This window comes from Egibacteraceae bacterium (genome assembly GCA_035540635.1).
In the GTDB taxonomy this organism is placed as follows: domain Bacteria; phylum Actinomycetota; class Nitriliruptoria; order Euzebyales; family Egibacteraceae; genus DATLGH01.
In genome coordinates, this window is record DATLGH010000033.1 from 1 (window position 1) to 56422 (window position 56422).

Annotated in this window: 54 protein-coding genes and 1 pseudogene (1 of these 55 cut by a window edge); 20 read left to right on the forward strand and 35 right to left on the reverse strand. The window is 74.2% G+C overall.

The features are described 5' to 3' along the window. Nucleotides 1–41 precede the first annotated feature (41 nt). Together thiS and VM324_05635 are read left to right on the forward strand one after the other, a co-directional pair. Complete coding sequence (thiS, locus tag VM324_05630; protein ID HVL98752.1) at nt 42–1040, forward strand: sulfur carrier protein ThiS; 999 nt, start codon at nt 42–44, stop codon at nt 1038–1040. A 355-nt stretch (nt 1041–1395) separates the two neighbouring features. Continuing rightward, the gene (locus tag VM324_05635) at nt 1396–1689 is read left to right on the forward strand and encodes a GYD domain-containing protein (GenBank protein ID HVL98753.1); all 294 of its coding nucleotides are present in this window, start codon (nt 1396–1398) and stop codon (nt 1687–1689) included. A gap of 343 nt (nt 1690–2032) precedes the next feature. Here VM324_05635 and VM324_05640 read toward each other — a convergent pair whose 3' ends face one another. From VM324_05640 to VM324_05660, 5 genes and pseudogenes are all read right to left on the reverse strand, one after another. Beyond that, nucleotides 2033–3502 carry a hypothetical protein gene (locus tag VM324_05640; protein HVL98754.1) on the reverse strand — a complete coding sequence of 490 codons (1470 nt, stop codon included), beginning with the start codon at nt 3500–3502 and terminating at the stop codon, nt 2033–2035. 289 nt (nt 3503–3791) lie between these two features. Then, nucleotides 3792–4000, reverse strand: a pseudogene (locus VM324_05645) (hypothetical protein). Between the two features lie 25 nt (nt 4001–4025). Further along, complete coding sequence (locus VM324_05650) at nt 4026–4904, reverse strand: DUF1353 domain-containing protein (protein HVL98755.1); 879 nt, start codon at nt 4902–4904, stop codon at nt 4026–4028. A gap of 152 nt (nt 4905–5056) precedes the next feature. After that, complete coding sequence (locus VM324_05655) at nt 5057–5563, reverse strand: hypothetical protein (GenBank protein ID HVL98756.1); 507 nt, start codon at nt 5561–5563, stop codon at nt 5057–5059. A 25-nt stretch (nt 5564–5588) separates the two neighbouring features. After that, nucleotides 5589–5894 carry a hypothetical protein gene (locus tag VM324_05660; protein ID HVL98757.1) on the reverse strand — a complete coding sequence of 102 codons (306 nt, stop codon included), beginning with the start codon at nt 5892–5894 and terminating at the stop codon, nt 5589–5591. A 30-nt stretch (nt 5895–5924) separates the two neighbouring features. Here VM324_05660 and VM324_05665 point away from each other — a divergent pair, with 30 nt between their 5' ends. Both VM324_05665 and VM324_05670 read left to right on the forward strand, forming a co-directional pair. Continuing rightward, a complete protein-coding gene (locus VM324_05665) occupies nt 5925–6113 on the forward strand; it encodes a hypothetical protein (protein ID HVL98758.1) in 189 nt (62 codons plus the stop codon). A gap of 373 nt (nt 6114–6486) precedes the next feature. Then, nucleotides 6487–6756 (forward strand): PGPGW domain-containing protein, encoded by a 270-nt coding sequence (locus tag VM324_05670; GenBank protein ID HVL98759.1) that lies wholly within the window; start codon nt 6487–6489, stop codon nt 6754–6756. Nucleotides 6757–6864: 108 nt separating this feature from the next. On the opposite strand, the gene nrfD is transcribed toward VM324_05670, so the two are convergent. From nrfD to fdh, 3 genes are read right to left on the reverse strand one after another with little or no spacing between them, the layout of a single operon-like run. Continuing rightward, complete coding sequence (nrfD, locus tag VM324_05675) at nt 6865–7863, reverse strand: NrfD/PsrC family molybdoenzyme membrane anchor subunit (GenBank protein HVL98760.1); 999 nt, start codon at nt 7861–7863, stop codon at nt 6865–6867. A gap of 11 nt (nt 7864–7874) precedes the next feature. Beyond that, nucleotides 7875–8819, reverse strand: a complete 945-nt coding sequence (locus VM324_05680) for a 4Fe-4S dicluster domain-containing protein (GenBank protein ID HVL98761.1) — start codon at nt 8817–8819, stop codon at nt 7875–7877. An 11-nt stretch (nt 8820–8830) separates the two neighbouring features. Next, on the reverse strand, nt 8831–12085 hold the full coding sequence (fdh, locus tag VM324_05685; GenBank protein HVL98762.1) for a formate dehydrogenase: 3255 nt from the start codon (nt 12083–12085) through the stop codon (nt 8831–8833). A 154-nt stretch (nt 12086–12239) separates the two neighbouring features. On the opposite strand from fdh, the gene VM324_05690 reads away from it, so the two are divergent. Beyond that, nucleotides 12240–13301, forward strand: a complete 1062-nt coding sequence (locus tag VM324_05690; protein ID HVL98763.1) for an NAD-binding protein — start codon at nt 12240–12242, stop codon at nt 13299–13301. Nucleotides 13302–13348: 47 nt separating this feature from the next. Then, nucleotides 13349–15301: a S9 family peptidase gene (locus tag VM324_05695; protein ID HVL98764.1), complete on the forward strand. Its 1953-nt coding sequence runs from the start codon at nt 13349–13351 to the stop codon at nt 15299–15301. Between the two features lie 11 nt (nt 15302–15312). Here the strand turns inward: VM324_05695 and VM324_05700 are convergent, their stop codons facing one another. The 3 genes from VM324_05700 to VM324_05710 all read right to left on the reverse strand — a co-directional run bounded on the left by VM324_05700 (nt 15313) and on the right by VM324_05710 (nt 18210). Next, a complete protein-coding gene (locus tag VM324_05700) occupies nt 15313–16056 on the reverse strand; it encodes a cation transporter (GenBank protein HVL98765.1) in 744 nt (247 codons plus the stop codon). A gap of 82 nt (nt 16057–16138) precedes the next feature. Next, the gene (locus VM324_05705; GenBank protein HVL98766.1) at nt 16139–17173 is read right to left on the reverse strand and encodes a glycosyltransferase; all 1035 of its coding nucleotides are present in this window, start codon (nt 17171–17173) and stop codon (nt 16139–16141) included. Further along, nucleotides 17170–18210, reverse strand: a complete 1041-nt coding sequence (locus tag VM324_05710) for an iron-containing redox enzyme family protein (GenBank protein ID HVL98767.1) — start codon at nt 18208–18210, stop codon at nt 17170–17172. The genes VM324_05705 and VM324_05710 overlap by 4 nt, the downstream gene beginning before the upstream one ends. Before the next feature lie 100 nt (nt 18211–18310). Between VM324_05710 and VM324_05715 the strand changes: the two genes are divergently transcribed. The 3 genes from VM324_05715 (at nt 18311) to VM324_05725 (ending at nt 21535) form a co-directional block, all read left to right on the forward strand. Then, nucleotides 18311–19087, forward strand: coding sequence for a class I SAM-dependent methyltransferase (locus tag VM324_05715; protein HVL98768.1), 777 nt, complete (start codon nt 18311–18313; stop codon nt 19085–19087). A 129-nt stretch (nt 19088–19216) separates the two neighbouring features. Then, on the forward strand, nt 19217–20257 hold the full coding sequence (locus VM324_05720; protein ID HVL98769.1) for an iron-containing redox enzyme family protein: 1041 nt from the start codon (nt 19217–19219) through the stop codon (nt 20255–20257). Between the two features lie 816 nt (nt 20258–21073). After that, the gene (locus VM324_05725; protein ID HVL98770.1) at nt 21074–21535 is read left to right on the forward strand and encodes a hypothetical protein; all 462 of its coding nucleotides are present in this window, start codon (nt 21074–21076) and stop codon (nt 21533–21535) included. Nucleotides 21536–21574: 39 nt separating this feature from the next. Here VM324_05725 and VM324_05730 read toward each other — a convergent pair whose 3' ends face one another. Together VM324_05730 and VM324_05735 are read right to left on the reverse strand one after the other, a co-directional pair. Then, a complete protein-coding gene (locus VM324_05730; protein HVL98771.1) occupies nt 21575–21754 on the reverse strand; it encodes a hypothetical protein in 180 nt (59 codons plus the stop codon). Nucleotides 21755–22015: 261 nt separating this feature from the next. Beyond that, complete coding sequence (locus VM324_05735; protein ID HVL98772.1) at nt 22016–23182, reverse strand: GuaB3 family IMP dehydrogenase-related protein; 1167 nt, start codon at nt 23180–23182, stop codon at nt 22016–22018. A gap of 170 nt (nt 23183–23352) precedes the next feature. Between VM324_05735 and VM324_05740 the strand changes: the two genes are divergently transcribed. Then, the gene (locus VM324_05740) at nt 23353–23940 is read left to right on the forward strand and encodes a DUF5319 family protein (GenBank protein ID HVL98773.1); all 588 of its coding nucleotides are present in this window, start codon (nt 23353–23355) and stop codon (nt 23938–23940) included. After that, complete coding sequence (locus VM324_05745; GenBank protein ID HVL98774.1) at nt 23933–24475, forward strand: macro domain-containing protein; 543 nt, start codon at nt 23933–23935, stop codon at nt 24473–24475. The genes VM324_05740 and VM324_05745 overlap by 8 nt, the downstream gene beginning before the upstream one ends. A 1-nt stretch (nt 24476) precedes the next feature. On the opposite strand, the gene VM324_05750 is transcribed toward VM324_05745, so the two are convergent. Together VM324_05750 and VM324_05755 are read right to left on the reverse strand one after the other, a co-directional pair. Beyond that, complete coding sequence (locus VM324_05750; GenBank protein HVL98775.1) at nt 24477–25811, reverse strand: UDP-glucose/GDP-mannose dehydrogenase family protein; 1335 nt, start codon at nt 25809–25811, stop codon at nt 24477–24479. Nucleotides 25812–25845: 34 nt separating this feature from the next. After that, a complete protein-coding gene (locus VM324_05755) occupies nt 25846–26259 on the reverse strand; it encodes an SCP2 sterol-binding domain-containing protein (GenBank protein HVL98776.1) in 414 nt (137 codons plus the stop codon). Nucleotides 26260–26339: 80 nt separating this feature from the next. Between VM324_05755 and VM324_05760 the strand changes: the two genes are divergently transcribed. The 3 genes from VM324_05760 to VM324_05770 all read left to right on the forward strand — a co-directional run bounded on the left by VM324_05760 (nt 26340) and on the right by VM324_05770 (nt 29864). After that, nucleotides 26340–27326 (forward strand): UDP-glucuronic acid decarboxylase family protein, encoded by a 987-nt coding sequence (locus tag VM324_05760; GenBank protein ID HVL98777.1) that lies wholly within the window; start codon nt 26340–26342, stop codon nt 27324–27326. Then, nucleotides 27310–28599, forward strand: coding sequence for an amidase (locus VM324_05765; protein ID HVL98778.1), 1290 nt, complete (start codon nt 27310–27312; stop codon nt 28597–28599). The genes VM324_05760 and VM324_05765 overlap by 17 nt, the downstream gene beginning before the upstream one ends. A gap of 173 nt (nt 28600–28772) precedes the next feature. Then, on the forward strand, nt 28773–29864 hold the full coding sequence (locus tag VM324_05770) for an S-layer homology domain-containing protein (GenBank protein ID HVL98779.1): 1092 nt from the start codon (nt 28773–28775) through the stop codon (nt 29862–29864). A 4-nt stretch (nt 29865–29868) separates the two neighbouring features. On the opposite strand, the gene VM324_05775 is transcribed toward VM324_05770, so the two are convergent. The 3 genes from VM324_05775 to groES all read right to left on the reverse strand — a co-directional run bounded on the left by VM324_05775 (nt 29869) and on the right by groES (nt 32768). Beyond that, on the reverse strand, nt 29869–30687 hold the full coding sequence (locus VM324_05775; GenBank protein ID HVL98780.1) for a hypothetical protein: 819 nt from the start codon (nt 30685–30687) through the stop codon (nt 29869–29871). Between the two features lie 101 nt (nt 30688–30788). Continuing rightward, nucleotides 30789–32435 (reverse strand): chaperonin GroEL, encoded by a 1647-nt coding sequence (groL, locus tag VM324_05780; GenBank protein ID HVL98781.1) that lies wholly within the window; start codon nt 32433–32435, stop codon nt 30789–30791. A 24-nt stretch (nt 32436–32459) separates the two neighbouring features. After that, nucleotides 32460–32768 carry a co-chaperone GroES gene (groES, locus tag VM324_05785; protein HVL98782.1) on the reverse strand — a complete coding sequence of 103 codons (309 nt, stop codon included), beginning with the start codon at nt 32766–32768 and terminating at the stop codon, nt 32460–32462. A gap of 266 nt (nt 32769–33034) precedes the next feature. On the opposite strand from groES, the gene VM324_05790 reads away from it, so the two are divergent. After that, nucleotides 33035–33517: a transcriptional regulator gene (locus VM324_05790; GenBank protein ID HVL98783.1), complete on the forward strand. Its 483-nt coding sequence runs from the start codon at nt 33035–33037 to the stop codon at nt 33515–33517. 12 nt (nt 33518–33529) lie between these two features. Here VM324_05790 and VM324_05795 read toward each other — a convergent pair whose 3' ends face one another. Genes VM324_05795 through tsaE form a run of 5 tightly spaced genes read right to left on the reverse strand, consistent with a single transcriptional unit; the run spans nt 33530 to nt 37387 of the window. Then, nucleotides 33530–34375, reverse strand: a complete 846-nt coding sequence (locus VM324_05795) for a GNAT family N-acetyltransferase (GenBank protein ID HVL98784.1) — start codon at nt 34373–34375, stop codon at nt 33530–33532. Continuing rightward, the gene (gene tsaD, locus VM324_05800) at nt 34372–35388 is read right to left on the reverse strand and encodes a tRNA (adenosine(37)-N6)-threonylcarbamoyltransferase complex transferase subunit TsaD (GenBank protein ID HVL98785.1); all 1017 of its coding nucleotides are present in this window, start codon (nt 35386–35388) and stop codon (nt 34372–34374) included. The genes VM324_05795 and tsaD overlap by 4 nt, the downstream gene beginning before the upstream one ends. An 8-nt stretch (nt 35389–35396) precedes the next feature. Beyond that, on the reverse strand, nt 35397–36107 hold the full coding sequence (locus VM324_05805) for a GNAT family N-acetyltransferase (GenBank protein HVL98786.1): 711 nt from the start codon (nt 36105–36107) through the stop codon (nt 35397–35399). After that, the gene (gene tsaB, locus VM324_05810) at nt 36104–36841 is read right to left on the reverse strand and encodes a tRNA (adenosine(37)-N6)-threonylcarbamoyltransferase complex dimerization subunit type 1 TsaB (GenBank protein ID HVL98787.1); all 738 of its coding nucleotides are present in this window, start codon (nt 36839–36841) and stop codon (nt 36104–36106) included. The genes VM324_05805 and tsaB overlap by 4 nt, the downstream gene beginning before the upstream one ends. A gap of 9 nt (nt 36842–36850) precedes the next feature. Beyond that, nucleotides 36851–37387 (reverse strand): tRNA (adenosine(37)-N6)-threonylcarbamoyltransferase complex ATPase subunit type 1 TsaE, encoded by a 537-nt coding sequence (gene tsaE / locus VM324_05815; GenBank protein ID HVL98788.1) that lies wholly within the window; start codon nt 37385–37387, stop codon nt 36851–36853. Nucleotides 37388–37460: 73 nt separating this feature from the next. On the opposite strand from tsaE, the gene VM324_05820 reads away from it, so the two are divergent. Further along, nucleotides 37461–38219, forward strand: coding sequence for an enoyl-CoA hydratase (locus tag VM324_05820; GenBank protein ID HVL98789.1), 759 nt, complete (start codon nt 37461–37463; stop codon nt 38217–38219). Between the two features lie 70 nt (nt 38220–38289). Here VM324_05820 and VM324_05825 read toward each other — a convergent pair whose 3' ends face one another. The 9 genes from VM324_05825 to cofD all read right to left on the reverse strand — a co-directional run bounded on the left by VM324_05825 (nt 38290) and on the right by cofD (nt 48627). Beyond that, entirely contained in the window at nt 38290–39252 is a 963-nt protein-coding gene (locus tag VM324_05825; protein HVL98790.1) for a P1 family peptidase, read from the reverse strand. Between the two features lie 34 nt (nt 39253–39286). After that, complete coding sequence (locus VM324_05830; GenBank protein ID HVL98791.1) at nt 39287–40333, reverse strand: alpha/beta hydrolase; 1047 nt, start codon at nt 40331–40333, stop codon at nt 39287–39289. Continuing rightward, nucleotides 40330–41487 (reverse strand): alanine racemase, encoded by a 1158-nt coding sequence (gene alr, locus VM324_05835; GenBank protein HVL98792.1) that lies wholly within the window; start codon nt 41485–41487, stop codon nt 40330–40332. Before alr ends, VM324_05830 begins: the two co-directional genes overlap by 4 nt. A gap of 300 nt (nt 41488–41787) precedes the next feature. After that, complete coding sequence (locus VM324_05840) at nt 41788–43326, reverse strand: NAD(P)H-hydrate dehydratase (GenBank protein ID HVL98793.1); 1539 nt, start codon at nt 43324–43326, stop codon at nt 41788–41790. Beyond that, nucleotides 43323–43724 carry a holo-ACP synthase gene (locus tag VM324_05845; GenBank protein ID HVL98794.1) on the reverse strand — a complete coding sequence of 134 codons (402 nt, stop codon included), beginning with the start codon at nt 43722–43724 and terminating at the stop codon, nt 43323–43325. The genes VM324_05840 and VM324_05845 overlap by 4 nt, the downstream gene beginning before the upstream one ends. A gap of 4 nt (nt 43725–43728) precedes the next feature. Next, complete coding sequence (glmS, locus tag VM324_05850) at nt 43729–45606, reverse strand: glutamine--fructose-6-phosphate transaminase (isomerizing) (GenBank protein ID HVL98795.1); 1878 nt, start codon at nt 45604–45606, stop codon at nt 43729–43731. 89 nt (nt 45607–45695) lie between these two features. Continuing rightward, nucleotides 45696–46592 carry a DUF3105 domain-containing protein gene (locus tag VM324_05855; protein HVL98796.1) on the reverse strand — a complete coding sequence of 299 codons (897 nt, stop codon included), beginning with the start codon at nt 46590–46592 and terminating at the stop codon, nt 45696–45698. Nucleotides 46593–46699: 107 nt separating this feature from the next. Further along, nucleotides 46700–47710 carry a coenzyme F420-0:L-glutamate ligase gene (cofE, locus tag VM324_05860; GenBank protein ID HVL98797.1) on the reverse strand — a complete coding sequence of 337 codons (1011 nt, stop codon included), beginning with the start codon at nt 47708–47710 and terminating at the stop codon, nt 46700–46702. Then, on the reverse strand, nt 47704–48627 hold the full coding sequence (gene cofD, locus VM324_05865; GenBank protein ID HVL98798.1) for a 2-phospho-L-lactate transferase: 924 nt from the start codon (nt 48625–48627) through the stop codon (nt 47704–47706). Before cofD ends, cofE begins: the two co-directional genes overlap by 7 nt. Before the next feature lie 125 nt (nt 48628–48752). Here cofD and VM324_05870 point away from each other — a divergent pair, with 125 nt between their 5' ends. The 3 genes from VM324_05870 (at nt 48753) to VM324_05880 (ending at nt 52272) form a co-directional block, all read left to right on the forward strand. After that, nucleotides 48753–50315, forward strand: coding sequence for an AAA family ATPase (locus tag VM324_05870; GenBank protein ID HVL98799.1), 1563 nt, complete (start codon nt 48753–48755; stop codon nt 50313–50315). A gap of 112 nt (nt 50316–50427) precedes the next feature. Further along, entirely contained in the window at nt 50428–51843 is a 1416-nt protein-coding gene (locus tag VM324_05875; GenBank protein ID HVL98800.1) for an NCS2 family permease, read from the forward strand. Between the two features lie 48 nt (nt 51844–51891). Then, nucleotides 51892–52272 carry a DUF4870 domain-containing protein gene (locus VM324_05880; protein HVL98801.1) on the forward strand — a complete coding sequence of 127 codons (381 nt, stop codon included), beginning with the start codon at nt 51892–51894 and terminating at the stop codon, nt 52270–52272. A 5-nt stretch (nt 52273–52277) separates the two neighbouring features. Here VM324_05880 and VM324_05885 read toward each other — a convergent pair whose 3' ends face one another. Beyond that, nucleotides 52278–53126: a class II fructose-bisphosphate aldolase gene (locus tag VM324_05885; protein HVL98802.1), complete on the reverse strand. Its 849-nt coding sequence runs from the start codon at nt 53124–53126 to the stop codon at nt 52278–52280. A gap of 39 nt (nt 53127–53165) precedes the next feature. On the opposite strand from VM324_05885, the gene xylB reads away from it, so the two are divergent. Continuing rightward, on the forward strand, nt 53166–54659 hold the full coding sequence (gene xylB / locus VM324_05890) for a xylulokinase (protein ID HVL98803.1): 1494 nt from the start codon (nt 53166–53168) through the stop codon (nt 54657–54659). On the opposite strand, the gene VM324_05895 is transcribed toward xylB, so the two are convergent. Beyond that, on the reverse strand, nt 54632–55585 hold the full coding sequence (locus VM324_05895) for a 1-phosphofructokinase family hexose kinase (GenBank protein ID HVL98804.1): 954 nt from the start codon (nt 55583–55585) through the stop codon (nt 54632–54634). The two genes, xylB and VM324_05895, sit on opposite strands and share 28 nt — an antisense overlap. Before the next feature lie 5 nt (nt 55586–55590). Next, nucleotides 55591–56422, reverse strand: the 3' portion of a protein-coding gene (locus tag VM324_05900; GenBank protein ID HVL98805.1) for a sugar kinase. It continues 71 nt past the right edge of the window; only the last 832 of its 903 coding nucleotides appear in the window; the start codon falls outside the window, past its right edge; it ends in the stop codon at nt 55591–55593.

Sequence of the window (56422 nt, forward strand, 5' to 3'; positions counted from 1 at the left end):
GCCCCCTTCTCCCCCGCCCGCTTCGCCATCGAGGCGATCCGATGAACGTTGTCGTGAACGGCCAGGACCGCGCCGTACCCGACGGCGCGACCGTCGCGGACCTCGTCGCCGAGCACGGCCCGGCGGCCGCTGGCGACCGCATCGCCGTCGCGGTCAACGGCGAGGTCGTGCCCCGCCGCGCGTGGGCCACCACCCCCGTCGCCGACGGTGACCGCGTCGAGCTGCTCGCCGCCATCCAGGGCGGCGCCGGCGACCCCCCGACCGACGAGGACCCGCTCGTCATCGCCGGCGAGAAGCTGTCCTCGCGGCTCGTCCTCGGCACCGGCGGGGCGTCGAGCCTGGAGGCGCTCGAGCAGGCGGTCGTCGCCTCCGGCACCGCGATGGCGACGGTGGCGCTGCGCCGCGTCGACCCCGCGGCGAAGGGCTCGGTCCTCGACGTCCTCGACCGCTGCGGCGTGCGGGTCCTGCCCAACACCGCCGGGTGCTTCACCGCCCGCGACGCGGTGACGACCGCCCGGCTGGCCCGCGAGGCCCTGTCGACCGACTGGGTGAAGCTCGAGGTGATCGGTGACGACCGCACGCTGCTGCCCGACCCCGTCGAGCTGCTCGACGCCGCCGAGCAGCTCGTCGACGACGGCTTCGTCGTCCTGCCCTACTGCGGCGACGACCCGGTCGTCGCCCGCCGCCTCGAGCAGGTCGGCTGCGCGGCGGTCATGCCGCTCGGCTCGCCGATCGGATCGGGCGGGGGGATCCGCAACCGCGCCAACCTCGCCATGATCGTCGAGCGCGCCGGCGTCCCGGTGATCCTCGACGCCGGCATCGGCACCGCCAGCGACGCCGCCCTGGCCATGGAGCTCGGCTGCGACGGGGTGCTGCTCGCCAGCGCGGTCACCCGCGCCCAGGAGCCGGCGATGATGGCCGAGGCGATGCGCGCCGCGGTGCGCGCCGGGCGTCTCGCCCGCCGCGCGGGGCGCATCCCCGTCAAGCTCTACGCCGAGGCGTCGACGCCTTTCCAAGGACTGCCGGAGTTGTCGAGCTGACCCCGTGCCGCCGGCACATCGGCGTGAGCCTGCACGGGCGGGGCGACGCAGCAGACTTAAGAGCGGGGTGCGCTTGCGCAGCAGGTGATCGGTCTCGGCGAGGACCGGCGAGGACCGGCGAGGGGATGAGCGCCTGGCGTCCCAGCCCGACGGGCAGGGCGGGTCGCCGAGTAGGACTCGTACCCCGGCGGACGATCGGGAGCACTCGGTTGCGGCGGGGCCGGGACCACGTCGGGTTGTCCGGCTTGCCCCACTGGAACCGGGCTCGCGCAGGTCCGAAGATGGAGCGACGAACCGCCGTGAGCTGCGCAGAAAGCACCGGCGTGCCGATGCGGCGGAGGCAAGGGGGCAGGGCATGGTCACGTACGTATCGCTCATCAACTGGACCGATCAGGGCATTCGCAGCTTCACCGACACGGTGAAGCGGGCGAGGGAGTTCCGCAGCCTCGCCGAGAGCAACGGCGGGCAGGTGCGCGAGCTCCTGTGGACCGTCGGCGAGTGCGACATCGTCGCGGTCGTCGACTTCCCGGACGAGGAGACCGCCACTGCGCTGCTGCTGAAGGTCGGAGCCCTCGGCAACGTCCGCACCCGCTCCATGCGCGGCTTTGACGAGGAGGCGATGGAGCGCATCATCGCCAAGGCGGGCTAGACGACCCCTGGGCGCGGCTCAAGGGGACTCGGCGGGGCGGCGGACCGGGTAGAGAGTCCCCGGGTTCCCGGGTCGTACAAGCCCAGCACCTCGCTGCTGGTTCAGCGTCCGGGACCGGCGGTGATACAGGTCCTCGTCCGGTCCCTCGGCAAGACCGTAGACCTGGGTGCCGTACGGGATGCCGCTGCGCATCCCGAGCAGCTGGCGAATCGTCGCCTGCGGTCGAGCGGAAAGCCGGACACGTCGTCGCTGAGGGGTCGTCGGCGCCCGGCGTGCACGAGGATCAGGCCCGCAACCGCGACTGATCTCAGGCCAGTCGGCCCCGGGCAGCGGCGGGCAGCGCTCAGGCTGATTCGGCGGGGCGGCGGACGGGATACATGTTCCCGGGACTCCAGGGGTCGTACAGCCCGAGCACCTCCCGGGCACGGATGCGCCGCAGCTCGACGTCGACGGGGCCGGCGAAGCCGTCGCCCTGCACGCGCCAGCGTCCGCCCACCTCATGGACGTTGGGGAAGCGGTCGGCCAGCTCCTGGCGCGCGGAGGCGCGCTGCGCCGCGGTGCCGCGTCGGGTCCGCTCGACCAGCCGCAACGCCATGTTCGCGACCCGGTTGTACTCGGCGGCGAGCTTGGTCTTCATCTGGCCGGCGGTCTTCTGACCCGAGCCGTGCCCGAGGAAGATGTCCTCGCCCTCCTGCCTCCTGATCAGCACGGCGTTCTCCAGGCGCCAGGCGTTGCCGACGTTCTCGTTGATGGCGTCGTAGCCGGGGTGGTTCCAGAAGTAGACGTGGTCGCCGATCACGAGGTCCCGCGGCGACGACGGCACCACCTGCTGCAGGCTTCCCAGACCCGGCCGGCCTGCAGCGGGCAGGTCGAGGTCGTCGAACATGTTCCAGCGCAGCTCGATCTGGTCAGGGCCGAATGCCGCGATCCGCGCGTTGAACGCCGGCTTTCCGAGGGAGGCCATGAACGCGCGGAAGTGGACCAGCGACACGAGGTAGTCGCAGTGCAGCAGGCTGCGCCGGTGGGGCGGTTGCGGCACGAACAGGTTCATGATCGCGTCCCACGGGTCTGTCCTGCCCGTGGGTGTGAGCCGCCAGCTGTAGTCGTCGGGGTCGCCGTAGACGGTGTGCCGCTCCCCGCGTGGAAGCCGACGGATCTCTGCGCGCTTGGCCGGGTCGCGGCGCTCGTCGTAGTCGTCGGGGGGCAGGGGCTGCCACGAGTCCTTCGCGGTGAAGTTGACCCGCGGTCCCCAGTAGAGCGCCGGGCCGGTGAACGGATAGCCGAATGCGCGAAGGCCTCCGCGGGAGGCGCGCTGGGAGCTCTGCATCACGTCCGACATCGTCACGCGCTTGACGAGCTCGCTCTGCAGCTCGTCCTCGGTCGCGAACGTGAACGGGTCGCTGGCCGCTGCCATGTCGCTGAGGACGAGCGCCGCCACCCGGCGTTGCCGGCCGCGGGGGAACCGTCCCCGGACGAACGCCTGGCGTTGCGCGCGGGTCATGGCCGTGGGGGTCACGGCGGGGGGCGACACGACGAGGACGCGTCGCTGCACGCTTGCCGTGCCCCCCGAGGCGGCGGCTGGGGCGAGCAGCCGCTGGACCGCCTGGTTGCCGGCCGTCCCTTGCAGCTGCAGTGCCACGCCTTCCCGCACCGCCCTGTCACCCTGCCGCGCAGCGCGCACCCACTCGGGCAGGACCCCCCGGCTGGGCATCCCCGGGCGTGCCGGCGGGCGCGGTTGCGACACCCCCGGTGCTCGCGCTTGCCGGGTGACCCGCGCGGCAGTCGGCATGAGCTCCTCCGTGGGCGCCAGCAACAATCGCGCTCCTGGATAGCACCTCGGCGTCCAGGGCGACAGTGTCATCGCGGCAGGCCGCAGGTGCCAGCAACACCGTCCGAAGGCGCCATGAACAGTGCCCGAAGGGGCACAGCCCGGGAACGCGTGCACGGCCGGGGGCCCGAGCCAGTTCTTGGCGGTGAGCACGACATCCGCCGCCCGATGGTGCCGACGAGGACGAACCTGCTGGGTCTGGTGAAGGTCGGCGGCCGTGGCTGGCATGGCCCGAAACCCCTGCCGGCTAGCCGGCCGCCGCGGCGAACAGTCAGCGGCGGCGCGCGTCGACGACGCGGTCGGCGATCATGCCCATCGCCTCTTCGAGGGCGATCTCCTCCCACTCGGTGGCGTACGGGCGGCGGTACCTCACCTTCCGCGCCCGCAGGTCCTCGTGACGAGGTTCTTGCTCGCGGCTCCCTTCGGGCAGAGCTTGCCGCGCGAGATCGGGCTGTCGTAGTCGCGCTCGACACCGACGACCTCTGTCCTCCTCACCCGGCTGCCTCTGCTACCCGCCAGCCAGGCGCTGCACGACCCGGGACGACGGCACGCGCTCCCTGCGCCGGCCGAAGACGAGCAGCAGCAAGGCGATGAGCTCCTCGATGAGCCAGTAGATCCCGTAGGAGACGACCGCGACGGCCATCGGCCAGGCCGTCAGGGCGAGCGACGGCCCGAGCACGAGGCCGAACCGGAAGCGCCTGAACCACGTCGCGGCGTACAGCAGCGTGCCGAGCCCGCCGACGCCCGCAAAGTGCAGCAGCTCCCGGCTGAAGGTGGCCTCCTCGACGTCCCAGAGGAACTTCACCCCGCGCGCGAGGACGCGCAGGCCCGGGATCGAGTCGGGGACGAAGCTGTAGCTCGCAAGGGTCGGGAAGTCGAGGACGGCAGGCAGGAGGAACAGTCCCATGACGCTGAACGCGAACAGGCCGACCATCACGCGGACGCGGTCGGCGATCGGGTTTCGCCCTTCGCCCTTCATCAGCGTGCGCACGCTGACGGCGCCCCACATGACCCACCGGCGCAGGAACTTCACGCCGAGGTACTGCATCGCCTCCCGGAAGATCCGGTCGGCTTCCTCCGCGCCTACCTGCGGGCCCAGGTAGTTCGGCTTCTCTCCGGGGTCGAGGATCATCGCGTCGTGGACGAGTGCGGCCGGGGTATGACGCCCGTCCTTGGGGACCAGCCATGCCGCGAACGTGGGCACCGACGCGAGATCGGTCTCGAACTCCTCCTCGAGCCGGGCGGGGATGGTCCAGATGCGCCCGTCCTCGTGCACGTAGCGGAACTGGTTCGTCAGCAGGTACGTGCCGTCGCGTCCGTCCACGCGCTGCAACACGAACTTCGCCGGCGCGTCCTTGTCCGCTGCGTAGTAGCCCTGCTCGAGCATGGCGCGTCCCCCTCCTGTCGACAGTGGACGGCTCCCGAACCGTCCCCCGGCGCCCGCACGCCTGATCTGGTCGAAAGTGTGCTCCTGCGCGCAGCAGATGACAAGCACGAATCGGGCAAGGGGGACGGCTCCGGGCGGTTGAGTGCGGAGTTCTACTGGCAGGCGAAGTCGGAGCGCGGACACTTTCCCGGTAGGCCCGGCGCGCAGGCAGCCGGTGATCGGTTCCATCGACGCGCCGCGAGCGCGACGAGGACCTCGCAGCGCTCGGCGTCGCCCATCCCCGCAGCGTCGACCTTCAGTGCTGCACGGTAGAGCCGGACACCCTCTTCGTAGGCGAGGCGCCGGACGGCCTCGGCGGCGGCGCGGACCATCCACCTGCGGGCGGTTGCGGCCTCGCCGTAGGGCGCGAGCACCGACCAGTGCCAGGCGATGTCGGCAAGGGGGTCGGAGAGGTTGGCGGCGAACCGTTGTTCCATCGCCTCGGCGACACGGCGGTGCAGCGCGGCCTGTCCGGAGGTGGTCAGCGACGCGGCGATAGCGTCGCGGGTGAGCGCGTGCACGAACCGGTAGTCGCCTGCGTCGCCCACCCGGTCGAGAAGGCCGTGCTCGACGGCTTCGTCGATGAGGGGAAGGCACTGCCCGACGGGCGCGTCGAGCACCGCGGCGAGGAGCGCGACCGAGAAGTCACGTCCGAGGATGGCCGCCGCCTGCGCCAGCCTGCGGCAGTCGGGCGAGACACGGTCGAGCCGCCCCCGGCACGACGTCGAGCACCGTCCGCGGCGGACGGTCCGGAAGCCAGGTGCCGTTCGCGCTCGCGGCTGCCACCTCGCGGACGAACAGCGAGTTGCCGGCGGTCACCTCGAGCACCGCGCGGGGATCCGCCGCCGACTCGGCCGCGCTGACGCTGGCGAGTACAACGCGCACCTCCGCGAGGCCGAACCCGCGTAGGTCGAGACGCTGCACTCCCGGTGACCGGAGCAGGTCGGGCATGACCCGGGGGAGCGCACTCGCCGGCGCGTGATGACGGAAGGCAGCGAGCACGAGCAGACGCGCACCGAGAAGGTGGTTGGCGAGGTGGGCGAGGAGCCGCAGCGACGGCTCGTCCGCCCAATGGATGTCGTCGAGGATGACGAGGAGGCCCGTCCTGTTCGCCGCGCCGCGCAGGGCCTGGGTGACGGCGTCGAAGAAGCGGAAACGGTCCTCGGGTGACGCGACGTCACCCCCACGGGGACGTCGTGGTCAGTCCCCAGCGAGCGGAGTACCTGGAGCCATGGCCAGAAGGCCGGCGCCCCCTCGGCCTCCCGCACCGTCCCCACACGACGGCGGTGCCCCCGGCGAGCGCGACGCCGGCGAGCTCCTGGGCGAGGCGCGTCTTGCCGATCCCCGGCTCACCTGGCAGAGGACGAGCCGGCCATCCCCCTGGCGGGCAGCATCGAGCCATGCGCGCAGGGCGTCGAGCTCGTCGCGTCGGCCCACGATCCCGTCGTCGGCGACCTGCCCGGAACCCCCCGTCCAGGGCGCGCAGCAGTGCGGGGATCTTGTTCGGCGGCTTCGTGGCGGTCGAGCCGATAGCGTGGGGTCGATGGGTGACGACACGGACCGCATCCGGGTGAGGCTGGCGAACCGCCGCTGGGATACGCGGCGGGTGGTGGTCACGGTGATCGGCTTCACCGTGGTGCTGCTCGGACTCGTGATGCTCCTGCTGCCTGGACCGGGCGTCCTGCTGGTCGTGTCGGGCTTTGCCATCCTTGCGACGGAGTTCATGTGGGCCTGGCGCGCGCAGCGCTTCGTGCAGGCCAAGGCGCGTCGCGCCGGCCGCCGCGCGCGGCGCTGGGGGTCCCGCCAGACCTGAGCGGGCGGTTGCTCCGGGCCGCTGCGGTCTTGCGGCAGCCGCGACGGCGCGAGAGGCTCGCTCGACCATGGACGGCCGGACGCCGGCACGGTGGCGCCTGCGCTTCAGCTAGGTGTGCTCCGCTCGTTGTTCATCGCCGCTCGCGTCCCCTGTCTCGGCCAGCCGACGGCGCTGGGTGGTGACGACGTACTTCGGGTCGGCGGTTCCCTGAAAGCCCGCCCGATACACCGCCCAGCGCTGACAGAAGGAGCCGGCGAGCAGCGCGACCGCGCCCAGCCGCCGCAGCGGCAAGCGGTTGGCTCCCCCGGCCGCGACGAGGGCGGTACCGGCCGCGGTGCACGACTTGGCGAGCTTCGCCCACCGTCCGGCGTCGCCCTCGTGGTAGGGCTCGGCGAGGGACCCGAGACGCCGCTCCATGACCTCCTCGGCACCGAGCTCGATTACGGCGCCGGCGAGCGCGAGCCGCCGCGCCGGCTCCTGCTCCCCTTCGGGAGCGAGCAGCAGCGCCGCCGCCCCGGCCGATGCGGCGGCGGAGCCACCGAACAGAAACGGCAGCTCCCGGCGTGCCTCGTGCCACACGGGGACGGCGGTGTTCGCGAACAGCACCGCGGTGTAGGTGGCCATGCCGAACCCGAGCGCCGAGCCGACCCGCTGGGCGAGACGGCGCAGCCCCGGCAGGCGCCCGATCTCGTCGAGGCCCGCCGCGGCCGCCGCCGCCGGGGAGAACGCCGCGAGGATCCACGAGCCGACCGACAGCGGCGACGTGGGCTTGAAGACCCGCAGCATGTGGTGGAACCGCCCCGGCACGCCGAGGTCGGCGACGAGCAGCGGCGGGCCGGCCAGCGCGGCGGCCGCCGCGGTTCGCCGGGCCGCCCGTGCGAGCCCGCGCCTGCCGGTCAGCTCCGCCGCCTCGGCGAGCGCCTCCGACAGCCCGCCGAGCCCGCCGACGAAGACGTAGACCGGGACCTCCCACGTCCACGCGGGGGCCTGGAGGATCGGACGCCCGTGGTAGCTGCGGACCTCGGCGGGGGGGACCATCGCCCCGCGCGGGGACTTCAGCTGCTGCGCCGGCGCGCCGGCCCCGAGGTCGACCGATGGGGTGGGCACGGAACCCTCGCTCATCGACGCCGCGCACCGCCGGCCACCGCGGAGGCCACGGTGAGCGCCAGCGCCGCCGCCGCACCGAGCGCCGACAGCCACTCCGACTTCAGGTGCTTGGTCGCCACGACCGGGTCCGGGGGCAGCCCGTACACCTCCGGCTCGTCGAGCAGCAGGAACAGCGCCCCGGTCCCGTCGACGCCCGCCGCGTCGTCCTCACCGTCGCCGTAGACGTGCGCGCCGGCGAAGCCCATCGCGGTGACCTGCGCGAGACGGGTCTCGGCCATCTCGCGCATCGCGTCGAGCGAGCCGAAGCTGATGCTGTCGGTCGGGCAGACCTTCGAGCAGGCGGGCTGGTCACCGGTGCGCAGCCGGTCGTAGCACATCGTGCACTTCCACGCCTTGCCGTCCGTCTCCCGCCGGGAGATGACGCCGTACGGGCAGCCGACGACGCAGTAGCCGCAGCCGTTGCAGATGTCGGGCTGCACGACGACCGAGTCGAACTCCGTCTTGAACAGCGCACCGGTCGGGCAGTTGTCGAGGCAGCCCGCCGTCGTGCAGTGCTTGCAGACGTCGGACATCATGAGCCACCGGAAGCCGTCGGCCACGAGGTCCTGGGCGTGGTGCTCGATCGCCGCGGTGTGGGCTATCTGCTCGGCCCCCCGCAGCCGAGCGGGCTGCTCGATGAAGGCGACGTGGCGCCACGCGTCGGCCGACAGGTGACCGGTGTTGTCGTAGGAGTGCCCGGTGAAGTCCCACTTCGTCTCCGGGACGTCGTTCCACTCCTTGCAGGCGACCTCGCACGCCTTGCACCCGATGCACACGGTTGTGTCGGTGAAGAACGCCATGCGGGGACGGCGGTCCTCGTCGGCGTACCCGGGCGCCCGGGAGGCCGCGCCCGCGACCGGCAGGGGCGCGTAGCCGGTCGCCTCGTTGCCGGTGCGGTCGGGGCGGTCGCCGAGCATGCGCCTGCCCCTCACCGGTCGACCTGCCCGGGCCCCGCCGCCGCGCGCGCGGCGCGCAGGCGCCCGTGCTCGGCCGGCCAGCGCGCGACGAGCTGCAGGAGCTCGGGTCCCCGGGGGCGGCGGCCGGCGACGATGTCGCAGGTGGCGGCCTTGGCCTCCTGGATATGCACGTTCGGGTCGACGACGACGGGGAACAGGTCGTTCGCGGAGTCTCCGGTCACCAGACCGTTCGCGCCCCAGTGGTAGGGCAGGCCGACCTGGTGCACCGTCGCGCCCTGCACGTCGAGGGGCTTGAGGCGCTCGGTGACGAGCACGCGTGCCTCGATCGCCGTGCGGGCGGTGACGATCGTCGCCCACTGGCCGTTGCGCAGACCCCGTTCCCTGGCGAGCTGGGGGGACACCTCGCAGAACATCTCCGGCTGCAGCTCGGCGAGGTGCCCGACCATCCGGCTCATGCCCCCCGCGGTGTGGTGCTCGGTCAGCCGGTAGGTCGTGACGACGTAGGGGTAGGCGCCCGACGCCTGCCCGTCGGCCGGGTGGTAGGGGTTCACCGGTTCGGTGTAGCGCACCCGCGCGGGGTTCGCCCGCTGCCCGTAGAGGCGGTTGGCGAACGGGGACTCGTGCGGTTCGTAGTGGGTGGGCAGCGGGCCGTCGGTCAGGCCCGACGGCGCGAACAGCCAGCCGCGCCCGTCGGCCTGCATGATGAACGGCTCGTCCCCGGCGATGCTGTCGGGCCCGGTGGCGCCCTCGGGCGGGCGGTAGCCCGGCGGCTTCGTGACCGGGAAGTCGGGGACGTCGAGGCCGGTCCAGCGCCCCTCGGCCTCGTCCCACCACACGTACCTCTTGCGCTCCGACCAGGGCCTGCCCTGGGGGTCGGCGGACGCGCGGTTGTAGAGCATCCGGCGGTTCGCCGGCCACGCCCAGCCCCATTCCCGCGGTGCGTCGCCCTGCTCGTGCCAGGGTGTGCGGCGCGCGGTCTGGTTGAGCCCGCCGGCGAAACAGCCGCAGTAGATCCAGCATCCGCAGGCCGTGGACCCGTCCGCCTGCAGCTCGGTGAAGCTCGACAGGGGGTTGCCCTCCCAGTCCCAGCCGTTGATCTCCAGCAGCACCACCTCGGGGTCGGGGTCGCCGTAGCGGCCTTCGAGGGGATAGGTCCACGTGAGGTCGAGCACCGCGCGGTCCCGCGGGTCGTCGGAGTCGGCGAGCTTGGCGCGGATGATGCGCCCGAGGTGGTAGACGAACCACAGGTCGCTGCGCTGGTCCTCCCGGGGTTCGACGGCCTTGAACCGCCACTGCAGGAGCCGCTCGGTGTTCGTGAAGGTCCCCGCCTTCTCGACGTGGGCGGCGGCGGGCAGGAGGAACACCTCGGTGGCGATCTGCTGCGTCACGAGCTCGCCGGTCTCGACCTCCGGGGCGTCCTTCCAGAACGCGGCGCTCTCGATCTCGAACAGGTCGCGCACGACGAGCCACTCGAGCTCCGCCAGGGCGAGCCGGTGCATCCGGCCGTTCGCCGAGCCGACCGCGGGGTTCTCCCCGAACAGGAAGTAGCCGGCCACCTTCCCGTCGAGCATGTCGAGCGTCGTCGGGTAGGTCGAGTGGTCACCCGAGATCCGCGGCAGGTAGTCGAAGCAGAAGTCGTTCTCCGGCGTCGCCGCGTCCCCCCACCAGGCCTTCAGCAAGCTCACGAGGTAGGTGTCCATCGCGCCCCAGAAACCCGTCGGCGCCGCGTTGCGGCGCACGTAGTCACGGTAGTCCGCGTAGCCCTGGGCGTTGGGCATGGGGATGTAGCCCGGCAGAAGGTCGTAGAGCGTGGGGATGTCCGTCGAGCCCTGGATCGACGCATGGCCGCGCAGCGCCATGATCCCGCCTCCCGGCCGGCCGATGTTGCCGAGCAGCAGCTGGATGATCGCCGCGGTGCGGATGTACTGGACGCCGACCGTGTGCTGCGTCCAGCCGACCGCATAGCAGAACGCCGCGGTGCGCTCGCGCCCGCTGTTGTCGACGAGGAGCTTCGCGACCTCCAGGAACAGCTCCCTCGGCACCCCGCAGGTCTCCTCGACGAGCTCCGGGGTGTACCGGCGGAAGTGCTTCTTCAGGACCTGGTAGACGCACCGCGGGTGCTGCAGCGACGGGTCGCGCTCGGCCGTAGCGGCGCCCTCGACCTCCGAGCCCTGCGCGCCGACGCTCTGCGGCGTGCTCGCCTCCTGCTCTCGCCGTCCGGCGGCGCTCGCCACCGTCATGCCCTCGTACGCCCAGCTGGAGACGTCCTCGTACGCGCCGGTTTCGGGGTTCCATCCGGAGAAGACCCCGTCGAGGTCCTCGGTGTCCTGGAAGTCCTCCGAGATTATCGTCGCGGCGTTCGTGTACGCGACGACGTACTCGCGGAAGTCCGCCTCGTTGGACAGGACGTAGTTGACGATGCCGCCGAGGAAGGCGATGTCGCTGCCCGCCCGCAGGGGGACGTGGAGGTCCGCCGTCGCGCTCGTGCGCGTGAACCGGGGATCGACGTGAACGACCGTCGCACCCCGGCGCTTGGCCTCCATGACCCACTGGTAGCCGACCGGATGGCACTCGGCCATGTTGCTGCCCTGGATGACGATGAGGTCAGCGTTTGCGAGGTCCTGCTGGAACGACGTCGCGCCACCCCGTCCGAAGGAGGTCCCCAGACCGGGGACCGTCGAGCTGTGTCATATGCGGGCCTGGTTCTCGACCTGCACCGCGCCGAGCGCGGTGAACAGCTTCTTGATGAGGTAGTTCTCCTCGTTGTCGAGCGTCGCCCCTCCGAGCGAGGCGAGTCCCGTCGTGCGCCGAAGGGGGACCCCGTGCTCGTCGGTGTCCTGCCAGTAACGCCGGCGTGCGTCTATCACCCGGTCGGCGATCATGTCCATCGCCTCGTCGAGGGGGAGGTCCTCCCATTCCGTGGCGTGCGGGCGCCGGTAGCGCACGGTGCGCAGCCGCTGATCGCTCGTGACGAGGTTCTTGCTCGCCGCGCCCTTCGGGCAGAGCCTGCCGCGCGAGATCGGGCTGTCGTAGTCGCCCTCGACCTGGACGACCCCGTCGTCCTTGACGAAGACCCGCTGGCCGCAACCCACCGCGCAGTACGGGCACACGGACTGCACGACGCGGTCGGCGTCGACGAGGAGGGAGGACAGGTCCTGCGACCTCGGCGACTGCGCCGCCTGCCCCCGCCCCAGGACGTCCCCGGTGGTGACCTGGCGCACGACGGGCCACCGCGCGATGGCCCGGCCGAGCGAACGAAACGGCATGGCCTCTCCTCGCACGGGTCCAGCGCGACGCCCGTACCCACCTGCCGCTGCCGGCGAAACGTCGCTCGTCGCAGCCGCGACCCAGAGGTGGGGCGGGGTCGGGCGCGGGGGCGAGCCGTCGCACGGCTCCGTCCGCGGCACTAGCCTTCCGCGGGTGCCTCGAGACGATCACTCCACCCGGACGGTTGTCGCCGTCCGCTTTCCCCGGGCCGACCTCCGCCCGTTGGCGGCGGTGGCGCGACGGGTGGGCGTGGCGATCGCGCTCGTGCTGCTCATCGCGGCGGTCGTCTACGCCGACCGCGGCGGCTACACCGACGACGTCGACGGCGAGGTCGGCCTGCTCGACGCGCTCTACTACGCCACGGTCAGCATCACCACCACGGGCTACGGCGACATCACGCCCGCCAGCCCGCGGGCGCGTCTGCTCACCGCGTTGATCGTCACCCCGGCACGGGTGGCGTTCCTCATCCTGCTCGTCGGCACGACCCTGGAGATCCTGACCGAGCGCTCACGTGAGGCGCTTCGCCTGCAACGCTGGAGGAAACGGGTGCGCGACCACTACGTCGTCTGCGGTTTCGGCACGAAGGGACGCAGCGCCGTGGACGTCCTCCTCGGCCGCGGCGTCGAGCGATCCGACATCGTCGTGGTCGACGAGGGCCGGGACGCGGTCGAGGCGGCGACCGCCGCGGGCCTCGTTGCCGTGCACGGCAGCGCCGCACGCGCCGCCGTCCTCCACGAGGCGGGGGTGCCCGTGGCCTGCGCGGTGATCGTGGCCCCGGACCGCGACGAGGCGTCGGTCCTCATCACCCTCACCGCCCGGGAGCTCAACGCCGACGCGGCGATCGTCGCCGCCGTCCGCGAGGAGGAGAACGCCCACCTGCTCCGACAGGGCGGCGCCGATGCGGTCATCACCTCGGCGGAGGCCTCGGGGCGCCTTCTCGGCATGGCGACCCAGCATCCCCGCCTCGTCGACGTCGTGGAGGACCTCCTCACCGCCGGTGAGGGCCTCGACATCGGCGAGCGTTCCGTCCGCGACGAGGAGATCGAGGCGGGCCGTCCGCTCGTCGATGCCGGCGAGCTCGTCGTCGCGACCATCCGCGACGGCCAGACGGTGCCCTTCACCGAGATGCGCGCCCGGGACCTGCAGCGCGGGGACCGCCTCGTCATCCTCTGCGTGAGCGAGGAGCCGCGCGGTCCGGGCACCCTGCGACACTGATCGCTGCGGACCGGGCATGCGCCGGGCGCTGTGGGTAGCGTCTGCCCATGCACGCCGACGATCTCGCCCTGCTGCGCCTGCCCGGCGACCCGACGGTCGCGCCCGACGGCACCCGGGTCGCCTACGCCCTCACCCGCCTCGACCTCGACGAGGACGCCTACCGCAGCACCATCTGGGTGGCGCCCGTCGACGGCGGCCCGCCCCGGCGGTTCACGCACGGACCTCGGGACACGAGCCCCCGCTTCTCCCCCGACGGCCGCTGGATCGCCTTCCTGCGGGCCGGCGGCGACGGACCGGCGCAGGTGCACGTCATGGCAGCCGACGGCGGCGAGCCGCGGAAGGTGAGCGAGCACCCGCTCGGGGCGAGCGCGCTGGCCTGGAGCCCCGACGCGACGCGGCTCGCCTACGTCGCACGGGTGCCGGAGGAGGGCCGGTACGGCACCGACCCGGATGTGCCGCCGGAGAAGGAGCCTCCGCGGCGGATCACCACCCTGAAGTACCGCATCGACGACGTCGGTTTCACGATCGACCGGCGCACTCACGTGTTCGTCGTCGACGCGCTCGTCGACGGCGCCGAGCCCCTGCAGCTCACGCGTGGCGACTTCGACCACGCCGACCCGACCTGGCATCCCGACGGCCGCTCGGTCGCCTTCGTGTCGGCGCGCCACGCCGGCCGTGACCTCGACCTGGCAAGCGACGTGTTCGTCGCCCGTGCCGACGAGCCGGACGCCGCCCGCGCGATCACCGACACGCGCCGTCTCCTGGCCCGGCCCGCGTTCACGCCGGACGGCGAGCACGTCGTCTTCGCCGCGCCGGAGGAGCTGCCGCACGGGGACACGGTTGGGCTGTGGTCGGTGCCCGCCGACGGCTCGGCACCGCCCCGGCGCCTGACCGGCGCCGGGCGCCACGACGTCGCCCACCACAGCGGTCGCGGCGCGCAGCAGCTCATCACCGATCCCGACGGCGGCGTGACGACCGTGCGCCTGCACCGCGGCGCGGTCCAGCTCGTCCGCTTCGACGCCGCGGGCGACCCCGAGGTCGTCGTCGGGGGGCCCCGGCAGGTGCTCGGGTACGCCGCGGGCGGGGGGACGGTGGCCGCGGTGGTCGCGGACGCGACGAGCGCCGGAGAGGTCGTGGTCCTCACCGGCGAGGGGAAGCGAATCCAGGCCGGCGAGGGCGAGCGGGTCCTCACCGACCACGGCGTCGAGCTCGCGAGCAGTGCCGCGCTTGGCGGCATGGAGGAGATCACCGCGACGGCACCGGACGGCTACCCCGTCCACGGATGGGTGACGAAGCCCACGGGGGCCGGCCCCCACCCCGTCGTCCTGCAGATACACGGGGGACCCCACGCACAGTACGGCTACGCCCTCCACGACGAGACGCAGGTCATCGCCGGCGCCGGCTACGCCGTCGTCTACGGCAACCCGCGAGGCTCCTCCGGCTACGGGCGGGCCCACGGCCGGGCGATCATCGGCGACTTCGGCGGTGTCGACCGCGACGACGTGCTCGCGCTGCTCGACGCGGCGCTCGCCGAACCCGACCTCGACGCCACGCGGGTCGGGGTCATGGGTGGCTCCTACGGCGGCTTCCTCACCGCGTGGCTGCTCGGCGAGACGGACCGGTTCGCCGCCGCCATCGTTGAGCGCGCGCTGGCCGCGCCCGACAGCTTCCTCGGCTCGAGCGACATCGGCCCGCACTTCCTCGACGGCTACTTCGGCCGGGAGCCGCAGCGCCTCACCGCGCAGTCGCCTTTGGCGAGGGCGGACAAGATCAGCACGCCGACGCTCGTCGTGCACGCCGAGCAGGACTGGCGCTGCCCCGTGGAGCAGGGGCAGCGCCTGTACGTCGCGCTGCGGCGCAACGGCACCGACGCCGAGCTGCTCCTGTTCCCCGGTGAGGGCCACGAGCTGTCCCGGTCGGGGCTGCCGAGCCACCGCGTCGCCCGGTTCGCGGCCATCCTCGACTGGTGGGGGCGCCACCTCACCGACCCCGCCGACTAGAACGCGGGGCGCTAGGTGAGCAGTGTCGCCTCGGGGAGGTCGGGCTCGATGTACATGACGCGAGCGATGGGCAGTCGCTCGCGCACCCGGCGCTCCGCGTCGTCGATGACCTCCACGACACCGGCGAAGTCGAGGTCGCCGTCGAGCTCCACCTTCGCAGCGACGAGCAGCTCCTCCGGGCCGAGGTGCTGGGTCTTCAGGTGCAGCAGCCGGCGGACGCCGGGGCTGGCCTCGATCGCCTGCCTGATGGCGACCACGTCTCGGGCGGTCGCCGCCTCACCAAGGAGGAGGCTCTTCATCTCCGCGGCCAGCACGACGGCGATCACCGCGAGCAGGGCGCCGATGGCAAGGGTCGCGTACGCGTCCCACGCCGGGTCGCCGGTCACGACGACGAGCCCCACACCGATCAGCGCGATCACGAGTCCGAGCAGGGCACCGAGGTCCTCGAGGAGCACCACCGGCAGCTCGGGCATCTTCGCCTGGCGCACGAACGCCCACCAGCCCTTGCCCTCGCGCACGGCGTTGGCCTCCCCGACCGCGGTCCGAAACGACCACGTCTCGAGCCCGCGCCTGGCCTGCCGGCCTCCGAGCAGCAGCAGCGCCTGGTTGCCGCTGTCGGCGACGGAGTGGATGGCCTCCGCGAGCAGAGCGCTCGACCGGGTGATGAGAAAGCCCGCGAACTTCGCCACCGCGATGCCGAGGTTGGCGAAAAGGGCGGCGACGATCGCCTTGGTCCCGTGCCCCTGTCCCGCCACCCGGTCATGGTACGCCCGGCTTGCCAGGCGCCGTAGCCGAAGAGTGCAGGAGAAGCAAGCCTTCTGGGGCCCGGCTGCGGTCTCACCTCGTGGCGCCGACGGGGCCCGTGGTCGGCGGGGCGCCCGTGGGAGGGGGCTGCTCCCCGGCCGCGAGGCGAGCGCGGATGACGCGCTCGGGGTTGGCGGCGCGCCCCAGCCGGCCGTCGCCGTAGCGCACCCCGCCGGCGACGACGCGCGCGGCGAGGGCCGCCCAGGCGCAGACCCCGCGCTCGAGCACCCAGGCGGGTGCGAACAGGGTCGTCGAGGGCGGGAACACGGCGGCCCCGCCGTGGCGGCGGCGTCCCCGCTCGGCGAGCAGCGTCGCACCGAGCGCCGCGACCCCGAGCCCGCGCAGGCCGTTGCGGCGCGCGATGGCCGCGAGCGCGGGCAGGATCGCGAGCTCGATCGCGAGCCGCCCTGGCTGGGCGAGGCTGTCGTAGGCCTGCCGCACCCGCTGGTTGAGGAAGTGGGCGGCGGTGGGGGGCTCGCGGCGCACGAACAGGTCCGGCGCGGAGCGCACGACACCGCCGGCCGCCCGCACCGTGCGCAGCAGCTCGAGGTTCTCGAACAGCACGTCGGGATCGTAGCCGCCCGCGGCGACGAGCACGGGGCGCCGCACGCCGAGCGTGCCCGGGTAGTCGTACCCGACGGCCCGGTTGAGCAGCGTGCGGGCGGTGTCCCACCGGGCGTGCCACGGCAGCGGGACGAAGTAGTTCTGCGGCACGACGGCGTCGGCGTGCGCGAGCCGGGCGACCACCGCCCGCAGCTCCGCGACGCCGTAGCGCACGTCGTCGTCGGCGATGACCACGGCGTCGTTGTGCGCGTGCCGCAGCCCCGTGAGGACGCCCGGGACCTTGCCGTTCGCCCCGGCCAGGTCGAGGTCCACGCCGACGTGCACGACGGTCGACGGCCACGCGGCCTCGTGGGCGGCGAACACGTCCGAAGCGGACGCGTCGACGACGACGACCTCGACGACCTCGGCGAGGCCGGCAAGGTAGCCGGCGAGGTCCGCGCGCGGGGCCGCGGACTTCAACGGCAGGAGGTAGGTGGCGTCGAGGCGCGCCGGTGCGCCGCTCACGACCTCTGCAGCGGCGCGAGCAGCGACGTCCGGCCGGCGGCCCAGGATCCTAGGAGGTGGTCGGTGAACCGGCCCTCGAGCGCGGTGACGGCGAGCGCGCCGAAGACGACGTCGGCGCGCAGGTGCGGCTCGTCACGGACGAGACCGCCGGCGAGGTCCCGGGCGGCCACCGTCTGGTGGTGCGCGTCGGCGACGACGTGGACGTCGTAGAACAGCCGCGCCCACGGACCGAACCCGTGTCGCCCGAGCGCGACGGAGTAGCGCCCCATCGGCTCCACCGACGTCATCTCGAACATCGCGAGATGCCCGACGAGGGCGCCGCGCCAGCGGCGGTGCAGCCCGAAGTAGGAGACGAGGTTGACCGTTGCGAGCGTCACCCCGGGCAGCACGTCGACGTACGCGCCGTAGGCGGCGTCGAGCCCGAGCTCGCGCAGGCTGAGGGCGAAGAGCTCGGCGTGCATGTCCTTCTGCACGCCCTGGCCGTACTCGTCGGCCTGGATCTCCACGAGGGCCGCCTTGCTCGCCCCCGCGAGCCGGGGCAGGGCCCAGCTGTGGGGGTCCGCCTCCTTCAGCTGGTACGCCGAGCGGTGCACGGAGAACTCAAGCAGCTGCTCGAGCCTGCCGCGCTCCTCGAGGTAGCGTGACAGCGACGGTCCGCCGCCCGCGCCGGCGATGTCGTGGAGCCGCCCGACCGGGTCGTCCTCGTCGGGGACCGGTCCCACCACCTCCGCGAGGCGTGCGGCGAAGCGCTCCTCGAGCTGCCCGCGGAACGCGAGCAGTGGCGCCTCCCACTCCCATCGATCGTCGACGCCCGCGAAGCCGCGGTAGTGCAGCTCGTAGCAGCAGTAGAGCGCGAGCGCGCTGTCGTCGCCGTCGAGCGGGTCGTCGGCGGGGGCGGGCGGGGGCGCGAGCGGGCCGGGACGGTCCTGCAGGGCGTCGAAGAGGAACGCGGTGAGCGGCCCGCGCGGTCGTGGGAGCGGCGGAGGGTCGAGTGGTCCCGACCGGAGCAGTCCGAGCTCCTGGGGGGTGACCACCACTGCGACTCCTCTCCGCCCACGTTCGCAACGCGCCTTTCCCTTAGCGCGCCGCCCTTCGTACCCTTGCGCCCGCCCGTCGAACCACTGAGGAGGCCCCGCGATGGCAGAGCACGACCCCGGTGCGTACGGCAGACACGCCGCAAGCGACTACGACGACCTCACGGCGCTGCTCGTGCAGGACACGGCGGCCACCGTGGAGGCGCTCGTCGAGCTCGCCGACGGCGGACCGGTCGTGGAGTTCGGCATCGGCACCGGCCGGCTCGCCCTGCCGCTGCGTGCGCGTGGCGTGGAGGTCGCAGGCGTCGAAGGCTCCGAGGACATGCGCGACCTGCTGCGGGCAAAGCCGGGAGGCAGCGACATCCCGGTGGAGATCGGCGACTTCGCGCACGCCCGCGTCCCCGGGGCGCACGCGCTCGTGGCGCTCGCGTTCAACACCGTCTACGCCCTGCCGTCGCAGGAGGCGCAGGTTGCCTGCTTCGCCAACGCCGCGGCCCATCTGCGGCCCGGGGGCCGCTTCGTCCTCGACGCCTGGCTGCCCGACCCGGGCGCCTTCCGCGGGCACCAGTCGGTGCGCACCCTCGCGGTGCGCGACGACGTCGTCGTCGTCGAGACGGCGCTGCACGACCCCGTCAACCAGCGCATGACGACGACGAAGGTGCGCTACCGAAACGGCGAGGTCCGCCTGTTCCCCGCGAACCACCGCTACGCGTGGCCGGGCGAGCTCGACCTCATGGCACGCCTCGCCGGGATGCACCTCGAGCACCGCTGGGGCGGCTGGACGCGCGAGCCGTTCACGGCCGACAGCACGATGCACGTCTCGGTCTACCGCCGCTCGGAGGAGGAGACGGGCGCGCGGCGCGACGCGCCGGCCGGCTAGGCGATCGGGCGCCGGGGCCCGCTCCCGGCTGTTGCCGTCCCCTCCACGGCGGCGGCATGCGCGGCACGCGCGTCGGGTACGGATGCGCGGTCGACGTCGTCCGCACCGCCTTGCCGTCTGGAGGAGCACGTGTCCCTCAACATCCAGGAGCTCGGCCTGCTCCGCCGCGAGCGGCGCCAGCGCCCCGCGCTGCCGTCCGCGCGCGGCCCGCTCACGGCGTTCCTGCTCGAGGCGTTGCGGCGCCCGGCGCATCCGCTGCCCGGGGCGCCCGCCGCCACCGACGACCCGCTCGACGGGGACGACAGCGCGCTCGCGCTCTACTGCTGCTACGAGCTGCACTACCGCGGCTTCGCGGGCGTCGACGAGGAGTGGGAGTGGGAGCCGACGCTGCTCGCCCTGCGCCGCCGCCTCGAGGCGGCGTTCGACGCGCGCGTCCGCGACGAGGTCGGACCGGTGGTGGAGCCCGATGACGTCACCGCGGGCCTCGAGCAGGTCCTGTTCTCCCACGGAGGGCCGTCGCTGTCCTCCTACCTCGCCGAGGAGGGCACACTCGAGCAGCTCCTCGAGTTCTCCGTGCACCGCAGTGCCTGGCAGCTCAAGGAGGCCGACGCGCACAGCTGGGCGATCCCGCGGCTGCACGGGGCCGCGAAGGCCGCGCTCGTGGAGATCCAGGCCGACGAGTACGGCCAGGGCGTGCAGAAGGACATGCACGCCGAACTCTACGCGCTGTGCCTCGAGGAGCTCGGGCTCGACGCGAGCTACGGCGCCTACGTCGACGTGCTGCCCGGCGTCACGCTCGCCACGGTGAACCTCGTCTCCTACTTCGGGCTGCACCGCCGCTGGCGCGGCGCGCTCGTCGGGCACCTCGCCGGCTTCGAGATGACGTCGGTGGAGCCCATGGCACGCTACTCGCTGGCTCTGAAGCGCCACGGTTTCGGCCAGTGGGCGCGGCTCTTCTACGACACCCACGTCGTCGCGGACGCGCACCACCAGACCGTCGCGGCGCGCGACCTCGCCGGTGGGCTCGTGCGCGCCGAACCGGAGCTGGCGCGCGACGTGGTCTACGGCGCGCAGGCGCTCACCGCCGTCGAGGCGCGCTTCACCCGCCACCTGCTCGCGGCGTTCACCGCGGGCCGCTCGTCGTTGCGTGCCCCCCTGCTCGTCGGCTGACGGGGTCGCACGACGCCTCGCCGACCTCCGCGCGCGGCGCGACCCCTCGGCTGCCGCACGCTGCGACGCCGTGCGCACGCTCATCGTCGTGTGCTCGAGCTCGCGGGGTGGCTCGAGCGTCTTCGGGGAGCTGCTGCGGGGCTGCGCCGGGCTGCTGCACTTCTCCGCCGAGATCAACCCCCACGTCGTGGTCGCGACGCTCGGGGACCCGGCGCGCAACCTCACCCCCGACCTCGTCGCCGACCCGACGCCGGTGGCGGGGCGGGAACCGGGCCTCTCCGTGCTCCGCGGGGAGCTCGGCCTCGACGCGGGGCGGCCCGTGGCCGGACCCGTCGCAGGGTTCGCCGGGCACGTCGCGTGGCGGCTCACCATGCAGTGGCCTGACGAGCCGATCGACCCGACCGCCGTCGCCGGCTGGGTGGACGACTCCCTGGCCGCATGCTGGCGGGGCCGCGACCGCTTCTTCCTCGCGCTCCTGCGCCGGGTGCGGGCGGCCCACCCGGCCGTGAGCCCCCATGCCTACGACCTCGACCGGGCGCTGCTGGCGGACGCCTTCCCGGACCCCCGCCCGTACCGGCCGCGGGAACCGGTCGTGGAGATGGCGCCGTTCGTCGTGCCCCGGCCGTGGGCCCCGGCGACCGAGCGCGAGCTCGCGAGCCTGCCGCTCGTCACGACGACGCCACGCAACGCGTTCCGCCTCGAGCTGCTCCAGAAGGCCTTCCCGAACGCCCGTCTGCGCGTCGTCCACCTCGTGCGCAACCCCGCGGCCGCGGTGAACGGGCTGCGCGACGGCTGGCTGCGGCCGGGTTCACGAGCGTGCGCGTCCCCTCGGGGCTGCGCGTCCCCGGCTACACCGACGTCGATCCCGACGGCGCCGACTGGTGGTGCTTCGACGTGCCCCCCGGCTGGCGGGAGTGGACCGACCGGCCGCTCGTCGAGGTCTGCGCGTTCCAGTGGCGTGCCGCCCACGAGGCCACGCTGCGCACCGTGGAGCGCCTCGGTCTCGACTACCACCGCGTCCGCTTCGAGGACGTCGTCGGCACGTCGAGCGAGCGGCGGGCGGCCCTCGAGGCGCTCGTCTCCTGGATCGGCCTCGACGCCGCCGACGCCGCCGCCCTGGCACGCCGTGACCTGCCGGTCGTCATGGCGACCGCGCCGCCGCGTCCCGGCCGCTGGCGGCAGCGGACAGCGCTCATCGAGCCCGTCGTGACCGATGGGCAGACCCTCGGCCTGGCCACCCGGCTGGGGTACGGGGCCGACCTCGCGACCTGGCGGTGAGCGGCTACGCGCTCCAGCAGCGAAGCGGTAACGCCCCCCTTACGCGCCCGCGGTCGCCACGGACGGGTCGATCGTCACGCTCGCTGCGCGGTTGACGATGGCGGTCGGCTCACCGCCGCACACCGGGCACGTGGGCGCCGGCGAGGTCTTGTCGAACCAACCCGCGCAGTAGAACCAGCGTTCGCACTCGTCACACAGGGCCCAGATCTCTGCGGCCACCTGCACTACCTCTCGCTCGCGTCCTGCGCGCCGGCGAACGCGTCAGGACAAACCAATGTGTTCACAGGGCCGAGGTCAAGGGCGCCGCCGCGTCTGCACAAGGGCGGAAACACGTTGTCGCGCAATATTGTCCCAGGGCGGCGGCGTCGTCAACACCTGTCTCCCGCACTTACCCGCTCGGGGGACGCGGATCACCCACAGGGGGAGGTAGGCGGTGGGCAGGCCATCCACGCCGGCGGGTTGCCGGGCGGAGAGGGGAGGTCAGCGGCGACCCATGCCGATGCCCTGCGCACGCTGGTAGTGCTTGCCCTCGGTCTGCAGCGAGGGGGCCACCATGACCTCCGCCCGCTGGAACTCCTTGATGCTCGCGTAGCCGCACGTGGCCATGGAGGTCCGCAGGGCGCCGAACAGGTTGAGGGTCCCGTCGTTCTCCATGGCCGGCCCGAGCAGGACCTCGCGCAGGCTGCCGATCTGGTCGACGCGGACACGCGCGCCGCGCGGGAGCTCGGGGTGGAAGGTCGCCATGCCCCAGTGGTAGCCGGCGCCGGGCGCCTCGGTGGCCCGCGCGAGCGGCGAGCCGAGCATGACCGCGTCGGCACCGACCGCGATGGCCTTCGCGATGTCGCCACCGGTGCGCATCCCGCCGTCGGCGATGATGTGCACGTACCGGCCGGTCTCCTCGACGTGGCGGCTCCGTGCGCCCGCGGCGTCCGCGATCGCGGTCGCCTGCGGCACGCCGATGCCGAGCACGCCCCGCGACGTGCAGGCGTTGCCCGGGCCCACCCCGACGAGGATGCCCGCCGCGCCGGTGCGCATGAGGTGCAGGGCCGAGGAGTACGACGCGCAGCCCCCGACGATCACCGGCAGGTCGTAGCGCGCGATGAAGTCCTTGAGGTTCAGCGGCTCGGAGGTGTTCGACACGTGCTCGGCGGACACCACGGTGCCCTGGATGACGAGGATGTCGAGGCCCGCCTCGAGCGCCGCGGCGTGGAAGCGCTCGACCTTCTGAGGGGTGAGGCTCGCCGCGGTGGTGATGCCCTCGGCCTTCATCTCGGCCACCCGCTGGCCGATGAGCTCGGTGCGCACCGGCTCCTTGTAGATCTCCTGCATCCGGGCCGTCGCGACCTCCGGGGCGAGCTCGGCGATCTCGGCGAGCACCGCGTCGGGGTCCTCGTAGCGGGTCCAGAGACCCTCGAGGTTGAGCACGCCGAGGCCCCCGAGGCGCCCGAGCTCGACCGCCGTGCGGGGGGAGACGACGCCGTCCATCGCCGCGCCGAGCACCGGCAGCGCGAACTCGTAGGCGTCGATCTGCCAGGAGATGTCGACGTCCCCGGGGTCGCGGGTGCGCCGGGACGGGACGATGGCGATGTCGTCGAAACCGTAGGCCCGCCGCCCGCTCTTGCCGATGCCGATCTCGATCTCCGCCACGCCGGCCTCATCCTCCGAGTCGAAATGGTCACACCCGACCGCGGGGCCGGCCGGGTGCCGCTGCGCTTGGGGGAAGAGCCCCATTCTACAGCGCGCTCATGCAGCGAAGCGGTAGCGCCCAGACCCGCGCTCATGCAGCGAAGCGGTAGCGCCCAGACTAGGCTGCAGCCATGGAAGACGACTACGACGACGAGTTCGAGGCGGACGACGGCGACGACGAGCACCCGCCGCTTCCGCTCGACCGCCGGGAGGCGGCGCGCGTGCGCCGCGACCTCGACGATCTGGCCGCCTTCCGTCACACCTTCGAGCCGGAGGGGTTCAAGGGCGTGAGCCTGTTCTGCCACGACTGCGCGGAGGAGCACTTCTACGGCTGGCAGATGCTCGAGCACAACCTCCGCGCACTTCTCGAGTCGGGCGAGACCCCGGTCCACGAGCCGGCGTTCGACCCCCGCCCCGACGAGTACGTCGACTGGGAGTACGCCCAGGGCTACCTCGACGGCCTTGCCGACGCCGGTTCCCCGGTGCTGCCGACCCACACGAGCCTGCCGGGGGGCTGCCCGTTCTGCGGGGTGGAGCTGCCGGGCGACACGGCGCAGATCGTCCACTGCCCCACCTGCGGGGCACACCTCGGCCCGGCAAGGATCGCCCGGGCGCTGCTCGACCGGGGGTGGTCGGAGGAGGACGTCGCCGAGCTCCTGCGGGGTGCGCGCATCCCGCCGCTGCGTGGCCTTCCGGGCTCCGAGCTCGCCGATGGCTGAGGTCGCCCGGCGCGACGTCGACGGCCGGCTCCTCCTCGTCGTCGAGGGGGACCTGACGCGCCAGGACGTCGATGTCGTCGTGAACGCAGCGAACGAGCTGCTCGTGCACGGTGGGGGTCTGGCGGCGGCGCTCGCCAAGGCGGGGGGGCCGGCGGTCGCCGAGGCGTCGCTGGCGTGGGTGGCCGAGCACGGCGAGGTCCGCCCCGGCGAGGCCGCGGTGACGACCGCGGGCAACCTGCCGGCCGGCCACCTCGTGCACGTCGTGGGTCCCCGCTACCGCGACGACCAGGACAATGCGGGGATGCTGCGCCAGGCGGTGCGGGCGGGCCTCGACGCCGCCCGGGACCTCGACGCGCGGTCGGTCGCGCTGCCGGCGATCTCGGCGGGGATCTACGGCTACCCTCCGGCCGAGGCCGCGGCGGTCATCGCCGCGGAGGTGGCAGCCTGGCTCGGCGGGGAACCGGGCCCGGTCGAGGAGATCCGCCTCGTCGGGTTTGACGCCGAGGCAGCGGCCCACTTCGCGGCCGGGCTGTAGGTCAGCGCGCCGTGTGCTCCCGCGGCGGCCGGCCGACGCTTGCGACGTTCAGTCCGGCGGCGACGAGCGCCGCGGGATCCCACACGTTGCGGGCGTCGACCACGACGGGGTAGGCGAGCAGCGAGCGAAGGCGCTCGGGGGTGATGGCGGCGTACTCGTCCCACTCGGTGCAGACGACGACGGCGTGCGCCCCGTCGAGGGCGTCGGTGGCCTTGTCGCACAGGACCGCGTCGGGGTAGCGCCCGCGGACGTGGTCGAGGGCGACGGGGTCGTGCAGGCGCACCCGCGCCCCCTCGGCGAGCAGGGCCTCGACGACCTCGAGGGCCGGCGCGTCGCGGATGTCGTCGGTACCCGGCTTGAACGCCACGCCGAGGATCGCGACCTCCTTGCCGGCGAGGTTCCACATCATCCGCCGTAGCTGGATGAGCGGCCACCGCTTGGCCTGCCGGTTGATGCGGTCGGTCTCGCGCAGCAGCCCGAAGTCGTAGCCGAGCTCGGCGGCGATGTGGACGAAGGCCTCGACGTCCTTGGGGAAGCACGACCCGCCGTAGCCGAGCCCGGCGTTGAGGAAGGCACGGCCGATCCGCGCGTCGTGCCCCATCGCGTCGGCGACCTGCTCCACGTCCGCCCCGGCGAGCTCGCAGATGCGCGCCACCGCGTTGATGAAGCTGATCTTCGTGGCGAGGAAGGCGTTCGAGGCGTGCTTGATGAGCTCCGCGGTCCGCACGTCGGTGGCGACGTAGGGGCAGTCGTGGCGGGCGAGCAGCGGCTCGTAGAGGCAGCGCATGACCGCGTGCGCGTGCTCGGAGTCCGCACCGACGACGATGCGGTCGGGCCGCAGCGTGTCGACGATTGCGCTGCCCTCCTTCAGGAACTCGGGGTTGCTCACGACCTCGTGATAGCGGTCGCTGCCGCTGGCCTGGGCCTCGAGCGCCAGCGCCTGGCGGATGCGCTCGCCGGTGCGCACCGGCACGGTCGACTTCTCCGCCACGACCAGGGGGTGCGTCGCGTGGGCCGCGACGCTCGCCGCCGCGGCCTGGACGTACGACAGGTTCGGGGAGCCGTCCTCGCGCCTCGGCGTGCCCACGGAGATGAAGACGACGTCGGCGGCGCCGACCGCGTCGCCGGGGTGGTCGCTGAAGGCGAGGCGCCCCGCGCGCACGCCGGCGTCGACGAGCTCGTCGAGGCCGGGCTCCACGAACGGCACGCGGCCGCCGCGCAGCGCGTCGACCTTCGCCTGGTCGTCGTCCATGCCGACGACGTCGTGACCGAGGTCGGCCATGCACGCGGCCGTCACGAGGCCGACGTGCCCCACGCCGATGACTCCGACCTTCACCGATCCCCTCCTTCGTGCCGGTCCGCCGCCGAAGCTACGGTTCGAGCCACTGGGTGTCCACCGCGCCGAGCGCCTCGGTCAGGGGTCGGGCGCTGGACAGGTGGCGGGTCAGGCTCGACACGTCCCCGCTCACGCGCAGGCGCCGCATCATGACGGCGAGCCCGACGTCGAGCTCCCCGACGATGAGCTTGCGCCAGCTCGGGTAGCTCGCGCGCAGCTCGACGCGGGGGCGCTGCGGGGGCTCGGCCAGCGCGACCGCCGAAGCGCCGCTGTCGCCGTCAGGGGTGATGTCGATGCCGTAGTCGTGGCGCTCGGCGAGGGGACCCCCGGGCTCGATGACGAAGCGGTAGGAGCCGGCGAGCACACGGGCCGCCTCCCCGGCGTGCGGGTGGGCCGAGAAGCGCTCGCAGAAGGCCTCGATCCAGGCCTCGCTCGGGAACAGGGGCATGGTGCGCGCGCGTCCTCTCTGGAGATGTGGGTGCAGCGTACCCGCCGACCGATGTCCCGGCGCCGCGTACCATCGTCGCCATGACCGAGGACCTCCGGACGCTGGACGGCGCGAACGTCGTCGTCCTCGGGGCGGCCGGCTTCCTCGGCTCGCACCTCTGCGACCGCCTCGTGGCCCTCGGCGCCCGCGTGACCGCCGTCGACAACTTCATCACCGGCCACCCCGACAACCTCGCCCACCTCGCCGGCCGGCCCGGTTTTCGCCTCGTCCAGTACGACATCACCGACTTCCTCCACGTGCCGGGCCGCGTCGACCACATCCTCCATTTCGCGTCGCCCGCCTCGCCGGTGGACTACCTGCGGTGGCCGATCCAGACGATGAAGGTGGGGTCGCTCGGCACGCACAAGGCGCTCGGTCTCGCCCGCGCGAAGGAGGCCCGGCTGCTGCTCGCGTCGACCTCCGAGGTCTACGGCGACCCCCTCGTCAACCCCCAGCCGGAGAGCTACTGGGGCAACGTGAACCCGGTCGGCCCGCGCGGCGTGTACGACGAGGCGAAGCGCTTCGCCGAGGCCCTCTGCCTCGCCTACCACCGCCAGCACGGCGTCGAGGTCCGCATCGCGCGCATTTTCAACACCTTTGGGCCCCGGATGAGAATCAATGATGGGCGGGCGGTTCCGGCGTTCTTCACCGCGGCGCTGCGCGACGAGCCGCTGCCGGTGTTCGGCGACGGCTCCCAGACCCGGTCGCTGTGCTACGTCGACGACGAGGTGGAAGGCCTGCTGCGCCTGCTCGTCAGCGACCACACCGGGCCGATGAACATCGGCAACCCCGAGGAGGTGACGATCCTCGAGCTCGCCGAGGCCGTCCAGGACGTGGTCGGGTGCCATCCCGGCATCAGCTTCCAGCCCGCGCCGGTCGACGACCCGAAGGTGCGCCGGCCCGACACCACCCTCGCCGAGCGGGTCCTGCGCTGGAAGGCGGAGGTGCGCCTCGAGGAGGGGCTCGCCCGCACCGTTGGCTGGTTCCGCTCCCAGCTCGGCGTCGACACCCTTGCGCCGCGACCCTGACGGCATCGCCACCGCACGCCGCCGCCGGGACGCCTGGGAACCCCGCCTCGGCGCGGTCGTGCGCTGGCTCGACCCACCTGTCGGCGACGGGCCCGCCGGCCCGCTGGACGGGATGGTGGTGGGGATCAAGGACCTCCTCGCGGTGGCCGGCGCGCCGCGCACGTGCGCCGCGCCGGGCCTCACCGACCCGGCGCCCCAGCCCGCGCACGCCACCGCCGTCGCGCGTCTCGTGGACGCGGGCGCGACGATCGTCGCGACCCTCGCGCTGCACCAGCTCGCGTTCGGCATCATCACCCCCCAGACCGGCAACCCGCGCGCGCCCGACCGGGTCGCCGGCGGCTCGTCGGGGGGTTCGGCGGCCGCGCTCGCGGCCGGGATCGTGCAGGGCAGCCTCGGCACGGACACGGGCGGCAGCGTGCGCATCCCCGCCGCCTGCTGCGGGGTCGTCGGCCTGAAGACCACCCGCGGGCTCGTGCCCCTCACCGGGGTGCAGCCGCTCGCGCCCAGCCTCGACACCGTCGGACCGATGGCCCGCAGCGTCGGGGAGACCGCCGAGCTGCTCGCGGTGATTGCCGGCTACCACCCCGCCGACGACCACAGCGTCCGGCCCCCGCCGGTCGGCGACCCCCCGCCGGTCGCGCGGCTGCGCGTCGGCGTGCCCGCGCAGGTCCGCGCCGCCCGCATGGACGACGAGGTACGGACCGCCTGGGAGGGGTGCCTGGCGGACCTTGCCGCGGCCGGCGCAACGGTGACCGACGTCGCCATCGCGCCGCTCGACGACGCGCCCACCGCGAACGGGCGCATCCTCGCCGCCGAGGCGGCGCTCGTGCACGCCGAGCGCCTCGCCGGGCACCCCGAGCGGCTGTGGCCCGACGTGCGTGAGCGCCTGGCGCGCGGTCGTGACATGGCCGCCACCGTCCTCGCCGGCGCTTACCACGACGCTGCCCGCCTACGCGGGGCGCTGCGGCGGACGTTCGAGGCGGTCGACGTGCTCGTCACGCCGACGCTGCCCTGCCGGGTCCCGCCCGTCGACACCGACCCCGTGCTCGTGGCAGGGCGACCCGAACCCGTCGTCCGAGCGATGACCCGCTTCACGAACCCGTGGAACCTCTCCGGTGTCCCCGCGGGGTCTCTGCCGGCGGGCACCGACGCCACCGGCGCGCCGGTGGGCGTGCAGGTGGTCGGACCGTGGTTCGCCGAGGCCACCGTGCTGTCCGTCATGGCCACGCTCGAGGAGCTGCGGGGCGGTCCTTGGCCGCTCGCCGCGCCCTGACCGACCTCCCGCAGCACGCCGTCGACGGACCCACCCCCGGTCCGGGGAACCGCTGCACGCACACTGGACGCCCGGACAGGTGCCGGGCACGTGTAGGTGCGAGACACGCCTTCCTGAGCGGTTAGGGTCACGCGGCCCCCGGAAACCGCCTTACCCGCCGTGGTGATGCTGCCATGCTCGTCGTGCGATCGTCCCGTCTCGTCATGCTCGCCGTGGCGCTCACCATGGCGCTCGTCCCCGTCGCGCCCGCGGCGGCGTCCAACGACCCCGCAGCCGAGACCGCGCTCCTCTCACTCCTCGACGGCGAGCGTGGGGCGCGTGGCCTGCCGGCGCTGCGCGTCTGCGACGACCTGCGGGCCGTCGCCCAGCGCTGGACCGAGCGGCTGACGGGCGAGCACCGCCTGTCGCACAACGCCGCTCTGCGTCACGAGGTGCGGGGGTGGCGCTCCCTGGGCGAGAACGTCGGCTACGACGCCTCCCCCGAAGGGGTCCACGCGCGCTACATGGCCTCCGACCGCCACCGCGGGCACCTGCTGTCCCCCGTCTTCTCCGAGATCGGCGTCGGCGCCGTCTGGACGGACGGTCGCCTGTGGGTTACCCAGGTGTTCCGTGAACCCGACGGGTCAGCGCCGTGCGCGCCCGTCGGGCCCGGCGACATCGCCACCGCCTGCCCGCACGCCCGCGTGCCCGAACCCGGCTTCACGGACACACGCGGCAACCCCCACCGGCACGCCATCGCCTGCGTCGTGTGGTACGGGATCGCCAACGGAGCCAGCGGTGGGCAGTACTCGCCGTCGCTGGCGGTGACCCGGGCGCAGATGGCCACCTTCCTCGCCCGGGTCATGGCCGTGTCGGGGGCGGCGCTGCCCGAGCCCCACGACCAGGGCTTCGCCGACATCGCGGGCAGCCCCCACGCCGACGCCATCAACCGGCTCGCCGCCCTCGGCATCGTCCAGGGGACCTCGGCGACGTCCTACGGACCTCAGCGCACGGTCACCCGCGCGCAGACGGCCGCCCTGCTCGTACGCACCGCCGAGCACATCACCGGCCGTGCGCTGCCGGCCTCCCGGGACTGGTTCCGCGACGACAACGGGTCGACGCACGAGCACGCCATCAACCGGGCTGCGGAGGCGTCCTTCCTGCGCGGCCTGGCCCCTGGGGTGTTCGGCCCTCAGCGCACCATGCGGCGTGACCAGACGGCCTCCTCCGTCGCCCGGCTGCTCGACGACCTCGTCGCACGCGGCCACCTGCATCCGCCCGCCTGACGCCTCACGCGCCGCGGGAGGGCCCGGGCGCCACGGTCGCGAGCTCGCCGGGCAACGACGCGAGCAGACCTTCACGGAGCGCCGCCGCCTCGGCGGCGGCGCGCGCGGGGGCGGGCCCGCCGTCCGCCTCGGACAGGAGGCGGTGCGCGAGCCAGCAAAGCGGTCGCGCGCCACAGCGGTCGGCGATCGCCAGCGCCTCGTGGGCCTGGTCGCGGGCGCGCGCCCCGTGCCCGACCGCCGCGTTCGCCGACGCGAGCAGCAGCAGCGAGCGGGCCTCGTGGCGGCGCAGCCCACCGTCGACCGCACGCCGGCGGGCCTGCTGGAAGAACGTCGCGGCGTGGACAGGGTCACCCTCGTGCAGCGCCACCTCGCCGGTCACCCATGCGAGCCGGATCGCCTGGCGGGGCGACGGCGCCTCGGCACACGCCTCGACCGCGGCCTGGAGCCGGGCTCGTTGCTCGGCGGGGCAGGCGCCGCGCGCGACCGCGTCGGCGACGAGGCTGATGGTGCAACCGGTGCGGCCCTCCCCCGCTCGCCCGTCCAACCGGCGCAGCGCCTCCCGGTCAGCCTCCTCTGCCTGTCCCGGCAGGCCGACCTGGCGGAGCAGGGACCCGCGCGTGACGCAGGCCGCCGCGGCCACGGGGGGTGGACCGGCGCTCGCGACGTCGAGGGCCGTCCAGGCTTCGCCGTAGCGGCCCATGGCGGTGAGCACCCAGGCGCGCCGCCACGCTGCCTCGAAGCCGCCCTCATTGGCGGCGACCCCGAGCGCCGCGCCGAGCTGACCGGCCAGAGCGAGTCCAGGGAGCCGTGGGGAGGGTTCCATGCCGCTCCTTGTTCCCCCGCGGCGGCGCGCCGACGCGGGCTGCGAACGGCGCGGGAGGCGGCCCCGAAGGGCCGCCTCCCGGTGGTGCGACAGGACTGGCGCTACATCATCCCGCCCATGCCGCCCATGCCACCCATGTCGTGGTCGTGGCCGCCACCGGCGCCGTCGCCCTTGGGGTCGGGCTTGTCGGCGATGAGCGTCTCGGTCGTGAGCAGCAGCCCCGCGATCGAGGCGGCGTTCTCCAGCGCCGAGCGCGTGACCTTCGCCGGGTCCGGCACGCCGAACTTCAGCATGTCGCCGTACTCGCCGGTGAGGGCGTTCAGCCCCTCGCCCTGCTTCATGCCACGCACCCGCTCGACGACGACCGAGCCTTCGAGGCCCGCGTTCGCCGCGATCCAGTACAGCGGCGCCGACAGCGAGGCGCGCACGATGTTCGCGCCGGTCGCCGGGTCGCCTTCGAGGTCGAGCTTCTCGAGGGCGCTGGCCGCCTGCAGCAGCGCCGTGCCGCCACCGGGGACGATGCCCTCCTCGACCGCCGCGCGGGTCGCCGACAGGGCGTCCTCGATGCGGTGCTTCTTCTCCTTGAGCTCCGTCTCGGTGGCCGCGCCGACCTTGACGACGGCGACACCACCCGACAGCTTCGCGAGCCGCTCCTGGAGCTTCTCGCGGTCCCAGTCGGAGTCGGAGTTCTCGATCTCACCCTTCAGCTGGTTGATGCGGCCCTTGATGTCGTCGTCGGACCCCGCACCCTCCACGATCGTGGTGCTGTCCTTGGTGACGGTGACCTTGCGGGCCTTGCCGAGCAGGTCGAGCGTGACGCCCTCGAGCTTGAGGCCGACCTCCTCGGAGATCACCTGGCCGCCCGTGAGGATCGCGATGTCCTGCAGCATCGCCTTGCGGCGGTCGCCGAAGCCGGGGGCCTTCACGGCTGCGGACTGGAAGGTGCCGCGGATCTTGTTCACCACGAGCGTCGCCAGGGCCTCGCCCTCGACGTCCTCGGAGATGATGACCAGCGGCCGGCCGGCCTGCATGACCTTCTCGAGCACCGGCAGCAGGTCCTGCACGGACGAGATCTTCTGGTTGGCGATGAGGATGTAGGGGTCGTCGAACACGACCTCCATCCGCTCGGCGTCGGTCACCATGTACGGCGAGATGTAGCCCTTGTCGAACTGCATCCCCTCGACGAAGTCGAGCTCCAGCCCGAAGGTCTGGGACTCCTCGACGGTGATGACGCCGTCCTTGCCGACCTTGTCCATCGCCTCGGCGATGACCTTGCCGATCTCGTCGTCGTTGTTCGCCGAGATGGCGGCGACGTGGGCGATCTCGTCCTGGGTCTCCAGGTCGCGTGCGCTCGCGCTGATCGCCTCCACGACCCGCTCCACGGCGACGTCGATGCCGCGCTTGAGCAGCATCGGGTTCGCGCCGGCGGCGACGTTTCGCAGACCTTCCTTGACCATCGCCTGCGCGAGCACGGTCGCCGTGGTCGTGCCGTCACCCGCGACGTCGTTCGTCTTGGTGGCGACCTCCTTGGCGAGCTGCGCGCCCATGTTCTCGTAGGGGTCCTCGAGCTCGATCTCGCGAGCCACGGTGACGCCGTCCTTGGTGATCGTCGGCGCACCCCACTTCTTGTCGATCACGACGTTGCGGCCCTTCGGCCCGAGCGTGATCTTCACCGCGTCGGCGAGCTTGTTCACGCCCTTTTCTAGCTTGCGGCGAGCGTCCTCGTGGAACGCCAGTTGCTTTGCCATGTGTGCCTCCTGGTGAAAGGGGTTCTACTGGTCGACGACCGCGAGGATGTCGCGGGCGGACAGGATCAGGTAGTCCTCACCGTTGTGGGTGATCTCGGTCCCGCCGTACTTCGAGTACACGACCGTGTCGCCCTCGGACACGTCGAGGGCGATGCGCTCGCCCTGGTCGGAGATGCGCCCGGGGCCGACCGCGACGACGGTGCCCTGCTGGGGCTTCTCCTTCGCCGTGTCGGGAATCACGAGACCGCTGGCGGTGGTTTCCTCCGCCTCGTGGGGCTGCACCACGACACGGTCCTCGAGCGGCTTCAGCGCAACCTCTGTGGCGGTCGCCATGCCGTCCTCCTTTGAAAGCTTCGGTGGCGAGTTGGCACTCGCCTCGGTTGAGTGCTAGCAGCGACGTTAGCAGTCGGGCGGGGGGAGTGCAAGCCCGCCTCCGGCATGTTCGCGCAGATCTTAGTCCACCACGCTAAAGCCGAAAGCTTACCTGAACATCGTCCCCTTCAGCGTCACAGGGTGTTATGTTTGTGGTGCTGCGGGTGCCACGGGGGCAACGGGGGCAACGGCGATGCGCTCGGATGACGAGCCAGCGGAGGTACGGCGTGACGGACTACCAACAGCGTCTCGGGGACCGGCTCCGCGCGATCCGGCAGCAGCAGGGTCTCACGCTCCAGCAGGTGGAGGAGATCTCCGGCGGCCGGTGGAAGGCCGTCGTCGTCGGATCCTACGAGCGGGGCGACCGCGCGGTGTCCGTCGCGAAGCTCGCCGAGCTCGGCGAGTTCTACAACGTGCCCGTGTCGGAGCTGCTGCCGAAGGAGGAGGCCGCGGCCGCCCCGGCCCCCTCCGGGGACCCGAGCAAGGTCATGCTCGACCTCCGGCGGCTCGCCCAACCCGACCTTGACCCTGACCTTCGGCCCGTGTCCCGCTTCGCCCACACCATCCAGCTGCAGCGCGGCGACTTCAATGGCAGCGTCCTGACGATCCGGGGGGAGGACCTGCGCGCACTTTCCGTCGTCTTCGGCACAGCACCCGAAGAGCTCGTCGACCGTCTCCAGGGCGAGGGGCTGCTTGCCGACGTGCGGTGACCGCGGCGACGCTCAGCGCAGCGCGAGCAGCCACGGTCCCCGGTCGGTGAATCCCCCCCGCCGGTAGGCCCGCATTGCCGGCGTGTTGTCCGCGCGCACGTGCAGGGTGACGCTCGGAAGACCCGCTTCGAGCAGCGAGGCCGCGAGCGCCCCGACGGCCTGGGAGGCGAGCCCCCGCCCCCGCCACGCCTCGTCGACGTACACGCCGGCCACCTGCGCCCCTCGCCGGCGGGAGTACAGGGGGACGTCGACCTTGCCGACGGCCTGACCGTCTCGCTCCACCACCCAGGTGGCGCCCGCCGCGATGCTGTCGTGCATCCGCGCGCGCACCGCGACCCGGCCGGCCCGCGAGATCGGGGGCCCCATGCGGTCCTCGACATGAAGGCGGCAGGCGAAGTCGGTAAGCCGGTCGAGCTCGCCGGCGTCGGCGAGGCGCAACCCGTGCATGCGGGAGGGGGCCGCCGGCGCGGTCGTCGCCATGAACCGCTGCTCGCGCGCCGAGTGGCGGCGGCGGAAGAAGCCCTGCGAGCTCGCGTCGAGCAGGGCGCGGCAGAGCTCGGCGTCGCCGAGCAGCACCCGCCAGTCGGTCCGTTCCGCGGCGCCGGCGAGGGCCGCGCCCGCGCCGGGGTCACCCGCGACGATCACCGACCCCGACACGCCGAGGTAGAGCACGCCGACCGGGTCGGCCGGCGGCCACACGACGAAGCGGGAGTGGTCCCCGCGGTCGAGCGCGTCGAGGAGGTGCTGGTGCATGAGCGGCTCGCAGGTGCCGCCGAAACCCGACTCGAGCAACGCGCGCAGGCGGTCGGCGTCGCCCCGGCGGAGGCGGGCCGCGCCCGGCGCGGTGGGGGCGCTCACCCGCGCGGCCCCGAGAAGGCCAGTCCGGGATCGGCGGCGACGTCGAGCGGCGAGCGCTCCCCGGCCACGAGGCGGTTCCAGCCCGCCGCGGCGATCATCGCCCCGTTGTCCGTGCACAGGCCGGGGGACGGCGCGAGCAGCCGCACCCGCGCCTGCTCGCAGGCCTCCGCCATGCGGGCGCGCAGCCGGCTGTTCGCCGCCACCCCACCCACCACCGCGACCTGCTCGACACCGTGCTCGCGTGCCGCGGCGAGGGTCTTGTGGACCTGCACGTCGACGATGGCCTCCTGGAACGACGCGGCGACGTCGGGGACGGAGATCTCCTGGCCGGCGCCCTGGCGCCTGCGCAATTCCCGCACCACGGCGGTCTTCAACCCCGACAGCGAGAAGTCGTAGTCGTCGCGCCGCAGCAGCGCGCGGGGAAAGGCGATGGCCTCCGGGTCGCCGTGCTGCGCGAGCCGGTCGATCTCCGGCCCTCCCGGGTAGTCGAGGCCGAGGAACCTCGCGATCTTGTCGTAGGCCTCGCCGGCCGCGTCGTCGATCGTGGCGCCGAGCGTCGTGAAGCCGCCGTCGACGTCGAGCAGGACGAGGCTCGTGTGCCCCCCGCTCACGACGAGCGCGACAACCGGCGGTTCGAGCAGTCCGTACTCGAGCTGCGCGGCGAAGACGTGGCCCTCGAGGTGGTTCACGCCGATGAGCGGCACGTCCTGGGCGAGCGCGAGGGACTTCGCCGCCGCGACCCCGACGAGCAGCGCGCCGATCAGCCCCGGCCCGACGGTGACCGCCACGCCCTCGATGTCGTCGTAGGTCGCTCCGCCCTCGACGAGGGTGCGGTCGAGCACCGGCAGGAGCAGCTCGAGGTGCGCGCGGGCGGCGATCTCGGGCACCACCCCGCCGAAGGGCCGGTGCTGCTCGACCTGGGAGCCGATGACGTTGGCCCGCACCGTCACGCCGTCGGCGACGAGGGCGGCCGCGGTCTCGTCGCACGACGTCTCGATCCCGAGCACGAGCATGTGCGGCGCTACCCCGCCGTGCCGTCGTCGCGCGACGGGTCGTGCAGCCCGATGCGGCCCTGCACCCAGGGGACGTGGAGGTCGGGCGCGCCGCTGGCCCCGCCCGGCTCCCCGAGACGCGCCGCCTGGACGGCCAGGCGCGCGGCCATCTCCTGACCCTGGAGGTCGTGCGCCCACATGACGAGCGCGTCCTCCCCCGTCTCCGCGTAGTACCCGGGACGCACCCCGACGGGCACGAACCCGAACGCGGCGTAGAGGCGCTGGGCGCCGCGGTTGGCCACCCGGACCTCGAGGGTGGCCGCGGGGGCGCCCGCCCGCCGCGCCTCGGTGAGCAGGGCGAGCAGCAGGCGGGTGGCGAGCTTGCGCCGGTGGTGGCGCGGGTCCACCGCGACCGTCGTCACGTGCGCCTCGCCGCCCTGGATCACCGCCTCCGGTGTGCGGGGCTCACCTCGCGGGACCGGCTCGAGGATGAGGCCCGCGTAGCCGACGACCTCCCGGCCGGGGCGCAGCTGCCCGAGCGCGCCGGGGCCCCGGCGGGGGGCGAGGGCGACGAGATAGCGGCGGGTGTCGCGGCGCTCGAGCTCGGCGACGAACAGCGCGGGCGACCACGGCCGCGGGTAGGCCCGGCGCTCGATGCCGAGCACCGCGCGCAGGTGGCGCCGCCGCATGGGCACGACGACGACGTCGTCGAGCGGGTGGCGCGTGAGCTGGGCGATCACGCGTGGGCCCCCGCGGCGCCCGCCGCCTTGCCGCCGAACAGCGCACCCCGCTCCTGCCAGTTCACCCGGGCGTCGGCCTGCCGCAGGTAGATCGGCCGGAGCTCCTCGGGGCGCCGGGTGTCCTCCCGCAGGAACCGCGGCAGCGCGAGCTCCACGAGGCACTTCGCGGACGGGTACGCGAGGGAGGGGGAGGTGCAGACCTCCGCACCGGCCGACTGCAGCTCGCCGGCCGCGGCGATCGCCCCGTCGCCCACGGCGAGCACGTCCTCCCGCATCGCCTCGACCTCGGCGGCCAGCTTCCCCGGGGCGCCGACCCGCAGCTCACTGACCCGTTGCACCCCGCCCGGAGCGCTGCGGTAGAAGCCCCAGAACACCTCACCCCGCCGCGCGTCGAGGACGCTGCACACGAGACGGCGCACGTAGCGGACGGAGAAGGCGAGCAGGTCGAGGGACGAAAGGCCGACCACCGGCAGGCTGCGGGCGTGGGCGAGCGCCTGCGCGGTTGCGATGCCCACCCGCATCCCGGTGTACAGGCCCGGCCCCAGGCTCACCGCGACGCCCGACACGGCACTGACGTCGACCGCGGCCTGGCGCAGGCAGAAGTCGACCGCCGGGGCGAGGAACTCGGCGTGGGCCCGCGGGCGCCCGAGCGTCGCCGCGGCGAGGACCTCATGCTCGGTCGCGAGGCAGACGCTCGACTGCGGGGTGGACGTCTCCAAGCCGAGAACCAGCATGGTCTCGTGTCACGACTCCTCGTGTCGCGTCCACGGCAGGAGGTCGGCGGCCAGGCCGGAGAGGCGTCGTGCCCAGTCGTCGCCGTGGGGCCGCACCACGATACGCCGTGGCTCGCACACCGGCAGCACCCCGCCTGCGCTGGTCACCTCCTCGACGCGCAGCTCGATCACGAGGTGCTCGGCGGGCAGCAGGGGCGCCATCGCGTCGCCCCACTCGATGAACGTCACGCGGGAGCCCTCGAGCGCGTCCTCGTAGCCGAGGTCGGCGACCTCGCTGAGCGCGTCGAGCCGGTAGATGTCGAGGTGCAGCACCGGCACGCGTCCCGCGTACTCACGGCGGAGCACGAAGGACGGGCTCGTGACCCGCTCGGTGACCCCGAGCCCGCGGGCCGCGCCCTGCACGAAGCAGGTCTTGCCGGCGCCGAGCTCGCCGGTGAGCGAGACGATGTCGCCCGGGCGCAGCGTACGCGCGACCGCCTCGGCGACCGCCTGCGTATCCGCCGGAGTGGCGGTGACGAGCTCGACGAGCTGACTTGGCTCGGGCACGCGCGCCAGCATCGCACCCCGGCGGCCGGTGTGCCCGACTATCGTGACGGCGCCCGGCCGGACCGGAGGAGCGATGGCAAAGACCCGCCTCGACGCGCGCGACGACGGCGTGCGCCTGCTCACCCTCACCGACCCGGATCGCCGCAACGCCATGGGCCCGCAGATGGCCGCCGAGCTCGTCGCGGCATGCGAGCGGCTCCAGGCCGACGCGCGGGCGCGGGCGCTCGTGGTCGCCGGGGAGGGGCCGGCCTTCTGCGCGGGCGCGGACCTGCCCGCCCTGTTCGGCGATCCCGAGCGCGGGATCGTGGACACCCACGACGAGCTGCGGCGCTACTACGCGGCCTTCCTCGCGGTGCGGGCGCTGCCCTTCCCCACCATCGCCGCGGTGCACGGTCCCGCCGTCGGTGCGGGACTCAACCTCGCCCTCGCCTGCGACCTGCGCGTCGCCGGCCCCAGCGCGGCCTTCGGCGCGACGTTCGCGCGCATCGGCCTGCACCCGGGGGGCGGCTGCACCTGGTTCCTCGTCGAGGCCCTCGGCGCCCCTCGCGCGCTGCGCACGCTGCTGCTCGGGGAGACGCTCGACGCCGAACGGGCCGTCGCCTGGGGGCTCGCGGAGGGGCCCGTGGCGGAAGCCCGCGAGGAGGCGCTCCATCTCGCGGACCGGATCGCCGCCGTGGACCCCGGCCTCGCGCGCCACATCAAGCGCGGCGTCGGCGTCGCGGTGGAGACCCGCGACCTCGGTGCGGTCCTCGAGTACGAGGCATGGGCGCAGGCCGCCTCCGCGTCCTCCCCGACGCTGCAGGAGTGGGTGGCGCGGTTCCGCAGGGACTGACCGCCTGCCGGTGTCGGGACTGCGTCATCCCGGAGATGACGCAACCCCGACACCCCGCGGCGCCGCCGGCTCAGCGGGCGGCGCGCGGGTCGGCGGGGAACCCGGGGATGCCGGTGGCGTGACGGACGCCGGCGCGGATCGCCCCGGCGACGGCCTGCGCGCCGAGGTGGGCCACGAGGTCCACGGTCGCCGGCACCCGCTGGGTGGCGAGCAGGAAGAGCGCGTCCCCGTCGAACGTCGTGTGCGCCGGCGTGACCGCCCGGGCGATGCCGGAGTGAGCGAGGTCGGCGGCGCGCACCGCGTCGGGCTTGGTGAGCCGCGCGTCGGTGACCAGGCAGCCGATCACGGTGTTGCCGTCGGGCGCCTCGTCGGCCACCGCCGGCGCCTCGGCGGTGTCCGGCGCGGTGGGCGCCCAGCCAAGTGGGAAGCGCGCGACGTCGTCGGGCGCGCGGCTGCCGGCGAGCACCGCGCCCTGCTCGTCGAGCACGTCGCCGAGGGGGTTCACCGCCACGAGCGCGCCGACGGTCACGCCGCCGCCCCGCGCCACGTCCCAGCCCTGCCCCCCCTTCGACCCGTACCGGATCCCCGCAGCCTTGCCCACCGTGCAGCCGGCGCCGACGCCGACCGAGCCCATCGGGGGGTCGTCCTCGGTCGCCGCCTCGCATGCGGCCCAGCCCGCGTCGCGGCCCGGGCGGGGTGCGCCGGGCTCCCGGAGGTCGAACACGATCGCCCCGCCGACGATGGGGATGCGGGCGACGGTCTTGTCGTAGCCGATGCCGCGCGCCTCGCACCAGTCGACGACCCCGTCGGCCGTTGCGAGGCCGAACGCGCTGCCACCCGACAGCACGATCGCGTGGCACTCCCGCACGCTGCCCGTGGCGCCGAGCGCGGCGACCTCTCGGGTGCCCGGCGCCCCGCCGCGCACCGCCGCCGCCCCGAGCGCGCCGCCGGGCGCGACGATGACCGTGCAGCCCGTGTGATGGGTCGCGTGCGTCCAGCACCCGACCCGGACCCCGTGCACCCCCAGCGCCACGGTCAGGCGCCTGTGCCGGGACGCGGTCGCGTCTTCATCGCGCGTCGGGGAGGGTGAGGACCCGGCGGGCGAAGGCGCGCAGGTGCGCGGTCACCGCCTCGTGCGCCTCGAGGGGCGCCATGTGCCCGACGCCCTGCAGCTCGACCAGGCGCGCGTCGGGCAGCAGCTCCGCCAGCTGACGCGCCCCCGAGGGGGGCGTGAGGCGGTCGAGGTCGCCGGAGATCACGAGGGCCGGCACCGACACGCCGCGGGCGGCGTCGGTGAGGTCGAGCGAGGTGAACGCGGGGATGAGCGCCGCCCGCACCGCCGACGGACAGCCCATCGACAACCGCTCGGTGAACGCGACGTGCGCGGGTGAGGCGTTCGGCGACAGGGAGATCGCGCGGATGAGCAGGAACGTGAAGTCGCTCGGGCGTGCCCCGAGCGGTCCGGGCATCCCGACGAGGCGGGGCAGCAGCGCGTCGGCCACCGCGGGCAACGCGTTCGTGGCCACCGCCGCGGCGCCGCCGAGGACGCCGCCGATGATGTCGGCTCCCGACGTGCTCACGAGCGCGAGCCCCGCGACACGGGGCCCGAGCAGCTCGCCGTGTTCCTTCGCGAGGGCGAGCGCGCTCATCGCCCCCAACGAGTGACCGGCGACCACCACCCGCTCGCCGGGCGGCACGCACCGCTCGATGACGGCCGCGAGGTCACTCGCGAGCGCGTCCATGGTGTAGTCGCCCGTCTCGGCCTCCGCGCTCGCGCCGTGCCCGCGCTGGTCGTAGCTCACGACCCGGAACTCCTCGGAGAGGTCCCGGCGCTGGTAGTGCCAGGCGTCCTGGGTCATCGTGTAGCCGTGCGCGAGCACGATCGCCGGCGCGTCGTCGGGCCCGAGGATCTCGGCGTGCAGGCGGGTGCCGTCGGCCGCGGTCACCTGCCGGGGACGGCCGGTGACCGCCCTGGCGAGCTCGACCGCCTCGGGGTCGCTGCCGTCGCGCATGTCCGCGGCGGCCCGCCGCTCGGCCAGCCACCCGAGCACCGCCCCACCGGTGGCGGCGCCGGCGACGGCTGCGGTGGTGAGCAGTCTGCGGCCGGCCCTCATCCGCCGTCCACGTACACGCGGGGCACGCGTGGCCCGATGGTGCACACGACCTCGTAGCTGATCGTGCCGAGGAGACGCGCCCACTCCTCCGCGGTGACCCGTTCGCCGTCCTGGCTGCCGATGAGGCAGACCTCGTCGCCCGCCGCGCCCCCGTCGGGCCCGAGGTCGATCATGAGCTGGTCCATGGTCACCGTGCCGACCATGGGCACGCGGCGGCCCGCGACGAGGACCTCGCCGCGGTTGGTGAGGGCCCGCGTGACGCCGTCGGCGTAGCCGGCCGGAACCGTGGCGACGAGCGTGTCGCGCTCGGGGCTCCATCGCAGCCCGTAGCTGACCGGCTCCCCCCGCGCGACCCGCTTGACGAGGGCGAGCCGGGAGTACCACGTGAGCGCGGGGCGCAGCGGCGTCGAGCTGGCGAGGCCCGGGGCCGGTTCCAGCCCGTACACCGACAGGCCCGGGCGGACCATGTCGTAGTGGTCGTCGGGCAGGTGCAGGGTGCCTGCTGAGTTGCACAGGTGGACGAGCTCCGGACGCAGCCCGAGGGCGGCGGCAAGGTCGAGTCCCCGCCGGAACGCCGCGGACTGGCGGGCGATGTAGGGGTGGTCGGGCTCGTCGGCGACGGCGAAGTGGCTCCACAGGCCGACCGGGCGCAGCCACGCCGCGTCGCGGACCCGGCGCAGCGCGTCCTCCCAGTCGTCAGCCGGCACGCCGACCCGGCGCATGCCGGTGTCGAGCTTCACGTGGACGGCAGCGGGCGTCCCGCGCTCGGCCGCCGCGGCGTCGAGCGCGTCGGTGAACGCCGGGGTGTAGACGCTCGCGACGAGGCCGGCGTCGAGCAGCGCCCCCGCCGCGGCGGGCGGCGGCTCGGCGAGGACGAGCACCTGCGCGTCGATTCCCGCGTCGCGCAACGCGCGGCCCTCCTCGACGAGGGCGACGGCCAGCCAGTCCGCCCCGCCGGAGAGGGCGGCCCGGGCGGCCGGCGCGATGCCGTGGCCGTAGCCGTCGGCCTTGACGACGGCCATGAGGCGGGGTGCCGCCGCCTGCGCCTTCAGCGCGGCGACGTTCGCGCTGATCGCTGCGAGGTCGACCTCCACCCACGTGGGGCGCTGCCCGGGTGGAGCGGCGCGCGCGCTGCGGACACGCAGGTCAGACACGCTGGCGGCCTTCCGGCGGGGTCGCTGCTCGAGGTTCCCCCTAAGGGTAACGAACTGGCGGCCTTCGCTCGCACAACGGGATCTCGCCGGCGGGGCCGACGCCGAAGGTCCGCGCCGGCGGGGCCGACGCCGAAGGTCCGCGGGTGGATCACGTGGTGGTTGTCGGTCCAGTCCAGCGGGGCGTGGCAGCCGACGAACCGGTCGCGCGCACCTGCCCCGCGGCACCCGCCCTTGACGGTGAGCGGTAGCCAGCCATGGGAGGTTCCGTCGGAGCGGGGCGCGTGGCGCCCCGGGCGGCGACTACTGCCCCGTCTCCGAGCGCATGGCCGCGGGCACGGCGCCGGCGACGTCGAGGGCGGTGACGGAGCGCTCGCCCCGAGACGCGGCGAGCTCCCCCGCCAGGCCGTGCACGTAGACGGCGACCGCCACGGACTCGGCCTCCGGACGCTGTGCGAGCAGGGTCGCGACCATCCCGGTCAGCACGTCGCCGGTCCCGCCCGTGGCGAGGGCCGGGCCACCCGTCGGGTTGACCCAGACCCGCCCGTCGGGCGCAGCGGTGAGCGAGCCGGCGCCCTTGGCGACGACGACGGCGCCCCACCCCTTGGCCCGCTCCGGCACGAGCGTGGCCCGCCGCGCCCAGGCCTCGTCCCTCCCGCCGGGCAGCAGGCGGGCGAGCTCCCCGGCGTGAGGGGTGAGCACGAGCAGCGTCGACGCGTGGTCGGCGAGGGTGTCGGGACGGGCGGGGTCGGCCTCGGCGCTGAACGCGTTGATGCCGTCGGCGTCGAGCACGAGGGGCACGTCGACCTCGGCGACGACCCGGCGAACGAGCGCCACGGCCGCCTCGGAGCGCCCGAGACCCGGCCCGACGGCGAGCGCGTCGGCCCCCTCGAGCGCCGCGGCGAGCCGCGCGAACGCCGCGTCGGGGTCGTCGTCGGGCAGCGCCGCGGTGAGCGCCTCGGGGACCGCCGGAGCGACGAGGGGCAGGACCGCCCCGGAGGTCGCGAGGGTGACGAGACCCGCCCCGGCGGCCATGGCGCCACGTGCGACGAGGGCGGCGGCGCCGCTCATGCCCGCGGACCCGGCGAGCGCGACGACGACCCCGCGCGTGCGCTTGTGAGCGGTCGGCTCGAGACGGGGCAGCAGGGCGGCGACGTCGGCCCGTTCGAGCACGGTGGCGACCGGGGCGTCCGCGCCGTCGGCGATGCCGAGGTCGCCGAGGACGAGCCGGCCGCAGTGGCCACGGGCGGGCCACAGGTGCAGGCCGCGCTTGTGCGCGCCGAGGCTGACGGTGAGGTCGGCGCGCACCGCCTCGCCCGGCACCGCGCCCGTGTCCGCGTCGACTCCCGTCGGCACGTCGCAGGCGACCACGGCCATGCCGCCGCTGAAGCTCGCGGACCGGTTGAGCTCGCCGACCGCCGAGCGGTAGGGCTCCCGCGGCTGCCCGGACGCGCCGGTGCCGAGCAGGCAGTCCACCCCCACGTCGGCGCCGGCCAGCGCCGCTCCGACGCTGGCGACGAGCCGTCCACCGGCGGCGTGGTAGCGCGCGAGATGCTCCGCGGCGTCGGGGGAGAGGTCCCCGGCCCCGCCGACGAGGCAGACGCGCGGAGCCGCCCCCGCGTCGAGCAGCCGCCGCGCGGCGGCGAGGCCGTCCCCGCCGTTGTTGCCGCGCCCGGCGAGGATGCCGACGCGCAGTCCGTAGCCGCGACCGCCGACGTCGACGACGCCCCGGGCGAGGTGGCCCGCCGCGCGTTCCATGAGCGCGCCGCCGCTCACCCCCCGCGCGAAGGCACGGCGGTCCATCTCCCGGACCTGCGCGGGAGTGTAGAGGGGGATGCTCACCGGGCGCCCTCGCCGGAGCGCCCCTCCGCGACGGCGTGGGCGATCGCGAGCTGCCCGCTCGTCGTCAGCGACACGTGCACCCGCTCGACGCCGAGACGCTCGGCGACCGCGGCCGCGCCGTCGTGAAGCACCACCTCGGGTTTGCCGAGCGGGTCGGAGCGCACCTCGATGTCGCGGAACGCGAAGCCGCGCAGGCCGGTGCCGAGCGCCTTGGCCACCGCCTCCTTCGCCGCGAACCGGGCTGCCAGCCCGCCCACCCTGAGCTCACCGCACCGCGACGTGCAGCTGACCCGCTCCGTCTCGGTGAACAGCCGCGCCGCGAGACCGGGCGTCCGCCGCAGGGCCGTGCGCATCCGGGCGATCTCCAGGGCGTCCACGCCCACCCCGACGACGCCCACCGCGTCACTCGACGGTGACGGTCTTGGCGAGGTTGCGGGGCTGGTCGACGTCGCGGCCGAGCCGTGTGGCGATGTGGTAGCCGAGCAGCTGCAGGGGCACGACGGTGAGCACGGGGTAGAGCAGCTCGTGGACCTCCGGCACGTAGATGACGTGGTCGGCGTGCTCCTTGATCTCCGTGTCACCCTCGGTCGCGATCGCCAGGACCACCGCGCCGCGGGCTTTGACCTCGGCGATGTTCGACACCATCTTCGCGCGCACGTGGCCGCGGGTGGCGAGCGCCACCACCGGCCCGCCCTCGTCGATGAGCGCGATGGGGCCGTGCTTCATCTCCCCCGCGGCGAACCCCTCGGCGTGGAGGTAGCTGATCTCCTTGAGCTTCAGCGCTCCCTCGAGCGCGATCGGCAGGCCGACGTGGCGGCCGATGAACATGACGTAGCGCGCGTCGGCGAACTCGGCGGCGAGCTCGGCGACGGCCGACTCGGACTCGAGCACCTCCTCGATGAGCGATGGCAGGGCCGCCATCCGCGCGAGCTGGTCGCGGCACTCGTCGGGGAACAGCGACCGGCGCGCCTGCGCGAGGTAGAGCGCGAGGACGTTGAGGGCGACGATCTGCGCGACGAAGGTCTTCGTCGCGGCCACGGCGATCTCCGGACCGGCCCGGGTGTAGAGGACCGCGTCGGCCTCCCGCGCGAGCGCGCTGCCGACGACGTTCGTGATCCCGACGACCTTCGCCCGCTGGTCGCGGGCGTGCGCGGCGGCGGCGAGCGTGTCGAGCGTCTCACCGGACTGGCTGATCGCGACGACGAGCGTCGAGGGCGACAGGATCGGGTCGCGGTACCGGAACTCGCTGGCGATCTCGATCTCCACGGGGATGCCCGCCCAGTGCTCGATGGCGTACTTGGCGACCATGCCCGCGTACGCGCTCGTCCCCGTCGCGATGATCGCCACCTTGTCGAACGTCCGGAAGTCGTCGGGGTGGATGCGCAGCTCGTCGAGCCGCACGCGCCCCTCGGCGTCCGTGCGCGCGAGCAGGGTCTCCCGCACGGCCCTCGGCTGCTCGTGAATCTCCTTCAGCATGAAGTGGGGGTAGCCCTGCTTCTCGGCGGCGTCCACGTCCCAGTCGACCTTGCGCCGGTCACCCTCCGCGGGGTTGCCGGCGGCGTCGGTGACGGTGATCCCTCCCGGGACGAGGACGGCGACCTGGTCGTCGAGCAGCGCCTCCACCTCCCGGGTGTGGGCGATGAGCCCCGTGGCGTCGCTGCACAGGAGGCTGGCCCCGTCGGCGCGGCCGAGGATCAGCGGCGCGCCCCGGCGGGAGGCGACGATCACCCCGGGCTGCCTGCGGTCGACCACGGCGATCGCGAAGGCGCCCTCGACCCGCGCGAGCGCCGCCCGCACGGCCGCCGCCAGCGCGCCCCCCGGGGTGTCCCCGACGCCCTGCGCCGCCCCTCGCCGCTCGTCGTGGAGCGCGGCGATGAGCTGCGCGAGCACCTCCGTGTCGGTCTCCGACGTGAACTCGCTGCCCGCGGCGGCGAGCTCGGCCTTCAGCTCCGCCCAGTTCTCGATGATGCCGTTGTGGATGACCGCGATGTCACCGGCCATGTCGAGGTGCGGGTGAGCGTTGCGGTCGCTCGGCTCACCGTGGGTGGCCCACCGCGTGTGGCCGACGCCCGTGGTGCCCGACACCTGCTGCCCGTCGAGGGCGCGCCGGAGCTCGGTGAGCTTGCCGGCGCGCTTCACGACCCGAAGGCTCGGCTGGGCGGCACGCGACACGACCGCCACCCCGGCCGAGTCGTAGCCGCGGTACTCGAGCGTGACGAGCCCGCGCAGGAGGACCGGCAACGCCTGCTCGGGACCCGTGTAACCGATGATGCCGCACATGCCTACGGTCCTGGCACCTTCCTCGCGGGCGTCCGGCCGCCCTGCCGCTCGCGCCTCATCGTAGCGACCGGCACGGGCGGCGACCCGTCCTACGAGTCAGTGTCGGTGTCGGTGTCCGTGTCGGTCCCGGCGTCGGTGCCGGTGCCTTCGACGTCCTCGGTCTCCGCGCCGCCCTCGTCGTCGGGAAGCGGCTCGTCGGGCGTCTCCTGGCCGAGCGGCGGGAACACGAGCGGCCCGTCGACCTCGTTCGGGTCGAGCTCGCCCGGCTGGCCGCCGAGGTGCGGCCCGACGCGCGCCTCGGGCGCCCGCTCGTTGTTCATGTGCTCGCGGATGAAGTTGAGCGCGATGCCCGGGTCGAAACGGTCGCACATCTGCCGGCGCTCCCAGGCGACGAACGCGAAGTTCTTGTCGTCGTCGAGGGGCTGGTTGTAGGGCGCGACGACGATCTCCTGGTCGCCGTCGTCGATGCGCTCCTGCGCGAACTCCTTGAGGGCGGCGATGTCGTCGGGGTCGGCGCCCTCGTCGTACCACATGACGACGTAGCCGTGCTCGAGGTTGTGGGTCGTCACGCGCTCGTCGACGTACTCGTCGTACACGCCGGTCGCCACGACGCTCGCGATGTGCTGCCCCGACGTGGTCGGCAGGTGGTCGTAGACCCCCTCGGGCGGGTTCGCCGCGAGCTCGCCCTCGCCGAAGTGGCCGGCGCCGAGCGGAGGCATCTCCTCGTCGGTCGTGCAGCCGAGCTCCTCGAGGCGCGCCTGGGCGGCCTCGATCAGCTCCTGCTCGGCGCGGCGCTCCTCGATGTTCTGCCAGACGAAGTAGCCGACCGCGCCGATCAGCAGCAGGCCGACGAGCAGGTACGCGCCCATGCGCTTGCGTCGGGCGGCTGCCGCTGCGGCGCGCTCCGCCTCGAGGCGTTGGGCGCGCCGTGCCTTCTGTCGTTCGCGCTTGCTCTGGGCCTCGTCGGGTGACTGCTCGTCGGACACGGTGACGTTCGTCCTCTCTGTGGTCGCAGCAGGCGCGCGCGGCCCGTCGCGGGTCGTGGCGGGGCTCGCAGCCCGTGGCTGCGCCCGCCGGCAACATGCCCGCCAGTCTAACGACCGCGATCGTCGGATGGCTCCGCCGGGCGGCCCCCCACGACGACGACCGTGGCCTCCTCGCCGGGACGGGGCGGGCGGCGGGCCGCGAGGTAGCCGAGGTCGACGAGGGCGGCGATGGCCGCGCCCGCGCCCGCGCCGGCGTCGAGGTCGGGCCCCGCGACGGCGACGACCCCGCCGGCCGACGCCACGCGCACCCCCGCGCCGCCGACCCGTCGCGCCGCGCCGGCGGCCCGCTCGAGGTCGGCAGGGTCGACGCCCGCGGCCACCGGGCTCGCCGTCCCGAGGGTGTCCGCCAGCGCGCCGCGCCCGCGCCGGAACAGGTCGTCCTCGGGCCGGCGGCGCAGCAGGCCCGCGCCGGCCCGCTCGTCGGCCTCGTAGACGTAGCCCCGCACGACCACGACCGGGACCCCGTCGGCCTTGCGCCGCACGAGGTCGGCGGCGGCCGCGAGCTCGTCGGCGACAGCCACGCAGGTCGCCTCGAGGCGGTTGCCGTGGCGGTCGACGCCGCCCCGCTCGTCACGGAGCGGGTGCAGGCCCGCCACGCCGATGGCGACGTCGGTCACGCCGGTCCGCCACGGACGCCCGAAGGTGTCGGCGACGATCACCGCGACCTCGACCCCGGCCACCGCACGCAGGCCGGCGCGCAGCGCCCGGGCGCTGCGGTCGGGGTCGGCGGGCAGGCGCAGGAACGCGCCCCCGGGGACGTTGGAGGCGTCGATGCCCGCGTTCGCGCACACGAGGCCGTGGCGGGTCTCCACGACGAGCGCCCCGGGGGCGTCGACGACGACGCGGGCGGCCTCCGCGCGCGCGAGCCGGCGGCGGGCCGCGGCGCGGTCCTCGCCGGGCCGCGCCCACAGCAGCGCCCCCTCGGCCTTGCTCACGACCTTCTGCGCCACGACGACGACATCGCGGTCGCGCAGGTCCGCGCGGGCCGCGACGAGCGCGGCGAGGTCGTCGCCCGCGCTCACCTCGGGCAGGCCGCTGACGGGCAGGACGGTCAGCACAGCGCGAGAGCGGCCCGGGCGACGTCCTCGGCGACCGCGGGGGTACGCATGATCGTGTCGGTCACCGCGACCCGCAGCCCCCTGGCCTCGAGTGCGGGCGCCGCGCCCTCGTCCGCACGGTCCATCACCCACCCGTCGAGGAAGTCGGCGTAGAGGCCCGCCACGCCCGCCGCCGAGGTGCCCGCGCCGGCGGCGGGCAGCAGCCGGTCGGCCATGCCCCGCACGACCCTGCCGCCCACGATGGGCGACACCCCCACCACCGTCGGGTCGACGAGCGCGTCGCGGATGCCCGGCACGGCGAGGATCGTGCCGATCGACACGACGGGGTTGGAGGGGCAGAGGAGCACCGCGTCGGCCGCGGCCATCGCCTCGAGCACGCCGGGAGCCGGGCGCGCGGCATCGGCACCGTCGAGGCGGACCGCGGCGACGCGCGGCTCGCCACGCTCGCGGATCCACCACTCCTGGAAGTGGAGGTCCCGCCCGTCCGCCGTGCGGATGCGCGTCGCCACGGTGTCGTCGGTCATGGGGAGCAGCCGAAGCCCGAGTCCCCAGGCGGCGGCGATGGCCGCGGCGGCCTCGCTCGGCGTGCCGCCACCGGCGAGGATCTCCGAGCGGACGAGGTGGGTGGCGAGGTCGCGGTCGCCGAGGGTGAACCAGTCGGGGCGCCCGTAGCGCTCGCGCAGCTCCGTGCTCACCGTCAGCGTCTCGCCGGCCCGGCCCCAGCCCTGCTCCGGGTCCGCGCCACCGCCGAGGGTGTAGCAGATCGTGTCGAGGTCGGGGCTGATCCGCAGGCCGTGCACGACGAGGTCGTCGCCGGTGTTGGCGACGACCGTGAGCGCCGACGGGTCAACCACCCGCACGAGCCCGGCGAGAAACCGCGCTGCGCCGATGCCTCCGGCGAGGGCGACGACCTGCATCGCCGCGGATCCTATCCGGCACCCGAGGTGGCAGGCGACGGGCGGACGCCGAGGTGCTGCTGTTGCTCAATGAGCGAAACATGTAGCGTTGTCGCGTACTGCCTACCGCCCATCGGCCGGGAGCCATGAACTTCTTCCTCGAGATCGTCACCAGAGTCGAGTTCATCGTCGCGGTCGTCGTCATCGTCGGCGGCACCCTCGCCATCCTGCTCGTGCAGCGCCGCAAGGCGCGGGCGGCGCGCGCGGACCAGCGGCCCGCGCTCCAGCCGGTGCCGGTGCCCACGGCCGACGACGAGCACGTCGCGGTCCCCGTCGCGAGCGCCGACCATCCGCGGGTGACGTTCGCGGACGTCGCCGGCCTCGACGACGCGATCGCCGAGCTGCAGGAGGTCAGCGAGTACCTCGCGGACCCGGACCGCTTCCGGCGCCTCGGCGCCGAGCTGCCCAAGGGCATCCTCCTGCACGGCCAGCCCGGCTGCGGCAAGACGCTGCTCGCCCGGGCGCTCGCCGGCGAGACCGGCGTGCCGTTCTTCTCCGTGTCGGCGTCGAGCTTCGTCGAGAAGTACGTCGGTGTCGGCGCCGCCCGGATCCGCAAGCTGTTCGAGCAGGCGAAAGCGGCCGCGCCGTCGATCATCTTCATCGACGAGCTCGACGCCCTCGGCAGCCGCAGCAGCTCCGAGGCGCAGGGCGAGCGGGAGTTCGACCACTGCCTGAACCAGCTGCTCGTCGAGATGGACGGCTTCGCCGGCACCGCCGGCGTGCTCGTCGTCGGCGCGACGAACCGTCCCGAGCTCGTCGACCCGGCGCTCATCCGCCCTGGCCGGTTCAACCGGAGCATCGCCATCGACCGGCTCGACCGCGACGGGCGCGAGCAGGCGCTGCTGCTCCACGCCGGGAAGCGCCGGGTGTCACGCAACGTCGACTGGACCGAGGTCGCGAACCAGACCGCGGGGCTGTCCGCCGCCGACCTCGCCAACCTCGTGAACGAGGCGGCGCTGCTCGCCGCCCGCCGCCACCACCCGCTCGTGTCGGCCGACGACGTCGAGGAGGCCATCACCCGCGTCCACGCCGGCCTGCGCCGCCCGCGGATGCTCAGCGAGGAGGAGAAGGAGATCGTCGCCGTGCACGAGGCGGGTCACGCGCTGCTGTCGCTGCTGCTGCGCGGCGCGAAGCCCCCCGCCCGCGTCTCGATCGTGAGCCGCAGCGGCGCGATGGGCAAGTCGTTGTGGGCCACCGACGACGACCAGATGATCCTCACGAAGCGCCAGCTGCTCGCCCAGCTCATCCTCCTGCTCGGCGGCCGCGCGGCCGAGCTCAACACCTTCGGCGAGCCGAGCACCCGGGCCGAGGACGACCTCGAGCAGGCCGCCGCGGTGGGCCGGCGCATGGTCGAGCGCTGGGCGATGACCGGTCGGTTCGAGCTCGCCGGCGGCAAGAAGGACTCGGTCGCGCGGCAGTTCGAGGGCAGCGCCGGCGGGCAGGAGGTCCGCCAGCTGCTCGCGCAGGCCGAGCGGGCTGCCCGGGTGATCCTCGGCGACCACGCCGGCCGGCTGCGCCTCATCGCCGGGGCACTGCTCGAACGCGAGACACTCACCGCCGCCGAGCTCGACGAGCTCGGGCGGGGCGTGCCGCTCACGCAGGGCGTGCCCGAGCCCGTTCGGCGCCCGCTGCGGCTCCGGGGCGCGTAGCCCGGGGGACACGGTCCAGGGCCCCCGTGGCCGCTGGACCTCGATCGCCGCTCCCGATTCACCCACGGCACGACCGTATGCTGCGGCGAGCAGGAGGGGGGAGGTCACGCACATGGCGAGTCGCACCGCGCCGGGGGCACCCCGGCTGGAGCGCCGCTTCCGGCTGTCGGAGCGGGGCACGAGCGTGCGCACGGAGATGGTCGCGGGCGTCACGACGTTCATGACGATGGCCTACATCCTCTTCGTGAACCCGGCGATCCTCGGCACGCCCGGCCCCGCCGACGACGGGCTTGCGTTCCCTGCCGTGCTGACGGTGACCGCACTCGTGGCCGGTGTCATGACCATCGCCATGGGCGTCTTCACCAACTACCCCTTCGCGATCGCGAGCGGTCTCGGCCTCAACGCGGTGGTGGCCTTCCAGCTCGTCGGCGGGGAGGGCATGACGTACCCCGAGGCGATGGGCGTGGTCGTCGCCGAGGGGCTGCTGCTCACCGTGCTCGTGCTCGCGGGCTTCCGGGAGGCGGTCATGAACGCCATCCCCCTCGAGCTGAAGAAGGCCATCGGCGCGGGCATCGGCCTGTTCATCGCGATCATCGGCTTCGCGAACTCGGGCATCGTCATCCCCGGTCCGGGCGCCGGCGGCCCGGTGCTCGCCCGCGGCGACGTCGACTCGGCGCGCATCGCGGTGTTCGTCGTCGGCCTGCTCCTCACCGCACTCCTCGTCGCCCGCCGCACGAAGGGCGCGCTGTTGTTCGGCATCCTCGGCACGACCGTGCTCGCCACGGTCGTGAACGCCGTCGCCGGCGGCCGGCTGTGGGACGACGTCGGCGAGGGCGTCGCGCGGCTGCCCGAGCAGGTGCTCGCCCTCCCGGACTTCTCCCTGCTCGGTGCGTTCTCGTTCGGGTTCGTGCGGGTGGGCGCCGTCGCCGCCGTCCTCGCGGTGTTCACCCTCCTCCTCGCCGACTTCTTCGACACGATGGGCACCGCCATCGCCCTCGGCTACGAAGGCGGCTTCCTCGACGAGCGGGGCAGCCTTCCCCGTATGCGGCGCCTGCTCGTCGTCGACGGGATGGCCGCCGCGTTCGGCGGGGCCGCGTCGGCGTCGAGCGCCACCACCTACATCGAGTCGGCCGCCGGCATCTCCGAGGGCGGGCGCTCGGGTCTTGCGAGCGTCGTCACCGGCGTGCTGTTCCTCGCGGCGCTGTTCATCTCCCCGCTCGCAGGGGTGATCCCCCCGGAGGCGACCGCGCCGGCCCTCATCCTCGTCGGCTTCCTCATGATGTCGGTGATCCGCGACCTGCCGTGGGACGACTACAGCGTCGCCATCCCCGCCTTCCTCACGATGGTCGTCATGCCGTTCAACTTCTCCATCACCGACGGGATCGGCTGGGGGTTCATCAGCTACACGGTCATCCAGCTGGCGCTCGGCAGGTGGCGCAACGTCCACCCCCTCATGGCGGTATCGTCGCTGTTCTTCTTCGTCTACTTCGCCCTCGACCCCATCCGTCGCCTCGTGGGGCTGGGTTGAGAGGAGCCTGACCGTGACCACCGCCGTCGACGCCGTGCGAGCTGCGCGGTGAGCGCCGTCCCCCCGTCCCCGCCCGGCTACGGGGCGGCCCCGTCGTCGGAGTCCCGCAACTGGGCCCTCGCCGCGCACCTCTCGGCGTTCGTCGTGTTCCTCGGGCTGCCGCTCCCCTTCGTCGGTCCCCTCGTCGTGTGGCTCGTCCGCCGCGACAGCGACCCCTACGCGAGCGCGCACGCGAAGGAGGCGCTGAACTTCAACCTCACCGCGATGATCGCCTTCATCGTCGCGGGCGCGAGCCTGTTGCTGCTCATCGGCTTCCTGCTCCTGCCCGCCGTCGGCATCGTCTGGCTCGTGCTCGTCATCATCGGGGCGGTCAAGGCGAGCAACGGCGAGCTCTACCGCTACCCGCTCACCATCCGGTTCGTCACCTAGACTCGTCACCTCTGGAGCGGGGTCGCCCTCAGGACGGCGAGCAGGCGCGCGACCTCGTCCGTCACCGCCTCCCGTGCCGCGCCGAGGTACGCGCGGGTGTCTACGACGTCCGGATGGGCGTCCAGGTAGGCGCGGACCGCCCGGGTGAACGCGTGGTTGAGGTGGGTGGCGATGTTCACCTTCGTGATGCCGGCCTCCACGGCCCGCGTGAGGTCCGCGTCGGCGACCCCCGAGGAGCCGTGCAGCACGAGCGGCACGTCGACGGCCTCGCGGAGCCGCGCGATGAGCGGGAAGTCGAGTGCCGCATCGCGGGTCGTCATCGCGTGCGACGTGCCGACGGCGACCGCCAGCGCGTCCACTCCCGTCGCGGCGACGAACCGGGCGGCCTCCTCGGGCTCCGTGCGGGCCCCCGGCGCGTGGACGCCGTCCTTGCCGCCGATCTCGCCGAGCTCCGCCTCCACCCACACCCCCCGCCGGTGGCAGGTCGCGACGACCTCGGCGGTCGCTGCGACGTTGCGGTCATAGGGCTTCCGGGAGGCGTCGAACATCACCGAGTGGAAGCCGAGGTCCACGGCCTCCGCGACGAGCTCCGCCGACTCGGCATGGTCGAGGTGGACCGCGACGGGCACGGCCGCGCGGTGACCGACGGCGAGGGTCGCACGGCCGAGCGGTTCCAGGCCCCCGTGGTAGGCGACGGCGTTCTCGCTGATCTGGAGCACCACCGGGCACGCCGCCCGGGCTGCGCCGGCGACGAGCGCCTCGGCGTGCTCGAGCTGGATGACGTTGAACGCGGCCACGCCGCCACCCGCCGCGGCGGCAGCCGCGACGATGTCACCGGTGGCGCGCAGGGGCATGCTCCGTATCCTCTCACGCGACGTCGAGGATGCAGGGAGGTGCCCGTGCCGCGCCGGCTCGTCGCGGGGGTCGACTCGTCGACGCAGGCGACCAAGGTCGTCCTCGTCGACGTCGACGACGGCGGACTCGTGGCCACCGGGCGCGCAGCGCACGAGGTCACCGGCGTGCACGGCGTCCGCGAGAGCGACCCGACGCGGTGGTGGGCCGCGCTCGGTGAGGCCCTCGCCATGGCGGGCCACGGAGCCGACGTCGCCGCGCTTGCCATCGGCGGCCAGCAGCACGGGCTCGTCGTCGCCGACGCCACCGGCACGCCGCTGCGCCCGGCGATCCTCTGGAACGACACCCGGGCCGCTGCGGAGGCGCGCGACCTCGTCGACGCGCTCGGCGGGGGCGAGGCGTGGGCCCAGGCGGTCGGCAGCGTCCCCGTCGCCGCGTTCACCGTCAGCTCCTGGGCGTGGCTGCGCCGCTACGAACCCGCGGTGGCCGACGCGACGCGCGCCGTGCGCCTGCCCCACGACTTCCTCACCGAGCAGCTGACCGGTCGGGCCGTCACCGACCGTGGCGACGCGTCGGGAACCGGCTGGTGGTCGCCGCTCACCGGAGCCTACGTCACCGAGATCCTCGACCTGCCGCTCGTCCGGCTCGACCCGGCGCCGCTGCCCGGAGTGGCCGCCTGGCAGCGTCCCGCAGGGGAGGTCACCGCCCAAGCCGCCGGCGCGACCGGGCTGCCGGCCGGCGCGCTCGTGGGTGTGGGCACGGGCGACAACATGGCCGCCGCCCTGGGCCTCGGGCTGCGCCCCGGCGAGCCCGTCATGAGCTTCGGCACGTCGGGGACCGCCTACGTCGTGTCGACGGCGCCGACGGCTGACCCGACGGGGGTGGTGGCGGGCTTCGCCGACGCCACCGACCGCTACCTGCCGCTGGCCTGCACGCTGAACTGCACGCTCGCGGTCGACCGCGTGGCCGCCTGGCTCGGCCTCGACCGTGAGGCGGTCGAGCCGGGAGGCGCCGTGGTCGTCCTGCCCTACCTCGACGGGGAGCGCACCCCCGACCTGCCCCACGCTCCCGGCACGATCACCGGGTTGCGCCACACGAGCACGCCCGGCCACATCCTGCTCGCCGCCTACGAGGGCGCTGTCTCCTCGCTGCTCGACGCGCTCGGGCGCGTCGAAGCGCTGTCCTCGCCGAGCGTCGCCGACGCACCGCTCCTGCTCGTCGGCGGCGGCAGCCGGGGGCGGGTATGGCAGGACGTCACCGCGCGGCTGTCGGGGCGGACGCTGCACGTGCCCGACGCCGAGGAGCTCGTCGCCCTCGGCGCGGCCGCGCAGGCGGCCGGTCTCCTCACGGGCGAGCGCCCCGACGAGATCGCGCGCCGGTGGGGGACCCGCTGTGGCCGGACCGTCGAGGCGCCGCCGCGCGACGAGGCGACGTGGGCGCGCATCCGGTCGGTGCGCGCCGGGCTGGAGGCCTACAACCACGCGCCGCCCGGCTCGCCGGCCGAGGGCTACACAACGGGGACGGCCTCCACCTGAGCGCCGAGCGCCCGAGCACGGTCCGGGTCGACGTCACCGGCGGTGGCCGCCTCCACCGACGCGGTGGCGGTCGCGACCCCCGCCCGCACCGCGTCGACGAGATCCGACGACGAGGCGAGACCGGCGACGAGGCCCGCGACGAGCGCGTCGCCGGCGCCGACGGGGTTGACCGGCGTCACCTTCGGCGCGCGCACGTGCACCGATGCCCCACGGGCGTGGAGCACCGCACCATGGCGGCCGACGGTGACGAGCGCCGCTGCGGGACCGCGGCCGCACAGCGACCGGGCAGCCGCCACGGCGTCGGGCAGCGCGGCCTCGTCCTCGACGGCGACGTGCTCGACCGCGGCGCCGCCGAGCAGCGCCCGGGCCTCTTCGATGTTCGGCGCGACGAGGTCGGGGCGCTCGGCGAGCGCTTCGCCGAGCGCCGTCGCCGACGTGTCGACCACGACCGTCGCCCCGTGGGCGTGGCCCCCCCGCACGAGGCGCGCTGCACCGTCGGGCGGGCTTCCCGCGGGCAGGCTTCCGGAGACGACGAGGATCACGCCCGGGGCGAGCAGCCGCTCGACCGCCGCCTCCAGGCGCGCCCAGTCACCCGACGCCACGGTGGGGCCGGGCTCGTTCAGCACGGTCGCCGCGCCGTCACCGGCGAGGACGGTGACGCACGACCGCGTCTCACCGTCCACGAGGACGGCATGCAGTTCGATGCCGGCGTCGGCCGCGAGCCCGCGCAGCGCGACGCCGGTGTGGCCGGCGACGAAGCCCACGACCGGCGCTTGTACGCCGAGGCGCGCGAGCGTGCGGGCGACGTTGAGCCCCTTGCCGCCGGCGCGGACCTCCGCGCGGTACGCGCGCTCGACGGCGCCCACACGCAGCGTCTCCACGTGCACCGTCCGGTCGACCGCCGTGTTGGGGCACACGACGACCATGCCGCTCACCTCGGCCACCCCGGCGGGGCACCGACCGGCGCCTCCATCGGGCCCTGGACGGTGACGGAGTCGGCGGCGACGAGGCAGCCGAGCTCGGCCGCGCGCAGCGGCGGGGCGCCGGCCATGGTGGCCGCCAGGTAGGTGCCGACGAAGTGGTCCCCGGCACCCGTCGGATCGACCTCCGTCCGCCTGGGAGGGGCCAGCGGCGTGCAGCCGTCGCGTGTGTGCACGACGACGCCCTGTGCTCCGCGGGTCTCGCACACGACCGCGCCGTTGGCCGCGAGCTCCTCCGCGGTGAGCTCGAGCGCCGCGAGCTCCCCGCTGCTCGGCGTGAGCAGTGCGGCGGCGCGGGCGACGCGCCGCACGTCGCGGAGCGCACCGTCGCCGGCTTCCGGGCGCACGTTCGGGTCGAGGCTCACCCGGCCCCCCGCGCGCGTGACGGCGTCGACCGCGATCAGCGCCGCCTCCCGCAGACCGGGTGCGAGAGTCAGGGTCGACCCGGACACGTGCAGCCACCCCGCCGTCGCCGCTGCTGCCCGCACGTGCTCGGACGGTACGCCGTCGGCTGCCGTGCCGGCGATGTGGAAGATGAAGTCCCGCCCGCCGGTCTTGTCGTAGGCGACGAAGGCGCAACCGGTCGGGGAGCAAGGGTCGATGCGCACACCGGCCACGTCGACGCCGTCGCGGCGCAGTCGGGCGAGGATCGCCCTGCCGAAGGCGTCGTCACCGACACCGCCGACGAGCTGCACCGCCGCACCGAGCCGCGCGGCCACCGACGCGACGATGGCCGGCGCGCCGCTCGGGTAGGGACCGAGGAAGCGTCCAAGGGCGCCGAGC

Excerpts from the sequence above, each read along its gene's own strand:
- thiS (HVL98752.1), top strand. The coding sequence starts at position 42 with ATGAACGTTGTCGTGAACGGCCAGGACCGCGCCGTACCCGACGGCGCG.
- VM324_05635 (HVL98753.1), top strand. The coding sequence starts at position 1,396 with ATGGTCACGTACGTATCGCTCATCAACTGGACCGATCAGGGCATTCGC.
- VM324_05650 (HVL98755.1), bottom strand. The coding sequence starts at position 4,904 with ATGCTCGAGCAGGGCTACTACGCAGCGGACAAGGACGCGCCGGCGAAG.
- VM324_05660 (HVL98757.1), bottom strand. The coding sequence starts at position 5,894 with ATGCCCGACCTGCTCCGGTCACCGGGAGTGCAGCGTCTCGACCTACGC.
- VM324_05665 (HVL98758.1), top strand. The coding sequence starts at position 5,925 with ATGACGGAAGGCAGCGAGCACGAGCAGACGCGCACCGAGAAGGTGGTT.
- VM324_05670 (HVL98759.1), top strand. The coding sequence starts at position 6,487 with ATGGGTGACGACACGGACCGCATCCGGGTGAGGCTGGCGAACCGCCGC.
- VM324_05680 (HVL98761.1), bottom strand. The coding sequence starts at position 8,819 with ATGCTCGGCGACCGCCCCGACCGCACCGGCAACGAGGCGACCGGCTAC.
- VM324_05695 (HVL98764.1), top strand. The coding sequence starts at position 13,349 with ATGCACGCCGACGATCTCGCCCTGCTGCGCCTGCCCGGCGACCCGACG.
- VM324_05715 (HVL98768.1), top strand. The coding sequence starts at position 18,311 with ATGGCAGAGCACGACCCCGGTGCGTACGGCAGACACGCCGCAAGCGAC.
- VM324_05740 (HVL98773.1), top strand. The coding sequence starts at position 23,353 with ATGGAAGACGACTACGACGACGAGTTCGAGGCGGACGACGGCGACGAC.
- VM324_05745 (HVL98774.1), top strand. The coding sequence starts at position 23,933 with ATGGCTGAGGTCGCCCGGCGCGACGTCGACGGCCGGCTCCTCCTCGTC.
- VM324_05755 (HVL98776.1), bottom strand. The coding sequence starts at position 26,259 with ATGCCCCTGTTCCCGAGCGAGGCCTGGATCGAGGCCTTCTGCGAGCGC.
- VM324_05760 (HVL98777.1), top strand. The coding sequence starts at position 26,340 with ATGACCGAGGACCTCCGGACGCTGGACGGCGCGAACGTCGTCGTCCTC.
- VM324_05770 (HVL98779.1), top strand. The coding sequence starts at position 28,773 with ATGCTCGTCGTGCGATCGTCCCGTCTCGTCATGCTCGCCGTGGCGCTC.
- VM324_05775 (HVL98780.1), bottom strand. The coding sequence starts at position 30,687 with ATGGAACCCTCCCCACGGCTCCCTGGACTCGCTCTGGCCGGTCAGCTC.
- groL (HVL98781.1), bottom strand. The coding sequence starts at position 32,435 with ATGGCAAAGCAACTGGCGTTCCACGAGGACGCTCGCCGCAAGCTAGAA.
- groES (HVL98782.1), bottom strand. The coding sequence starts at position 32,768 with ATGGCGACCGCCACAGAGGTTGCGCTGAAGCCGCTCGAGGACCGTGTC.
- tsaD (HVL98785.1), bottom strand. The coding sequence starts at position 35,388 with ATGCTCGTGCTCGGGATCGAGACGTCGTGCGACGAGACCGCGGCCGCC.
- tsaB (HVL98787.1), bottom strand. The coding sequence starts at position 36,841 with ATGCTGGTTCTCGGCTTGGAGACGTCCACCCCGCAGTCGAGCGTCTGC.
- VM324_05820 (HVL98789.1), top strand. The coding sequence starts at position 37,461 with ATGGCAAAGACCCGCCTCGACGCGCGCGACGACGGCGTGCGCCTGCTC.
- VM324_05830 (HVL98791.1), bottom strand. The coding sequence starts at position 40,333 with ATGAGGGCCGGCCGCAGACTGCTCACCACCGCAGCCGTCGCCGGCGCC.
- glmS (HVL98795.1), bottom strand. The coding sequence starts at position 45,606 with ATGTGCGGCATCATCGGTTACACGGGTCCCGAGCAGGCGTTGCCGGTC.
- cofD (HVL98798.1), bottom strand. The coding sequence starts at position 48,627 with ATGCAGGTCGTCGCCCTCGCCGGAGGCATCGGCGCAGCGCGGTTTCTC.
- VM324_05870 (HVL98799.1), top strand. The coding sequence starts at position 48,753 with ATGAACTTCTTCCTCGAGATCGTCACCAGAGTCGAGTTCATCGTCGCG.
- VM324_05875 (HVL98800.1), top strand. The coding sequence starts at position 50,428 with ATGGCGAGTCGCACCGCGCCGGGGGCACCCCGGCTGGAGCGCCGCTTC.
- VM324_05885 (HVL98802.1), bottom strand. The coding sequence starts at position 53,126 with ATGCCCCTGCGCGCCACCGGTGACATCGTCGCGGCTGCCGCCGCGGCG.
- VM324_05895 (HVL98804.1), bottom strand. The coding sequence starts at position 55,585 with ATGGTCGTCGTGTGCCCCAACACGGCGGTCGACCGGACGGTGCACGTG.